The organism is Xenorhabdus sp. SGI246 (assembly GCF_040838225.1).
GTDB lineage: Bacteria > Pseudomonadota > Gammaproteobacteria > Enterobacterales > Enterobacteriaceae > Xenorhabdus > Xenorhabdus indica.
Window position 1 is genome coordinate 1 of the sequence record NZ_JBFPEZ010000063.1, and the last position, 47,224, is coordinate 47,224.

The window sequence follows — 47,224 nt, forward strand, 5'->3', positions numbered from 1 at the left end:
GGCACTGCCAGACATTTATTTGACAGAGAAGCCATCCTTTACCGGATGGCTTTTTTGCGTTTGATTTTTTTATTGCTTTTTCTTATTTCATAGAATGAAATAATTTCAATTTGCGTACAAGAACTCGACATTATCCCTACCTTTAGGTTAGATTTAGCTATCTAGAAGGCTAAATATATGTGGAATAATTGAGGTTCATACAATGCCAATTCGTGTACCAGATGAACTGCCAGCAGTTAATTTTCTTCGCAATGAAAATATCTTTGTCATGACATCAACAAGGGCGAATGTTCAGGATATTCGCCCCCTAAAGGTATTGTTGCTAAATCTTATGCCAAAAAAGATAGAAACGGAGAATCAGTTTATCAGGCTATTGTCCAATTCACCGTTACAGATTGATATTCAATTGCTGCGAATAAACAGTTACCGATGTAAAAATACGCCAGCAGAACATTTGGATAATTTTTATTGTGATTTTGAATCCATAAAAGACCAAAATTTTGATGGTTTGATTGTAACAGGTGCCCCTTTGGGGTTAGTAAAATTTGAAGATGTGACTTATTGGCAAGAAATTGAAAAAATTATCAATTGGGCTAAAAGTCATGTGACTTCAACACTTTTCGTTTGTTGGGCTGTTCAGGCTGCGTTAAATATCCTTTATAACCTCCCCAAATATACCCGAACAACTAAACTATCAGGTGTTTATTCTCATACAATTCTGGATCCTTTTGCGTTATTGACCAGAGGGTTTGATGAATCATTTTGGGCACCCCATTCACGTTTTGCTGATTTTCCAGAATCAGTTATTCGTGAACATACAGATTTAGATATTTTGGCTAACTCAGAGGAAGCTGGTGTTTATTTGTTTGCCAGTAAAGATAAAAGGTTAGTATTTGTAACAGGACATCCAGAATATGATGTTGGAACATTAGCCGCAGAATATCAACGTGATCAAATTGCTGGGTTAGCGCCTGCATTACCAGCCAATTATTTTCCGAATAATGATCCAAGAAATAAACCTGTTGCAACGTGGCGTAGTCACGGTCATTTATTATTTTCAAACTGGCTTAATTACTGTGTATATCAGATCACGCCGTATGATCTGTCTTATATGAATCCTTCCTTAGATTAAATTAGTTTAAAATGGTGAAAAATGAGAACTGACTGAAGCGAGTCATTTCTCATTTTTTTAATTTTCTGTTTTTTTGTCAGCCGCTCTCCATTTTTCCATTTCTTATATATAACAAAAGCTTAACAACATTGTATAAGCTATTTTGGAATGCAATTCCCTGTTTTTCTTTTGTTATTCCTTATGTAACTTTTTGATTTTAATATGGTTAAATTATTTATTTTAAATAATGGAAATGGTTTTTGATTTATTTTTTATATTGATTACTCTTATCTGAGTGAGTATTTTAAAGTGAGGAATCGGGAATGGCACAGCAAGTGTTAGAAACTGAATTAACTTTTATAAAATCTTTCTCTGAAGCTGAAAAACAGGTATTAACAACTGAATCTGTTCAATTTTTGGAGGGTTTGGTTGTCAGATTTTCTGACAGACGTAGAAGATTATTAGAAGATCGTGTGAATTGGCAGAAGAAAATAGATGATGGTGCGCTTCCGGATTTCATTTCGGAAACCATTTCCATTAGAAATGGCGACTGGAAGATTCAGAGTATTCCCGATGATCTTAAAGATCGTCGAGTGGAGATCACAGGTCCTGTAGAACGAAAAATGGTCATCAATGCTTTGAATGCCAATGTTAAGGTGTTTATGGCAGATTTTGAAGATTCTCTGGCACCAACATGGGATAAGATTATTGATGGGCAAATTAACTTGCGGGATGCGGTTAATAGGACAATTTCATATACCAATGAACAGGGAAAACGTTATCAATTGAAATCTGATCCCGCTGTTTTGATTGCTCGTGTCCGGGGATTACATCTGTCAGAAAAACACGTCATTTATAAGAATGAACCAATCTCTGGCGGATTATTTGATTTCGCACTTTATTTTTACTTGAATCATAAACAGTTGCTGGCAAAAGGGAGCGGTCCTTATTTCTATTTGCCTAAAATTCAGAGCTACCATGAAGCTCAGTGGTGGAGTGATGTTTTCAGTTTTACGGAAGAGTATTTCAATCTGCCAAAAGGGACGATAAAAGCTACAGTCTTAATTGAGACACTGCCAGCCGTTTTCCAAATGGATGAAATTCTCTATCACTTACGTCACCATATTGTTGGCCTGAATTGTGGGCGTTGGGATTATATTTTCAGTTATATCAAAACATTAAAGAATCATGCCGATCGCGTTTTACCTGATCGCCAGTCTGTCACTATGACACAGCCTTTCCTGAATGCTTATTCCCGTTTATTAATTAAAACTTGTCATAAGCGCGGTGCATTCGCTATGGGGGGAATGTCGGCATTTATACCGAGTAAAGATCCTGAACAGAATCAGAAAGTATTAGATAAAGTCAGGGTTGATAAAGAACTGGAAGCTAATAATGGTCATGATGGTACATGGATCGCACATCCTGGCCTCGCTGATATTGCTATGGATGTATTCAATTCAAAGCTAGGTGATCGACCAAATCAACTGATGGTTTCCCGTGAAGAAGATGAAACAATCACTGCCGAACAACTGCTTGCACCGAGCTTAGGAGAGAGAACAGAAGAAGGGATGCGGGCGAATATTCGGGTTGCCGTTCAGTATATAGAGGCATGGGTTTCAGGCAATGGTTGTGTACCGATATATGGTTTGATGGAAGATGCAGCTACTGCGGAAATTTCTCGTACCTCTATTTGGCAATGGATACACCATGAAAAGTCACTTGCTAACGGTAAAAAGGTAACAAAAGAATTGTTCAGCCAGATGCTGAAAGAAGAACTGATAGTCATTAAACAAGAAGTGGGGGAGGAGCGTTTTAACCAAGGGAGATTTATGGAGGCTTCAGACCTGATGGAACAGATCACCACACAAGATGATTTAGTCGATTTTCTGACCCTGCCAGGCTATCAACTACTCGATTAATGTAAAAACAATATCCGATTAATAAATTAATATCTAATTAATTAAGAATAGGAAGTAAAACATCATGACCGTTTCTCGAGCACAACAAGTCACTCAATTAGAACAAGAATGGAAAAAAACACGCTGGAAAGGGATTAACCGTCCATATAAAGCTGAAGATGTTATTAAATTACGCGGTTCAGTCAATCCTGAACATACTTTGGCGCAAATGGGAGCGGACAAGTTATGGGAGCTGCTGCATGGAAAATCCAAAAAAGGTTATGTAAACGCACTTGGAGCACTGACAGGTGGTCAGGCGCTTCAACAGGCTAAAGCTGGCATTGAAGCGGTTTATCTTTCTGGCTGGCAGGTTGCTGCTGATGCCAATACAGCCGCCAGTATGTATCCTGATCAATCACTCTATCCAGTTGATTCTGTTCCGAATGTTATTAAGCGTATCAATAACAGCTTTCGTCGTGCCGATCAGATCCAATGGGCTAATGAAATTGGCCCTGAGAGTATGGAATACATTGATTATTTTCTGCCGATTGTGGCGGATGCAGAAGCTGGATTTGGTGGTGTACTGAATGCATTTGAATTAATGAAATCAATGATTGAAGCTGGTGCTGCCGCAGTTCATTTCGAAGATCAGTTGGCTGCAGTGAAGAAATGTGGACATATGGGCGGCAAGGTATTGGTGCCGACTCAAGAAGCCATTCAGAAATTAGTAGCCGCTCGTTTAGCGGCAGATGTATTAGGCGTTCCAACTCTTCTTATTGCCCGTACTGATGCCGATGCTGCTGACTTACTGACATCTGACTGTGATCCTTATGACAGTGAATTCATCACTGGCGAACGGACTTGCGAAGGCTTCTTCTGCACTCGTGCCGGTATTGATCAGGCTATCAGTCGTGGATTGGCCTATGCACCGTACGCAGATGTTGTTTGGTGTGAAACTTCTACCCCGGATATTGAGGCTGCCCGTCGTTTTGCAGAAGCGATTCATGCAGAATATCCAGAAAAATTACTGGCATATAACTGCTCTCCATCTTTTAACTGGAAAAAGAACTTGGACGATAAAACTATTGCCAGCTTCCAGGAACAACTTTCTGAGATGGGATATAAATTTCAGTTTATCACTTTGGCTGGTATTCATAGCATGTGGTTCAACATGTTTGATTTGGCATATGACTATGCTCGCGGCGAAGGAATGAAACATTATGTTGAGAAAGTTCAAGAGCGGGAATTTGCAGCACTTGATCGAGGTTATACTTTCTCTTCACATCAACAGGAAGTGGGGACAGGGTATTTTGATAAAGTCACTACGATTATTCAGGGAGGATCATCTTCTGTTACTGCCCTGACTGGATCAACAGAAGAACAGCAGTTCTAAGTTTATATATCTATTGATATCACTTTTGGGGGATTCCGTAAGGAATTCCCCTTTACGTGTCGGATTAAGGTGGTAAATATGGAAACAGATTTCGCACACTTAGTTGCACAAACTATTTTGCAGGGATTTGATGCGCAATATGGCCGATTTCTGGAAGTCACTTCTGGCGCACAACAGCGTTTTGAACAGGCAGATTGGCATGCAGTACAGCAGGCGATGAAGAAGCGTATCAACCTGTATGACCACCATGTTGGTTTAGTGGTTGAACAATTGAAATGTATCAGTGGTTCATTGCAATTGCAGTATGACGAAGAGTATATTGCTAAGGTCAAAGCTGTTTATACCTGTTTACTGCCGGATTATCCTCGTTTTGAGATTGCAGAAAGTTTTTTTAACTCAGTTTATTGCCGCTTGTTTCAACACCGCAATTTGAAGCAAGAAAATTTATTTATCTTCTCTTCTCAACCACTGTGTCGCTTTCGTCATATTTCGCGGCCATTGTCACGGGATTTTTTTCCTGATGGCAATTTAGAATCCATGTTGCAAGCAATCTTAAATGACTTACCGTTGCGCTTGAAATGGGAAAATTTAGAGCGGGATATTGGTTACATCACGCAGTACTTACTGAATACATTTTCCCGACATGACTTATTGCAGGCAACATTTCAGATTGCTAACGAACTATTTTATCGTAATAAAGCTGCCTGGTTAGTAGGAAAAATAAAAATGGGTACAACGACTTATCCATTTTTATTGCCTATTCACCATGATGAATCAGGTAGAATTTTTATTGATACTTGTTTGACTCATCACGATGATGCCAGCATTGTTTTTGGTTTTGCCCGCTCTTATTTTATGGTTTATGCCCCTTTGCCAGCAGCAATGGTGGAGTGGTTGCGTGAAATCTTACCAACCAAATCAACGGCTGAACTCTATATGGCTATTGGTTGCCAAAAACACGGTAAAACAGAATATTACCGTGAATATCTGACGTTTATTAACTCATCTCAAGAGCAATTTACCATTGCTCCGGGGGTGAAAGGTATGGTGATGTTGGTCTTCACTTCTCCTTCCTTTGACCGTGTATTTAAGGTTATAAAGGACAAATTTGCGCCACAGAAAGAGGTATCTCAGGAGCGGGTTCAGGAGTGTTACCGGCTGGTAAAAGAGCATGATCGCGTCGGAAGAATGGCTGATACACAGGAGTTTGAGAATTTTGTCATTGATAAACGCCATGTCAGCCTGGAATTAATGGAGGAACTACAAAAAGAGATCCCCACGAAATTCGAAGATCTGGGTGACAAGATCTTGATAAAACATCTTTATATGGAACGGAAAATGATCCCATTGAACATATACATGGAACAAGTGGATGAAACTCATATGAAAGATGTCGTAGAGGAATATGGGAATGCGATTAAGCAGTTGGCCGCAGCGAATATTTTTCCGGGTGATATGTTATTTAAGAACTTTGGTGTTACCCGTCATGGACGGGTAATTTTCTACGATTATGACGAAATCTGCTATATGACCGAAGTGAATTTTCGGGATATACCTCCGTCACGTTATCCTGAAGATGAACTTGCCAGCGAACCGTGGTACAGCGTTGCTCCCAACGATGTTTTTCCTGAGGAGTTCCGACACTTTTTATGTAGTGATAAGCGTATTCGCAAGTATTTTGAAGAAAGCCACAGCGACTTATTTAAAGCGGACTACTGGCGGGCATTGCAGGAACGTATTAAAAATGGATATATAGAAGATGTTTTTGCTTATCGCTATAGACAGAGATTCAGTCAGCGCACTGAAATAAACTAAATAAGAAATATAATCAGTGGTATTACAATTTCTACAGATAAAGATAATGTATCGTTGTATGATAAAAAATAGCGATTACATAATACTATTTTAAAATGATTAGCTATATTTTTACCAATTTTAAATGGTATGATTCTATTTAAGAAGATTAAGTTTGTTTGTATGAGTATATAATTTAATCATTATAATCTTCACCATTAATAGCATCATACCATTTATTTATAAAAATATTTAGGGAGGAAATAATGGCTCAAGTCATTTTATATGGTGATATTTTACATATTAAGAATAATTATGCTGATGGAAGTTATCTTGATGTTAATGGACACTCGACTTCAGTAGGGGAAAAATATAATGTTGTCACTTCTGTTTCATCAAATCGTGTTAGTGGTTCAGGCTCATGGCAGATTTTATCAGCAGAAGGTAAAAGTTTAGGCACGGAAGTTTACAGTTGTGATACGGTATTTTTATTGAATTTTTATAGAAATAATGGAGGATATCTGAGAGTTAGTGGGAATGCACCATCACCAGAACTCTATAATGTTTATACTGCGGATAAACCTGTACATGCCCTTGATACTGCAATATGGCATATTTTTTCAGAATCAACTGATAAACATGATGGTAAAGTCCGTGAAGGTAATATTATTCGTCTGCTGAATGATTTTAACCATACGCATGGCGGTTTTCTCGATGTCTGTTGGCGGGCAGATCAACCTGGTGCTGTATATAAAGTTTATACTTCTTTGTTATCAAATAGAGGTAATGGTACGGGGACATGGACATTATCTAAAGCTATTTGTTAAATTGTGAAATTGAATCTTTTTATTAAATGAGTTGTGATTTTATTTTAAATTATCTGAGTAATCTTATAATAAAATTAATTAACTCAAGGGAATATTAGATAAACAATGATATATTTTCTCAATGCGGAAATTTTTTAATCTTAAATTTCCGCATTAAGTTTTAGATAAAAAGATTATGCTTTTGTGCCTGCAATAGCAGTACGTGCTAGTTCTGTAATCTGGGCATAATCCTCTTTTTCTAATACATCACCTGGAACCAACCACGAGCCACCAATGCATAGAACACTACCTAATGCCAGATAATCACGATAATTTTCAGGGGAAATACCGCCAGTTGGACAAAAACGTACCTGTGGGAATGGGCCAGCGATAGCTTTCAGGGCTTTTACACCGCCATTCGCTTCTGCCGGAAAGAATTTGAAGCAGTTTAAACCATAGCTCATACCTAGCATTAATTCAGAGACTGTAGCTATTCCCGGAATAAGAGGAATTGAACCAGTCGACGCTGTTTTTAGCAACTCATCAGTCAATCCCGGACTAATGGCAAACTGAGCACCAGCTTCAGTGACGGTTACCAATTGTTTTGGATTAATGACTGTTCCAGCACCGATAATCGCTTCAGGAACTTCTTTGGCGATAAGGCGAATAGCTGCCAGTGCGCATTCAGTTCTTAGGGTAACTTCCAACACGTGTATTCCACCGGCAACCAGCGCTTTTGCTAATGGTACAGCATGTTCAATTTCATTGATTACAATGACAGGGACGACAGGGCCATCGGTCAGGATGCTTTCTGCAGATGTTTTCCAGTTATTCATTGGCAGTTTCTCTCGTCAAATCAGACATGAGGGATTTAAACCTAATTATAAAAATGTCACTGAACCATGGCTCTTGCTTCAAGGCATCACGTGATGACATATCAGGATGGAAAAAGAACCTGGTGAATACAACCTCATGATTTCAATGACCATCTCATCTGGTTGGTATTAGCTGTGTCGTAACAAAGTGAAATTAACCGAAATTTCACTTAATTCCTCCATACTCCCGGCTAACCTCTTTTGCCGCTCGCATAACAAGAGCACCAAGTTCAGTGACTCGATCATCAGAGATGCGCGATATTGGGCCGGAGATAGAAATAGCAGCAAAAGCCTCGTGATGCTCATCATAAATGCAGGCAGCAATACAGCGTAACCCAAGGGCGTGTTCTTCATCATCAAATGAAAAACCCTGCTTACGGATTTGTTCAAGATTTTCTTTCAACGCGGCTGCTGTGATATGAGTATGTTGTGTATAGGCGTGTAATCCTTTTTTATGCAGCAATTGTAGGCACTTTTGTTCGGACAGTGTGGAAAGGAGCGCTTTACCTGCCCCGGAAGCGTGCATCGGCAATTGGCCGCCAATTGGGGCAGACATCCGCATTAGTGCATTACACTGCACTTGATCAACAATCACTGCTTCATACTCATCAATATTGAAAATAGCAAGATTGACGGTTTCACCAGAATCTTCCATTAGTTGGCGTAGAATCGGATGAACTAATACCATCAGATTGCGGCTTTGCAGAAAGCTGCTGCCAACAACAAAAGCATGTGATGCAATTACCCACAATCCCAGATCGCCAATCTGACGAACAAAACCATGCTGCTGTAATGTGGTTAAAAGACGGTGAGTGGTGGAATTGGGAAGGCCAGCCTGAATAGCAAGGTCAGTTAATGCGACTCCACTTTGTGAATCAGAAATATATTCCAAAAGGGACAGGCCTCGGCTTAAGGATTGAACCTGACCGCTTACAGCGGTACTACCGGTTGTCATTTTAGTTTTCTTGGTACGTTTGCTGGCGATGGCGGAGCTCATAAGATTCCCTCTAAATTATCCTCTACTTACAGCATGACTGTGGTAGAAAAAATGGAATTTGTTTTCGTTTTCTTATTATGGATGATAAAGAGGAAAAAAACACATCCGATGAGTGGAGGTGAAAATTACTTTTAGAGAGAGGAAGTATGAGCGTTGAAGGTATTATCTCATCCCATTACGGGATGAGATTGTATTACATCATATAGTTAATATGTTGATCATGGCTAATATGTTGATCAGTCTTTGAACTTCAATCTTCAAACAGATTACGATGAAGTGTCTGAATTATCTGTTCTGCATCTTTGCCGGGCACGAGCAGACAAACATTGTGGCTACTTGCTCCATAGCTGATCATACGAATATTAAAGGATTCCAGGGGGCCAAAAATCTCTTTTCCTAATCCTTTGGCCTGTGAAAGTTTATTGCCGATAATTGCTACCAGTGCCAAATCTTCTTCAACTTCCACACGACATAATGTTGAAAGCTCAGTCAGTAAGGCATTGGTCAGCAAACTGCCATTCGTGCTGGTGGAACCTGTCGTATCCAGTGTCAAAGCAACACTTACTTCTGAAGTGGTAATCAAATCCACCGAAATATTATGACGTGAGAGCAGGGTAAAAACTTCTGCCAGAAAGCCTCTTGCATGTAACATCTTCAGGCTATGCAGGGTTAATAAAGTTTGTTTACGCCGCAATGCCAATGCCCGAAAGCGAGGTGGATTTTTCGTTTTGTCGCAAACCAGTGTACCGCCAGCCTGCGGTTTTTTACTCGAACCAACGAAAACAGGAATACCACTGCGGATGGCTGGCAATAGGGTAGCTGGATGGAGAATTTTGGCACCGAATGTCGCCATCTCGGCCGCTTCATCAAAAGCAATTTTATCAATACGTTTGGCTGTTAGGGCAACTCTGGGATCGGTTGTGTAGATCCCTGGGACATCCGTCCAGATATCGACACGCCGCAAGTCCAGTGCTTCGCCAAGCAGGGCAGCGGTATAATCACTACCCCCACGTCCTAAAGTTGTTGTGCGGCCTTTTTCCTCTCTGCCGATAAAACCTTGTGTAATGACGATTGTGTTATTCAGGCGAGGTTGAAGGTGTTCTGCCGCTAATATATTGAGTTGGTTTGTGTCAGGCTCTGCTTGCCCAAATTGATCATTGGTACGCATTATCCGGCGGATATCAAACCATTCGACATCCGTGTTGCGCTGACGTAATAATTCGGTAAACAGCAGTGTAGACATGACTTCCCCATGACTGACTAACTCGTCAGTCAACGCCTTAGATGTTGCCAGTGAGGCAGTTTCTGACAACGTTGTGATATTATCCAGTAAATGCTCAATCTCTTCTTTAAGCACAGCCGTTTCATTTAACCGCGTGATAATCGCATATTGAATATCACGGATCTGCTTCAGGCACTCCTCCCGTTTATCGTTATCGCAACCAGATGCTAATGTGACCAATAAATTAGTTACACCAGCGGAAGCTGATAAAACGACTACGCGAACATCTCTGTTTGCCAAAATAATATCAGCACAGTTATTCATGGCATCAAAATCTGCCACACTGGTACCACCGAATTTTGCAACAACATACTGCGAGTAGGGAGAAGATACTGCACTCATGGATGATAGCCTTCTGTTTTAGGAATAGAGAGTTAGTTTAGAAATAGAGGGTTAGAAATATCGGGTTAGCTTTGTTGAGTCAATGCTTGAGAATTAAGCATCAATATCTTTCATGATCAGAATGAAATTATCGTTTTTGCCTATATGTCCAATGGATGTCGAATTTGAAGGATATAAGCAATTAGAACTGGAAATAATGACTTATTTTGACCAATATCAGTCAGTAAAAGGAAAAAGAGATCCATCACAGCATTAACTTGTTACAATTCTATGCATTCCTATTGTTTATCTACAGTTGATAGAGAGCATCATTCATGAAAAACATCAACCCTAGCCAGACCGAAGCTTGGAAAGTATTACAACAGCATTTTGAACAGATGAAGAATGTTCACTTACGGGATCTGTTTGAACAGGATAAGGCGCGTTTTGCGACATTCTCTGCAACGTTTAACGATCAGATTCTGGTGGATTACTCCAAAAACCGTATTACTACGGAAACATTGGAAAAATTACAGGCATTGGCGAAAGAAACGGATCTATCCGGTGCTATCCATAGTATGTTTTCTGGTGAAAAGATTAACCGTACTGAAGATCGTGCTGTGCTGCACATTGCTCTGCGTAACCGCAGTAATTCTCCAATTCACGTAGATGGGGAAGATGTTATGCCGCAAGTGAATGCGGTGCTGGAAAAAATGAAATCGTTCAGTGATCGTATCATTGGTGGAGAATGGAAAGGCTATACCGGTAAAGCGATTACTGATGTAGTAAACATTGGTATTGGTGGTTCCGATCTCGGCCCATATATGGTGACTGAGGCGCTGAAAGCCTATAAAAACCACCTCAATATGCACTTTGTTTCCAATGTGGATGGAACCCATATTGCGGAGACATTGAAATCTTTGGCTCCAGAAACCACGCTATTCCTGATTGCCTCCAAGACCTTTACCACACAGGAAACGATGACTAATGCTCATTCTGCCCGTCACTGGTTCCTGCAAAGTGCAGGTGATGAAGCATATGTGGCTAAACATTTTGCCGCGCTTTCAACTAATGAGAAGGAAGTCAGCAAATTCGGCATTGATACACAAAACATGTTTGAATTCTGGGATTGGGTTGGTGGCCGTTATTCCCTCTGGTCTGCAATAGGCTTATCCATTGCACTTTCCATTGGTTATGACAACTTCGAGCAGTTGCTGAGTGGTGCTCATGCTATGGATAAACACTTTGAGCAGACCGCACCTGAACAAAACATTCCTGTTCTGTTAGCGCTGATTGGCATCTGGTATAACAATTTTTTTGGCGCAGAAACTGAAGCGATTCTGCCTTATGATCAATATATGCACCGTTTCGCTGCATACTTCCAGCAGGGAAATATGGAATCAAACGGTAAATATATTGACCGCAATGGTAATCCGGTAAATTATCAGACCGGGCCGATTATCTGGGGAGAGCCGGGTACAAATGGTCAGCATGCCTTCTACCAGCTTATCCATCAGGGTACGAAACTTATTCCCTGTGATTTTATAGCACCTGCAATGAGTCATAATCCGGTTACTGATCATCACAGCAAGCTGCTATCTAACTTTTTCGCACAAACTGAAGCGCTGGCTTTTGGTAAAACTCAGGCGCAGGTGGAAGCTGAATTTGCTGCCGTTGGGAAGAGTGCACAGGATGTGGCAAATATTGTGCCGTTTAAAGTGTTTGAAGGTAACCGCCCAACTAACTCAATTCTATTGCGTGAAATTACACCATTCAGTCTGGGCGCATTAATTGCTATGTATGAACATAAGATCTTTGTTCAGGGAGCAATTCTGAATATATTCTCATTCGATCAATGGGGAGTAGAACTGGGTAAACAATTGGCGAACCGCATTCTGCCTGAATTGCAAGGGGAAGAAGTTGTGAATAGCCATGACAGTTCTACAAATGGTCTCATTAATCGCTTTAAAAAGTGGCGTTAATCTGATTTTCTATTTTATTTAATCTTATACCCCCCAATAACACCCTATATCGGGGGGATATTTTTTAATTTCCGTAAATTGTTATCAACTTTTTATTTTATTGGCCTGCAACATGCTATCCTCACATTCCATTCGTTGTGCTGTCGGAGAAATTGATGTCTCCGCAATTGGAAAATGACATGGCAGATGACACAATATTAACTTCTACACCTATTCACTGGTTTTCGGCTGGTGAAGTCAATACTCCGAAAAATATTTTAGACTGGCTGATGGAAGTCGGTTCAATGACACATCGTTTTGAACAATATTGCCATCATGTAACAGTTGCACCATTTCGGGAATGTTTCATTACAACAGCAGATATTGGTGATGAAAGTGAGCATTTACCTGTAAGTGAAAAGTATTGGTTACGTGAAATTGTCTTATACGGGGATAATATTCCGTGGTTATTGGGGCGTACAGTAATCCCTGAGGAAACATTAACAGGGCCAGACAAAAAGCTGGTGGATGTTGGAACCGTTCCACTTGGGCGCTATCTGTTTAGTGGCAATAATCTGACACGGGATTATATTCAAATAGGTCAACAAGGACAGCGTTGGGCACGGCGCTCTTTGCTGCGTTTATCAAAGAAGCCTCTACTGCTTACAGAAGTTTTTTTACCGGAATCACCTGTATATAAAATAAATAATATGAAAAGGGAGAAATAGATTGGAGGTTAGTATGACGCGAAATAAATGGCGCGCCTATTGCCGTTTAATGCGTATCGATAAACCCATTGGCGTATTATTGTTATTATGGCCAACCTATTGGGCATTATGGATAGCAGCAAAAGGTATGCCGAATTTACATATCTTGCTGGTTTTCACTCTGGGTATCTTTTTCATGCGGGCGGCAGGATGTTGTATCAATGATTTCGCTGATAGGAAATTTGACGGGCATGTTGAACGGACAAAATTTCGTCCGCTGCCCAGTGGCGATATTAGCGAAAAAGAATGCAAAATTTTGTTTGTCACACTTGTGTTGATCTCTTTTGCGCTTGTATTGACACTGAATAAAATGACGATTGTTTTATCTTTTGTCGCGTTGGGATTGGCATGGATCTATCCTTTCGTTAAACGGGTCAGCAACTTGCCACAAGTTGTATTAGGTGCAGCTTATGGCTGGTCAATTCCTATGGCTTTCGCGGCAGTAAGTGAGTCCTTACCATTACAGTGTTGGTTATTATTTCTGGCGAACGTAATCTGGTCTGTAATTTATGATACTCAGTATGCAATGGTGGATCGTGATGATGACCTGAAAATCGGTGTGAAATCAACAGCAGTACTGTTTGGGCGCTTTGATAAGTTAATCATTGGGACTTTGCAATTCGTTATGCTGATCATTCTCGTATCGGTTGGTTGCCTAGTGAATTTAGGGGGAATGTATTACTGGACAGTATTATTGGCAGGAGCGCTCTTCATTTATCAACAAAAACTGATTTCTGACCGTCAGCGGGAGTCTTGTTTTCAGGCATTCATGAACAATAATTACGTTGGTTTTATTTTGTTCCTCGGTATTCTTTTCAGTTATGTTTTTTAAGAGAACGGGCGCTAGCACCGCCCGTTAATCTTCTCTTTTTCAGGATGATCACTTAAGGACAATTCTATTCAGAATGTCAAAGCGTTATTCCTGATTTTCATCTGCTGGTTTTTGGTCATTGTATTCAGGAGGCATGCTGACACTCTCAATGGTCAGACGGATCTCTGGAGACATTAACTCACTCAATACCTGATAAAGAGCATGGGCACTTAGGGTAACCATATTACCGCTATTGTGGATATAACCTTCTTCACGCAGCGTATTCACTGAGCAAGCGAAAACTGCTTTATCAAAGAATTCCGGCGCATTGATTCCATGTAGTACTGATAAACGTTGCGCCAGCATCCGGCTCTCTTTCTCCAATGTACCTCGACTGATATCGGGAGTTGCATTCAATAGAGAAAGCGTGATGGCATAGCGTTGTAATGTTTCCCGGATACCTGCTGCCAGTAATTGTAATGGACGGATACGCGCAGGATTGAGTACCAGTATCTCCTGCTCTTTATTACAAATCAGACATTGACGCGCCAGTTCATCAATCAATGTATTAACCACATCAGGCAACTCTTTCTTGCTATAGCGCATGAAAAGTTCTTGCTTAAGCAGAGGATAAATCAGTTGTACCTGCCTAAGCAACTCACTGCGGCTGAGACGGCGGTGATGCATCACAATGCTGGAAATCAAAGATGGCAGGATCAACAGGTGTTGGATATTGTTGCGATAATAGGTCATCAATACCGCATTTTCGCGAGGCAGAATAATAATATCCCCAAGACTGTCTTTTTCGACCTCAAATTTATTCATCCGTAAAGCATGATCCAACAGTTCTTCCGCTGTTTTGTTCGGTACTGTGACATCATTTGCGTAAGAAGCATTGCGCAATAATTGCATGTAGCAGTCTAATTGTTCAATCAACTGTTCACGCGTCAGTGCTCGCTGACGTGATGACAATAAGGCCGTGCTACATAAATTAATTGCATTTGCGGCTGCGGCGTTATTGATGTTAACCATGATATTGCCAGCCAGCTTACTAACAGTTGGTGTTAACCATGCCGGGCGCTGCGCTTCTATTGGATCGATAGAATCACGCCATTCCGGAACATGCTGATTCAGATATTGTATTAATGGGATTGGTTCGCCAAAGTTCACATACCCTTGCCCCAGATTACGTAGTTTACGTAACCCACGAACCATCTGGAAAAATCCTTCTTTTTCTTTAGTTGCGCCCCGTAACTCTTTGGCATAAGTCGCGACCTCCATCACATGTTCATAACCGATATAGATTGGCACAACGGTGATAGGGCGTGATTCTCCGCGCAGCATTGCCTGTAATGTCATCGAAAGTGTACCGGTTTTCGGATCGAGCAGGCGGCCTGTCCGGGAACGTCCTCCTTCGACAAAATATTCAATAGAATAACCACGAGAAAACAGTTCTCCCAGATATTCGCGGAAAATTGTCGAATAGAGTTTGTTGCCTTTAAAAGTGCGGCGGATAAAGAACGCACCAAGGCGGCGGAATATTGGCCCTGCTGGCCAGAAATTCAGGTTAATACCGGCTGCAATATGTGGTGGAACCAGCCCCTGATGATAAAGCACGTAAGAAAGTAGCAGATAATCCATATGGCTGCGATGACATGGAACATAGACCAGCTCATGACCATCTTGGGCCAATTGGCGGGTCCGTTCGGCATTATGAACATTGATACCCTGATAGAGACGATTCCACGTCCAGCTCAAAACACGGTCTGTTATGCGTACCGTTTCATAGGAGAAATCCGCTGCAATCTCTTCCAGCATATTGATAGCGTTCTGTTTTGCTTTCTCTGGCGAGATTTTCTTGCTACGGGCTTCATCGGTAATGGCTTTTTCAATGGCTTTGGATGCCAGTAACTTTCTGAACAAATCCTGTCGGGCAGGTAAACGTGGCCCGACTGCTGCCAGACGTTGACGGGAATAGTGGATCCGTGCAACACGGGCAAGTTTATTGGCAATAATTGTATCCGTACCATGATCATCGGCTATACTGCGCAATGAAACAGGCGTGGAAAAACGTACAAAACTATCCCGACCGAGCCACAGGATTGCAAAAAACTTCTGGATCCCATTGAGAAGGCGCAACTGTGGTGCTGTATTTGTTTCTTGCCCTTCACGTCCGGGGGAACGTCCAAACATCACGGAAACGGGCACCATCTGAATATCCAGATTAGGGTTGTTGCGATGTAAGTCCAGATAAGAATGAAAAATTCTTACAGACTCATGCTTCGGCGCATAACAGCGGAACACTCGTGGGCCGTCATCAATAAAAACACAACTTGGGAGCTGTGCATCATCGATATCCAAAGGGGTTAAAGGATCTGGTAGATCTTGAGCCAGACATTGTTGACGCAAGGTCAATAAATCGGCTTTTGAATGATACGGGAGCACATACAAAATAGGCCGGGTCGTATCAAGACTCAACTCTTGAATGGGAGCCGTTGGAATAAGTTTACTTTTTACTAAAATTTTTATCGGAAAATTCAATAACTTATAATATATTTTACGCCAAGCTGACATAACTGCTTTAAGCCTCTTATTAGCAATGCGTCGCAAGCATACCAGAAACAGATTTTGAGATCTGTGGAAATAAGATAATAATAAAAACTAAAAGTTATATTATCTTAGAACTATTATGTTTATTGAAGAAAATTTTTATGGCGAATCAATCAACAGGCTTGAGTCGTATTATTAAAGCGGTGGGGTATTCAGCAAAAGGTATTAAAGCTGCGTGGCAGAATGAGGCTGCATTTCGACAAGAGGTCATTTTAGCTGTCTTAGCGATTATTGTGGTATTTTCCTTTGATTTTGACATGCTTGAGAGACTTTTTCTTATTAGCTCTGTCATATTGGTGGTTATTGTTGAAGTACTAAACAGTGCAATTGAGGCCGTGGTTGATCGAATCGGCAGTGAATATCACGAATTGTCAGGGCGAGCAAAAGATATGGGCTCTGCTGCAGTATTTTTAGCTGTTATTTTGGCACTATCCATCTGGGTAATAATCATTGGGTCGCATTTTATACGCTAAAGTGATTTATTTTTCGTCAAAATTCGTTATTTAGCGGCTTTTACATTCTGACAGGTTCCCAATTCAATTTTAGCTGTATATACTCACAGTCAGACTGTATAAACAAACAGGGGGCGAAATGAAAGCATTAACTGCCAGGCAACAACAGGTTTATGACTTGGTGCGTGACCATATTTCGCAAACGGGTATGCCACCGACACGTGCTGAGATTGCAGCACGCCTTGGTTTTCGTTCACCTAACGCAGCAGAAGAGCATTTAAAGGCACTGGCGCGTAAAGGGGTGATAGAAATTGTCGCTGGGGCTTCCAGAGGTATCCGTTTGCTGCTTGAAGAGGAAGATGAAGGTACGGGATTACCACTAATCGGTCGTGTTGCTGCTGGTGAACCACTATTGGCTCAGGAACACATTGAAAGCCATTACAAAGTGGATCCGGAATTATTTAAACCCAATGCTGATTTTCTATTGCGTGTTCGCGGTATGTCAATGAAAGATATCGGTATTATGGATGGTGATTTGCTTGCTGTGCATAAAACGCAGGATGTTCATAACGGGCAGGTTATTGTGGCTCGGATTGAAGATGAAGTCACAGTAAAACGTTTCAAACAAACAGGAAACAAAATTGAACTGATTGCTGAGAATCCTGAATTTGAGCCTATCGTTGTGGATTTACGCGAACAGAATTTTACCATTGAAGGATTGGCAGTTGGCGTTATTCGTAACGGGGATTGGTTCTGATTGTAAAAGCGGATAATTACTCTTTGCTATTTTGGGCGGTCATTTTTCATTATCCCAGCGAATTAAACTCTTATCTGGGAACTTGGAAATTAATAAACTTATCAGTGATGACCGCCTAATAAAACGGATTTTAAAGCCTATTCCGTACAGGAATTCATTTCATGGCAGGAAGAGCACAAGCCGTGAACTTCTATTACGCTATGCCGCAGATGAAATCCTGCATCTTGTGCTAAATTTTGTATAGTTGATTCAATATCTTTAGCATCTCGTTCGGTAACAGAACCGCAGTTATCGCAAAGAAACATAGCTGATGTATGGCAAGGTTCTTCAAAGTGATGACAAATCACATAGCTATTCGTAGATTCTATTTTGTGGACAAAGCCCTGTTCCAGTAAAAACTCCAACCCACGATAGACCGTTGGTGGTTTTGCCTGTGGTTCAGCTTCACGGAGCAGATCCAGCAAATCATAGGCACTTATTGCCCCCGGTTGTGCTGAAATTAAACGCAGAATTTCAAGGCGTTGAGGTGTCAAACGAACCCCTCGTGACAGGCAGATTGCTTCAGCCCGTGTCAGTAACTTTTTTTGGTTGATAGTTTTCATTACATCCTTCACACTCAGCATATGCCAATGGTTGTAATGTTATCATGTTTTTCAATTCATAGCTGAAATCTACTTAATGGCCATAGCCCTATCATTCTTTTTGATTATCAATTAATAAATTGGTTTTCTTGGCTTTTGGGGTAGAGGCTATGATTGTTTAATTGGGTTATTTACCAAATAGCTAAGCCTGCAATAACAACACCAATTTTCTGTAGAGCTATTGAAATAGACTTTAATTATGATTTTTTAGGTATGATAAATAAAAATATTTCAGAATCGTATTCTGATAAAAAATAAGTACTATTTGTTATTGTTTTAATTAACCTCAGCTCTTCTTAAGTGCCATCTGCGTGAGGATGCTTTTCTATGGTATAGTAGGCCATCTTTAAGACTCTCCTGTTCAGGTCCCCAAATTAATGGGGTGCTGATAATTCAAAAATAGCCTAAAATGCACGAAAACATACAGACACAAAAATGTAGTGAATTCACTGTAATATCAACGGATACAAGGAAATTCAAACCTTCCCGCTTCTCCGTTGCACCCATGTTGGACTGGACTGACCGCCATTGCCGTTATTTCCATCGTCTGCTAAGTAAAGAAGCGTTGCTTTACACAGAAATGGTCACCACAGGCGCAATTATCCATGGCAAAGGGGACTATCTGGCTTATAACGAGCAAGAGCATCCATTGGCATTACAATTGGGGGGCAGCGAACCCCAGGCATTGGCGCACAGTGCTAAGCTCGCGCAAGAGCGTGGCTACGATGAAATTAATTTGAATGTCGGTTGTCCGTCTGATCGTGTACAGAATGGCCGTTTTGGTGCCTGCCTGATGGGAGAGGCTACGTTGGTAGCCGATTGTGTCAAGGCGATGCAGGATGTGGTAGATATTCCTGTCACAGTTAAAACCCGTATCGGTATTGATGAGCAGGATAGCTACGAGTTTTTGTGTGGTTTCATTGATACTGTCGTGAAAAACAGTGAGTGCGCTCATTTTGTGATCCATGCTCGCAAAGCGTGGTTGTCTGGTTTGAGTCCAAAAGAAAACCGCGAAATTCCGCCTTTGGATTATCCACGGGTCTATCAATTGAAAAAAGATTTTTCACAACTAACAATTTCCATTAATGGTGGAATTAAGTCATTGGAAGAAGCGAAGCAGCATTTACGGTATGTTGATGGTGTGATGATTGGACGGGAAGCTTACCAAAATCCATCTATTTTGGCGAAGGTCGATCGTGAATTATTTGACCAAACCGTTCCCGTGACAGATACCGTTGAGGTGGTTAAGGCGCTTTATCCTTATATCGAACAAGAATTGTCAAAAGGCACTTATTTAGGGCATATTACCCGCCATATTTTGGGTATTTTTCAGGGGATTCCCGGTGCACGTCAATGGCGTCGTCATTTGAGTGAGAATGCACATAAACCCGGTGCTGACATTATGGTGGTTGAAAAAGCATTGGAAATGGTAACAGAGCGGATGTGATCCGCTCAGGCGCTTTGTTCAAAATGGGAATCATGGTATCAACAAACTGGAACCGTGGGTTGCACGGCTTTCCAGTGTCCGGTGTGCTCTTATCGCTTCGCTTAGTGGAAACTTCTGATTTTCTCGAACATCTACATTGATTTTACCGCTGGCAATAAAATCAAACAGGATTTTGCTGGCTTCAGCCAATTCTTTATGTGTAGTGATATAACCATTAAGAGAAGGCCGGGTAAGAAATAGTGAACCTTTCTGATTGAGAAGTCCGACATTTACTCCTGTTACTGGTCCTGAGGCATTACCGAAACTGACCATCAATCCTCTGGGGGCTAAGGAATCAAGTGAATCTAGCCACGTAGCCTGACCAACGGAGTCATAAACCACATCAACTTTTTTCCCGTCAGTAAGTTCCAAAACACGTTCTGCAATATTTTCACGGTTATAATTGATGGTCTGCCATGCCCCCGCAGCTTTGGCAAGGTTGGCTTTTTCGTCTGAACCGACTGTTCCAATCAATTTCGCACCTAATGCTTTTGCCCACTGGCAGGCAATCAAACCGACACCACCGGCTGCGGCATGGAATAGGAAAGTTTCACCTGCTTGAACCTTGTGTGTCTTATAGAACAGATAATAAACTGTTAGTCCTTTTAAAAGAGAAGCAGCCGCCTGTTCAAATGAAATTTCATCTGGCAGGATAGCTAATTTGCTGGCGGGAACATTATGTACATCACTGTATGCGCCCAAACCGGATTGAGCATATGCCACGCGATCTCCAACTTTGATGTATGACACATTTGAGCCAACTTTTGTGACAACTCCCGCAGCTTCCGTCCCTAATCCACTGGGAAGACCTGCTGGTGGGTAGAGGCCACTACGTACATAGGTATCAATATAATTAATTCCGATAGCTTTATTTTCAATCTGTATTTCATCAGGTGCAGGATCAGTAGGCGTAAATTCACAATATCGGAGCACTTCTGGGCCGCCAGTGGCGGAAAATTCGATGTGTTTTGCCATAGTAACTCTCTCATTCTTTAAGAAATATTGGGAACAACCTCGCACGTTTGTAATGGAATTGCTGTAAACGGCGATAATATCCCCGAAATCATTGCAGACTATATATAATTACTCAAGGTTGTTTTCATGGCGTATACTGGTGCGCTATTTCGTTCTTGTTTAGTGGATTGATGTGGTACATGGCTGGAAGAAAACCAACTAACAACAGTATGGCTGAACCAAAAGATCGCCAAGTGGAAGGGCTGAAACTTCCACCACACTCTTTGGAGGCAGAGCAATCCGTGTTGGGCGGTTTGATGCTGGATAATGAACGTTGGGATAACGTATCCGAACGTGTCACCAGTAATGATTTTTTCAGTCGCCCACATCGGCGTATTTTTGCTGAAATGCAGCGTTTGCTTGAAACGGGCAAACCTATCGACCTGATTACATTATCAGAATCCTTGGAGCAAAATGGGGAGCTGGATAATGTCGGTGGTTTTGCTTATCTGGCAGAATTGTCAAAAAATACCCCAAGTGCAGCGAACATTAACGCTTATGCGGATATTGTCCGTGAACGTGCAGTTGTTCGCGATATGATCGCCGTTGCTAATGAAATTGCAGATGCGGGGTATGATCCACAAGGGCGTACCAGTGAAGAATTATTAGATCTGGCGGAATCAAAGGTATTCCAGATCGCAGAAAATAGGGCGAATAAAGACGAAGGCCCGAAAGGAATTGAGCAGATCCTGGAAGAAACGGTTGAACGAATTGAACAATTGTATCAACGTCCGCATGACGGTGTGACAGGAGTTTCTACTGGTTATCAAGATTTGGATAAGAAAACTGCTGGCTTGCAAAAATCTGACTTAATCATTGTCGCTGCACGTCCTTCAATGGGTAAAACCACTTTTGCGATGAACTTATGTGAAAACGCGGCGATGATGCAGGATAAACCTGTTTTGATTTTTAGTCTGGAGATGCCCGGCAATCAGATCATGATGCGTATGTTGGCGTCTCTTTCCCGTGTAGATCAAACACGTATTCGTACTGGTCAGCTTGATGACGAGGACTGGGCGCGTATTTCCAGCACTATGGGGATTTTGCTGGAAAAACGCAATATGTATATTGATGATTCATCTGGTTTGACTCCTACTGAAGTGCGCTCACGGGCAAGGCGTGTTTTCCGTGAAAATGGTGGGCTTAGCCTGATTATGATCGACTATCTGCAATTAATGCGGGTGCCTTCCCTATCTGACAATCGTACCTTGGAAATTGCTGAAATATCCCGATCACTCAAAGCATTGGCAAAAGAACTCCAAGTACCTGTTGTTGCATTATCTCAGCTTAACCGTAGTCTGGAGCAGCGGGCTGATAAAAAGCCCGTTAACTCAGATCTGCGTGAATCAGGCTCTATTGAACAGGATGCTGACTTAATCATGTTTATTTATCGTGATGAGGTATATCACGATAATAGTGAAATGAAAGGTGTGGCAGAAATTATCATTGGTAAACAGCGTAATGGTCCTATCGGTACAGTGAGGCTAACGTTTAATGGTCAATGGTCACGGTTTGATAATTATGCGGGGCCAAGCTACAGCGATGAATAAGTAGTAATGAATAATATATTATTGAAAACCTACTGACCGGAAAAGAATAAAAAGGGGACAAAATGAAAGCGGCAACTGCTGTTATCGACCGCCGCGCTCTGCGACATAACCTGCAACAGGTCAGGGCGAAAGCCCCGAACAGTAAATTGATTGCAGTTGTGAAAGCAAACGCCTATGGACATGGTTTATTGGAAACTGCGTATACAATGGAAGACGCTGATTGTTTTGGCGTTGCACGAATAGGGGAAGCATTGGCTCTGCGTAGTAATGGGGTTATCAAACCCATCCTGCTTCTGGAGGGTTTTTTAGGGGCGTCAGACCTCCCCATTTTAGTTGTCAATCATATTGAAACCGTGGTGCACAACATCGAGCAACTTGAAGCTCTGGAACAGGCTGATTTATCTCATCCAATTAAGGTGTGGATGAAGTTGGATACAGGGATGCATCGTCTTGGTGTTCGTTTGGATGAAGCAGAATATTTTTATCAACGCTTGAGTCGCTGCCATAACGTCGAACAGCCCGTTAACATGATCACCCACTTTAGTCGTGCCGATGAACCACTAGTGGATACAACTCCCCTGCAAATTGAACATTTTATGTCATTTATTGCGGGCAAAGCTGGTGAAAAATCGATTTCAGCATCTGGGGGAATTTTATTGTGGCCACAGGCACATCTGGATTGGGTTCGCCCTGGTATCATAATGTATGGTGTATCGCCGATGGCAGATAAAACTGCGGCTGATTTCAACTTAATGCCAGCGATGACATTGAAATCTAGCTTAATTGCTGTACGCAAACACAATTCGGGTGAAGCGGTAGGTTACGGCGGTACTTGGGTTAGTGAACGCGATACATATTTAGGTGTTGTCGCAATCGGATATGGTGATGGCTATCCCCGCAGTGCCCCATCAGGCACACCTATCTTTATTAATGGACGTGAAGTTCCTCTTGTTGGTCGGGTTTCCATGGATATGATTACGGTGGATTTGGGGCCTGATTGTCAGGACAAAGTGGGTGATGAAGTTATCCTCTGGGGTACAGTCCTGCCTGCTGAAAGAATTGCAGAATATACAGGGAGTAGTGCTTATGAACTGATCACGAAACTAACCTCACGTGTTGCAATGGAATATCTGGACGAATAATCAGGTTAAGTTATATTGCCTGTTATATGTGTTTTTATGCTAACTAAGTAGCAGGGGGAGTATAACATCGTGTTCCAGAATGTTGATGCTTACGCAGGTGATCCTATACTTTCGTTGTTGGAAATATTTAAAAAAGACACCCGCGTAGAAAAAATTAATCTGAGCGTTGGGTTGTATTACGACGAACAGGGTATAACACCTCAATTGCAGGCTGTTGCAACCGCAGAAGAACAAATGAAAGCTCTGCCACAGTCTGCGTCTCTTTATCTCCCCATGGAAGGTTTACTTGGTTACCGACTGGCAATTCAAGAATTACTGTTCGGTAAAGATCATCCGTTGTTGCAGCAAAATCGTATTGCAACGATTCAAGCCGTTGGAGGCTCAGGCGCACTAAAAGTTGGTGCTGACTTTTTGCATCGTTATTTCCCTGATTCTGAAGTGTGGTGTAGTGATCCGACATGGGAAAACCACGTTTCAATTTTCTCTGGAGCAGGGCTCAAAGTAAATTATTACCCTTACTTTGATGATAAAACCAAAGGAGTAAGATTTGATGAAATGCTGGCAACTTTCCGGCAATTGCCAGCAAAAAGCATTATTCTGATGCACCCTTGTTGTCATAATCCAACCGGCTCTGATCTTACTAGTGAGCAATGGGATCAGGTAGTTCAGGTCGCCAAAGAGCAGGCGTTGATCCCATTCCTTGATATCGCTTATCAGGGACTTGCTGATGGAATGGAAGAAGATGCTTACGCGATTCGGGCAATGGCAAATGCAGAATTACCTTGTTTGATCAGCAATTCGTTTTCAAAAATTTTCTCCCTGTATGGTGAGCGTGTTGGTGGATTGTCCGTTATTTGCGATGGTGCCAAAACAAGTGAATGTGTTCTGGGGCAATTGAAAGCCAGTGTACGTCGGATTTATTCCAGCCCACCGAATTTTGGTGCTCAGGTTGTAACAAGAGTCTTAGCTGAGCCGTTACTAAAAGCGCAATGGTTGAAAGAAGTTGAGCAAATGCGATTACGCATTCTGGAAATGCGTACGGTATTGGTTAGCGCATTGAAAAATGTGTTGCCAGAGAAAAACTTTGATCACTTGCTGAAACAACGCGGTATGTTTAGCTATACTGGCTTTAACCCTGAACAGGTTAATCGCTTGCGTAGAGAATTTGGAGTCTATTTGATTGGTTCTGGCCGTGTTTGTATGGCCGGAGTGAACCATCATAACGTACAGCGTATTGCAGAAGCATTTGCGGCAGTGAGTCAGTGATTTTTATTCCCTGAATATTTGGGGAATGGATGAAGATAATCACTACAGCCCTTTGTTCTGGTATTAGGCAAAGGGTTTATTTTATCCCAAAAATCGCGAATATGTTGTACCGGATAAAGTGATGGAGCGAATGCTATCTAAGCTAGAAGTTCCGACGCCTGAAGAAGCACATGAAGTATATTATTTTATAAATAATTCAATGAATTATGAATATTAAATTTCCTTCCGAATAATCTTGTTGGGGAAAGAGAAGGCTGTAGAGTGTATCAGCCTTCTTTCTTCTACCAAGATAACTAAATGTTATTACTGCAATAGCTGATAAAACGTTGGGTTATCGTCACACTGTCCACTGCCACATTCCAGCACGGTAGAGACCAGATTAGCGGTGATCAAGATCGCGAACAATCCCATGACAAGTTTGCCGAGTATGTGTGGTGAATATTTTGCCGGATCATGATTACCTGCTTTTAGGGGCATGATGGCAGCAATAGCAATAATGGTAAGAATAGATAAGATTGCAGCCCACGTATAGAAGTGCAAGCCGAAGAAAGTGGAACCATATCCTGCATCTCCCGGCAGGATATGTAAAGAAACCTGACGCATAGCAACAAAGCCAGTGACGATACAGCCCAGTAAGGAAAAGCTGTAATGAACATTTTTAACACCAAAATAGATATTAAACAGAAAACCAAAGCCGATCATAATGATGCCTGCACGTTGCAACAGACATAGCGGGCAGGGAAGTTCAAAACGTGCCAGTTGATAATAAAATGCCACGATTAGAATGACACAAATGCCAAATAAACCGAGTATATTCAATGTAATGGCAGGATTAAGGTTACGAGATGCTGACATAGTATTATTCATTACGGCCTCCGGTTAGAAAGAAAGATTCAGTGCATCAGTGGCATGATATTTAAACCAAAATACCGTGATGATTAATAAGATAAACCAAAGAGTATAGGTCAGCTTTTTCTTGCCAGTAATAACAGTGGCAACCATAACTAACGCAATTAAAAATGGTAAAAACATATACATATTTGATCTCCATTATAAATTAACAAAATATATAATATCATTATGAAATTAACTTGCCTATAATATGAACACAGCATCTTTAAAGGCTCAGCAATAATATTAGAACAACAATATCAGACCGATCTAAATAGGATTATTTCGTTGATTATTACAGCCGGAAAGGTGTTTGTTGCATTAAAAAATATTAGAATAATTTAATAAATAAACAAAGCCTCTCTAATAAGAGAGGCTTTTGCTGATTATAATAGATGAAATAGCATTAATTTTTATTGAGTATCTGCTTAAGGAAACGTGCCGTATGGGATTTTTCACATTTCGCTACATCTTCTGGCGTTCCTGCCACTAATATCTCTCCGCCACCACTACCACCTTCTGGGCCAAGATCAACAATCCAGTCCGCAGTTTTGATAACATCCAGATTGTGTTCAATCACTACAATGGTATTTCCCTGATCCCGCAATTGATGTAGAACTGACAACAGTTGTTGGATATCAGCAAAATGTAATCCAGTTGTTGGTTCATCAAGAATATAAAGTGTTTGACCTGTACCACGTTTCGATAACTCGCGTGCCAGTTTAACCCGTTGTGCTTCTCCACCGGAGAGTGTAGTAGCAGACTGCCCAAGACGAATGTAAGAAAGGCCAACATCCATTAACGTTTGCAATTTACGGGCAAGGGCAGGTACTGCGTCAAAAAAGCTACGGGCTTCTTCAATGGTCATATTCAGCACCTCATTGATATTCTTGCCTTTATATTTGATCTCCAACGTTTCGCGGTTATAGCGCTTTCCTTTACACTGATCACAGGGAACATAAATATCAGGCAGGAAGTGCATTTCCACCTTAATTACCCCGTCCCCCTGACAGGCTTCACAGCGTCCGCCCTTAACATTGAAACTAAAACGACCCGGTGTATAACCACGCGTACGGGATTCAGGTACGCCAGCAAACAGTTCTCTTACTGGTGTAAAGACGCCGGTATAAGTGGCGGGATTCGAGCGAGGAGTTCTGCCGATCGGGCTTTGGTCAATATCAATGACCTTATCAAAATGTTCCAGACCTTGAATATCTACATAAGAGGCAGGATTAATATTGGTTGCGCCATTTAACTGGCGTTGTGCGATTGGGAATAACGTATCGTTGATTAATGTCGATTTACCGGAGCCTGAAACCCCCGTGATACATGTGAACAAGCCGACAGGTAGTTTTAATGTCACTTTTTTCAGGTTATTGCCCTTCGCACCAATTAACTTCAACATTTTGCTAGGATCAACAGCGATTCGTTGTTCCGGGATAGCGATCTCACGTTCACCACTTAGAAACTTCCCTGTGAGAGATGTTTGGCTTGCCATGATGTCATTAATAGTTCCTTCGGCAACAACTTTACCGCCATGAACACCCGCTCCGGGCCCAATATCAATAATATGATCAGCGGCACGAATAGCATCTTCATCATGTTCAACAACAATAACGGTATTACCTAAGTTACGCAGATGCAGTAAGGTTTCCAGCAAACGCTCATTATCACGCTGATGGAGGCCAATGGAAGGCTCATCCAGAACATACATCACGCCAACTAAACCTGCACCAATTTGGCTTGCTAACCGGATACGTTGGGCTTCACCACCGGAAAGGGTTTCTGCTGAACGGGAAAGTGTCAGGTAATTTAAACCAACATTGACCAGAAAATTCAGACGATCACGGATCTCTTTCAGAACTTTTTCAGCAATTTTAGCTCTTTGCCCGCTCAATTTGATGTTTTGGAAAAATTCCATCGCATGACCGATGCTGAAATCAGAAATCTGTGGCAATGTGGTATTTTCGATAAAAACAAAACGCGCTTCTTTGCGCAGGCGGGTTCCTTCACACGAAATACAGGAACGATTACTAATATATTTGGCTAATTCTTCCCGTACAGCGGAAGATTCTGTCTCTTTATAGCGGCGTTCCATATTATGCAGAACACCTTCGAATGGGTGTTTACGGACAGTTGTATCCCCACGATCATTGGTATATTTGAATTCGATAGATTCCTTACCTGAGCCATACAAAATTACTTTTTTAATGGCAGGACTTAATTCATCAAATGGGGTTTCTATATCGAACTTATAATGGTCTGCCAGAGATTTTAGCATCTGGAAGTAATAGAAATTACGGCGATCCCATCCACGAATAGCGCCACCTGCGAGTGAAATATTGCTATTTTGCACTACCCGATCAGGATCGAAAAACTGCTGGACACCCAAACCATCACAAGTAGAACAGGCACCTGCCGGGTTGTTGAAGGAAAATAAGCGTGGTTCCAACTCGCTCATACTGTAACCACACATTGGGCAGGCGAAATTGGCCGAGAAAATCAACTCTTCAGCCTGATCATCATCCATATTGGCAATGACAGCCGTACCACCTGAAAGCTCTAAAGCGGTTTCGAAAGATTCGGCCAGACGCTGAGCCAGATCTGGGCGTACTTTGAAACGGTCAATGACAACTTCAATCGTATGTTTTTTCTGCAATTCTAAATTAGGTGGATCGGAGAGGTCACACACTTCACCGTCAATACGGGCGCGGATATAACCTTGTGTCGCCAGATTCTCCAACAGTTTGGAATGCTCTCCTTTACGCTCTTTGACTACCGGGGCCAATAACATCAGACGTTGTCCTTCCGGTAACGTAAGAACATTATCTACCATCTGACTAATGGTTTGTGCAGCCAGTGGAATATTATGTTCGGGACAGAGAGGCTCGCCGACACGGGCAAACAGCAGACGGAGATAATCGTGAATTTCTGTGATTGTTCCGACGGTTGAACGCGGGTTATGAGAAGTTGATTTCTGTTCAATGGAAATGGCGGGAGACAGGCCTTCAATGTGGTCGACATCCGGTTTTTCCATCAGTGATAAAAACTGGCGGGCATATGCAGAGAGTGATTCTACATAGCGACGCTGGCCTTCTGCATACAGTGTATCGAAAGCCAGAGAAGACTTACCGGAGCCAGACAAGCCCGTAATGACTATCAGTTTGTCACGGGGAATTATCAGGTTGATATTTTTAAGATTATGGGTGCGGGCGCCCCGAACTTCGATGTTATCCATTTACCATTACCCAGATTATTTATCGTGTTCAACTAAAAAGCGCATTATTATTGCACAAATTTTGCTGAATGAATATACAGTATTAACAGAGATTCATGCTGTAATAATTACTGTGTATATCAAGCGCTTTCAGTTGTTGTACAGCCTGTTAAGGGTAGCTAAAGAGTACAACATGAAAGATACAAGGATATAAAGTACGATGCGCTTCGCAAAGTATAATATGACGGCTTTTAGTTTAAACTTAGTCCTCGCATGGTAAACTACTTTGCTTATAATTATAGAAGTTCGTTTTTAGCAAAAATCATTTCATCAGGAGTATTCCAATGGCCAGCAGAGGCGTAAACAAAGTTATTTTAGTGGGTAATTTGGGGCAGGATCCGGAAATTCGCTATATGCCGAATGGCGGTGCAGTTGCCAATATTACTCTGGCAACGTCCGATAGCTGGCGTGATAAGCAAACCGGTGAGATGAGAGAGAAAACTGAGTGGCACCGTGTGGTGATTTTCGGCAAATTGGCAGAAGTCGCAGGTGAATATCTGCGTAAAGGCTCTCAAGTTTATCTCGAAGGCGCTTTGCAGACCCGCAAATGGCAAGATCAGAGTGGGCAAGATCGTTACACCACTGAAGTTGTAGTCAATCCTATCGGTGGAGTAATGCAGATGTTGGGCAGCCGTGGTGCAGCACAGGATGCACCAGCACAAGGCGGCTGGGGACAACCACAACAGCCACAAGCTTCCCAGCAATTTAGTGGTGGCGGTATGCCATCATCTCGTCCGGTACAATCTCCTGCTCAGCAGAACAATGAGCCACCAGTGGATTTTGATGATGATATTCCGTTCTGATTTTGAACGGAAATATATTTAAGAAACAATACCAAGGCCCCGTTCGTGCGGGGTTTTTTTATCCCCGTTTTTTGAGACATCAAGAACGAAAACATCGATTGAACCTTTCAGCTCTAATAGCATTGAGGTCTCAATATTCTCTTTAAGTTCTTGTGCATTTTTTATGGCCGACAAGAATTATGACCTTAGCGTTCTTCCAAAATAATCTTTTGTACAAATAATGACCATTGCTTGTCGGATAATGATATAGCTTCTTTTGATTATTATTAGCTATTCTCCTTTATGGCAGTATGCGACTTCAGAATAGCCAATACTTTTAAGAAAAGAAAAAAACTAAAGAAAATATTTTATAAATATGTCTGGATATGTAACCAGCAACTGACTCAATCCGTATTGAGAGTAAAGCTCTTTTTCCGATGATAAAAAAGAGCCAGAAGCTAAATACAGAGTATTTGGTGGATTTGCTTCAGCGGCAGCCATTTATTTAGACAGTTTCATACTTTTACTCGGTGGACATTTTTTAATTGGTATCGCTATGATCGGTATTAATTTTCTACGATATGCTGCTGCTGAGAGTGTCCCAAAGCAGCGGGCAGCAACAGCAAGTTCTTTATTGCTGGCTTCTGGAATTGGAGTCATTATTGGCAGCGAGCTATATGGAAAAGGAGATAGCCTGGGGTTCGATCTTCCATTTATCGGAGTATACACGTTAGTGTCCGTTATTGGAGGATGTGCTGTGCTTGCTTTTGTCCCACTGAATCGTGAAATGGGATATTCGGTTAATCAAGCAAAGGCTGATGTTGGTAAGGCAACTGGATTCTCATCTATTGTCACAAGCCACTATTTGTTTTTTGGAATTGTATCAATGGTGTTAGGCCATGCAATTATGATGATAGTTATGTCAGCCGCCTCAATTGCTTCTGTTGGTTATGGTTTGGGGGATTCAGAAACGGGCATATTAATTGGCGCTCATCTTGTAGCCATGTTCGCTCCCGGTATTATCACGGGTATGCTGATATCAAGAATGGGGGCAAATCGTATTATTCTGTTGGGCGCTCTCTTTAACCTTATCGGTTTTCTGATAGGGCTTATTAATGAAACAGAAATTGTTATTCTTGGAGTCCCATTGATTTTTGCCGGATTAGGATGGAACCTGATGTTCTTAGGGGGAACACATATTATCAATAGTATGTCTGATGGTATCAGTAAAGTCCGTGTTCAGGGTGTGAGTGAAACTCTTCTGGCTACTGTGTCAACAATATTCGCACTTGCATCTGGGGGAATTTACGAGGTACTGGGTTGGAAAGGGTTGATTTGGATTGTAACAATAATGACGTTACTAACTATAACGTTATTTTTTATTCGTGCGCTTTTGATATCGAATGATTTTGATAAATCAGAATGAATTTCCGGCGAAAAATAGATGAGAACCAGAACGCATTTTTTAAATAATTTATCTGATTTATTTGCTTTTCCTGGCAGACTTTTTATATTCTTAGCCTACCGAATAACCAGAAAGTACCGTTACTTTCCCAGATAAAAAAAGGAGGACCTCTATGTCTATGCAGCGTTTATACGCTCGCTTCTTTGGTATTAGAAGCTCGCTCAAGGGTTTGTGGCATACGCTGCAATAATTTTAGCTTGAGCGAAAAAATATTTAGTTGCTAACATAAAATAGTAACTTTACAAATCAGAGTTCTCTTCACTCAAGCTCGAAGAATTATTGTCAGCATCTGACAACGGTGTTTTGCACCCAAAATTCTTGAGTTATCTATGAGCACTTATTTATCTGCACAATCACTTTCTATTGCTTTCTCTTCGGCTCCTTTGTTTGAGGATATAACGTTTACTCTAAACAAAGGCGACAAAATTGGGCTTATCGGTCATAACGGCTGTGGTAAAAGCACTCTGATGAAATTACTGAGCGGTAATTTGGAAGATTACAGCGGGAAGATCACAATTGCGAATCAGTGTGTTTTGGCGTATGTCGAACAGCATTTACCTTTATCTCTGCATGATGCCACGTTAAGAAAGGCTATTAGTGAGAAAGTTAAAGTTGACGAAATTTGGCGAGCCGAGCTTCTGTTGTCTGAATTGGGATTTCCCGAAAAGGATTGGCAAACGCCTGTCGGAAATCTTAGTGGTGGGCAACATATGCGCCTGTTACTTGGTCGTGCAGTGATCCAGCAACCTGATTTACTGTTATTGGATGAACCGAGTAACCATCTGGATCTGACTTCTCTGCTATGGCTGGAATCTTTTTTGTTTCAGTGGAAAGGATCGTTTGTATTGGTATCGCATGATCAGACTTTACTAGATAGAGTGACTAATACTACCTGGATTATGCGGGACAAAACCTTATATCACTTCAGTATGGCTTGTTCTCAGGCAAGGGAAGCTTTGCTCGAACGTGATCAGACGGATATGCAACGTCATGCTAGTGAGCAAAAAGAGATAGACAGGCTAGAGCAGAGTGCTGAACGGTTAGCCACATGGGGTAAGGTTTATGACAATCCCGATCTTTCTCGTAAAGCGAAGACGATGCTGGCACGTAAACAGCGCCTGGCTGAGCAGCAAACTAAACTCACTCAAGGCACTCCATGGAAGCTGACTCTTCAGGGGGATGCATTACCCGCTAACCGATTGCTGGACATTGAACATATGACTGTTATGCCTTTGGGGAGTAATGTGGTTCTGTTCAATGTCCTGTCGAAGCAGATCAAGAGTGGCGATAGAATCGCTATTCTGGGTAACAACGGTTGCGGTAAGTCTACTTTGTTGAAAGTGTTGTATAAAGAATATCTGGAGAAGACATTACAGAATGTGGATTATCATCCTCAATGTCAGCTCGGTTACTACGATCAATCTCTGGAGCAAATTCAGGATGACGAATCACTGAGTGATGCATTAATTCGTTTTGCACCAACCAGTGATGATCAGCGTAAACGGGCGCTTATCAGCGCAGGTTTTGAATATCAAAGGCATCAGCAGAAAGTAGCGTCATTGAGTGGCGGTGAGCGGGCGCGTTTATTGTTCATAGGGCTAACATTAGCGCGTTACCATTTGCTGTTTCTTGATGAACCCACTAACCACCTTGATTTGGAGGGGAAAGAAGAGCTCTTTGATACCCTGAAGGAATATAAAGGTGGAGCCTTGATTGTCAGCCACGATCGAAGTCTTATTGAACAAAGTTGTAACCGCTTTTGGCTGATCAACAAAGGTAAGCTAACTGAATATCATAATGTTGAAGAAATCTATTCTTTGCTCGAACAGGGTGATAATTTAGAAAAACCAAATTGGCAACATTCTACTGATTGCAATAAACAAGAATCGGCAATGGTGTGGGATGAAGAGGTTTTACTACAACGTCTGGTAGAGTTGGAGAAACTGTTGCAGGAAGATTTGCGCAGAAGACCAAAACATCAAAAGCCCGCCTTGCAGGAGAAATGGCGACAGGAGATTGAAACGATAAGCAGACAGCTTTAGTGCGTAATCTGTAAATCGTGTTAATTGTATCTGACCGTCATTAGTTTTTTAATGACGGTCAGATTATCCCAAATAATTTTCGGATTATCGGGAAGTTATTATATTGTAAATTCACAGAAATTCGCTGAATTCATCTGCATTCGGCAGTTTTATAGTATGTTTGAATCCCGCTAATTTCACTTCCTGACGTGAAAGTTCGATATCCGAAGGTTGTATCACAGAGCTTCCGAAATCATAAATAATAGATTCCTCGCCACGGCAAATGGCTTGATCTTGCTCTTCACTTTTTTCTTTAACTATCTGATTACATTTATGATAGTTGTTGATGGTGGTGTTACCATATTTTTTTGTCAGCATTCGCATTGTTTGCTGTGGAGATAAAATAACAGCGCTCGCATTATTGCCACCAAATCCTTTTGAATTGATGATTGTGGCATGCATATCTTTACCTTGTTCACCAGCAAACTTATCCTGCATTAAGATGTTCAGGTTGGAAGAATGTACATCTTCAGCAATGTGATCAATTGTCTTAATGCCAGGTATCCATCCATATTGCCAAACGCCTAGCGTGTTGGCCAATTGATCACCGGCAGAGGTAGAAAAAGAGTGCCCGACATATGCCTTAATGGCGGTAACATCCCAGTGGCTGAGGCCAAAGACTTTTGCGGTTTCATTAATAATGTGGCTTTCTGTAACCCTATTTTGAGGTGTCCCTGTACCGTGTGCCTGAACGTAAGAATGCTGTAATTTCCCATCCAGAAGGTTGTATGTAAGGGAAGCGGCTTTCATCATCGTGATATAGTTACCGATTCCGGGAGAAGAGATGGATTTTTTGTTCGCATCGGCATTCACGAAAACATCAGGCACCGATCCAAGAATATTAGCACCACATTGCAGTGCGAGATCGTCACTCATAAGCAACACAAACTGTGATGATTCGGAAAGAGTGAGCCCGACATTAGTTGAAAATGGACGGCAGGCACGGCGATGGTCGACAGTGTTAGTTCCGTCCAATTTACATAATAGATGGTCTTCTGCAAGAGCCCCCATAGCACGGAATCCTTCGATGATTTCAGGAGTAATAGGTGCTTCGGCACAGCCGACTAAACAGACTTTTGCCTTACCTTGCCTTATGTCATTAACACCTTGTTTAAGATTGTACAGAAAGCTGGCACAGGCACCGATATTGGCAGATGTGCTTCCTATGTTATTAATAATATAACTATTAATAAAATCTGCGGGCATATCTGGTAAGGAGAGTGGCAACATTTTGGAGCTAATGCGTAAGCCATTCAGTGGATTACCGATCAATCCTGATAGTGAAAACTGATCTATCTGGCCTAATGCACTGCTGGCATAAACAGCAATTTGATCAGGCTCTACTAATGCAGATATATCTGACCATGAAATTCCGATTGAGTTGAGTAAATCTGAGGCACCATATACGGTGAGACGTAAACCGCGAGGATGGTGATGGGCATTATATAAATTGCCTATTTCAAACCCTTCCGGTAATTGTCCTGCGCTGGACATAGAAAGTGGAATATAAGTCGGTTGTAATAGTTGAACTGTGTCTTTATTAGAATTAGTTATTATTTTATTAACTGGCACTTGCTGTGTATCGAAAAGAGTTATTTTTCTAATCAGTGTACCATTTTTTGCTTGTTCAATTTGGGTATCAGTGACAGATTCTATTCCATTAATAATACCCATTCGATGACATAAATCGCTCCATGTATCTTTCATTATTTTGCCATTAAGACTATTTGATACGATGCGTTTATATCCGTGGGATCCAGAACTTCTTCCTGCCGTATTGATACCACCTAAACCAACAATTACGGGTAATTTACTCATTATGAACTCCAAAAAGGCTTTTTCTAAAGTTTAGCAATTGGCGTAAATTAATACTCTGATATATTGGTCATTAAAACTGAGAATATTGTCATCTGATCTATTTTTATTGAAACTGAAATATCAAATGTTATATACCCGTTATTTTTCAGGTTACAGCTTTGTTGGCGATATCCTGAAATTCCATAGAATATAGGCATGAAGCGTATACATGATGTTTGGAGACTGAGTATGAATATAGCGTTTGTCTTATATGACAAAGCGTTACAAAGTGGGATTACGTTAGCATCGGATATGTTAAACAGCGCCAGCAGTTTAAGAAGCCACATAGAGCAGAGAAAACAGCCGCTTGTCATGTCTGTTGTAGGAGATAGGAAGAAAAACCACCAACAGATACCGCAAATTAGGTTGCATACTCACCATACATTTTCAGAGTTTGTCGATTTTGATTTAGTATTTTTGCCCCCGATGTGGGGAAATCCATATCCTGCGATGGTTGGCAGGAAAGAACTTCTTTCATGGCTGCGCAGACAAAAAGAAAACAATGCTGTCATTGTTGCGACCGGAACAGGGGTATTCTGGTTAGCGCAAGCGGGCTTACTTGATAAAAATACAGTAACAACCCATTGGGCTTTTTATGACAAATTTGCACGTCAATTTCCAACCGTGAATGTAAACCGTAAGGCAAGTATTACCTATAATGACAATATTTACTGTGTAAGAAGTATTAATTCCCAAATGGAGCTATTGGTTTACCTTATCTCTCAGTTTTTTGGGCCATCTATCGCTAAAGTTATTGAGAAACATTTTATGCATGAAGTGTCTGATTTCCAATCAGAGCCATTTTTTCAAGTGGGAGGTAGCACACAATTTGATGAAATGGTATCAATAGCCCAAAGTTATATTAAGCAGAATATAACATTGCATATTACTATTAAAGACATTGCCAGTTATGTTGGGGTATCGGAAAGTACTTTAGCCCGTAATTTCAGAGCACAAGTCGGAGTGTCTCCCCATAAATATATGCTTAATTACCGTTTATTAACAGCAAAGCAGTTATTGAAAGATAATAACCTAAATTTATTGCATGTTGCACAGTTAGTAGGATTCAGGGATCCCCACTATTTCAGTAAGTTGTTTGAACAACATTTTGAGCTGACTCCGATAGCCTACCGTAATCTGGTAAAAGCAAAAGCGTTCCATGCCTGATAATTCCATGTTTGATAATTTAAATCTATGTCTCAATATTCCGATTTCCTAACCCAAGTCCCCGTAAGCCAATTGCATTTAACTCAGCGATGGTGAAACGGTTTTTCCAATTCTTTTCATAATGTTCTGGGGCAAAGTCTGGTGGAGAAGTGCCATGTTCAAGGGCTTCAGTCACTTGACGGGCATAGGCCAGGTTTCTGTTACACAATGGTGCAGCGGGAATATACATTACATTTCCCCAACCTTGTTGATTTTCTACAGAAGCAACAGAGTGGATAAGATCACAATGCCACCAGACAGAATCGCCAGCCTGTAATGCCGGGATACTGCATAATCCACGAACAAGGTGAGGATGCCATTGCTCTGATATAGGAAGTGCTTTACCGGGAGCCACACCACATAGTTCATCTTCAGGAACATCATTCAGTAGTGGGCGTAACAGAATATAGGCTATTGCTTCAGGAACGGGCACAACATGCAGAAGCCCCTGACCAATCAACATATCAGACAGCGCAGTCCAGCCCTGAAATGTTCTAAAAACAGAACATCTCGTTGTGCTATCGAATTCATGTACATTAGGACGATAGGCAGCATCCCAGGGATCATATTCTGTAAACTGGTGAGTAAAGATTTTTCTGAACACGTTTTGATAATCTGGTTGTAACCAACGTTCCAAAGCCCCTGAATCTGTGTGCGCACCCAGACCTTTGGATGTCGTACCTGGTGGTCTGCGGCGAATACGATCGGGATAAATCATGCTGACGTCAGGATCAAACCATTTCACTCCATCCGATTCAAATTTCCATAAGTGATTCAGAAAAGATTGTACCAGCGCAATTTCTTCGCTTTGTCTGGCTTGCATCTGTGCATGAGACCAGTAAATAGGATAAATTTCCGGCCGGGATGCTTTAAGACTGCCAAAATAATTATCCTTTGGTCCCTGATAGATGCGTTCAAATTTATTGATATTGAGGTAATCAAGCATGGACTGATCCCATGCGATTGCCTGATTCTGTGGGAAATTTTGCCTGACGACCAAACAGCCACGGCGCTTAATCTTTTGTATGATTTCCTCTGTTATTCTGCCTTCTGCCATATCACGCCAATGTATTTCAGGCCAGGCGCTACCCACGTTTTTTTCATCTTCTTTGGCTGCGGTTAATTCTTTTTCTATTTTGTCACATACTTGGGAGAAGAGAGTTTCAACATCTCCGATTTGCTCACGCAGAATTTGTTTCATCTGGCGAATTCTTTTGCGGTAATCATCAGGAAAGCTGGTGGAGGTAAAAGAAGTATCCATAGTAATCTCTGCTTATGAATGGGTTTTATATTTGGACAGAAATTAATCTACCTCCGATTCATAATATATCAATAAGGTTTTAGTCAATTTGTGGAAAAATACTTCTAAATTACAAACAAAAATTATTTTTAATTGATATTATTGGAGTAATGTTTTGATTTTAAATATAAAAACCAGAAGAGAATGCTTGCTCTGTCAATATATAGGGCAAGCATTTAGCCTAACTTACAGACCATTAACCGACAGGATTATAGTAAATTGGTGAACCGGGGCCGACAGGTAAACCAAAAACAAAGACCCAAACATAGAAGAACAGTGACCAACCTGCCATAAATACCAGGGAGTAAGGCAACATCATAGAAATCATAGTACCGATACCGGCATCCTTTTTATATTTCACCGTTATTGCCAGAATCAGCCCGAAGTAGGTCATCATCGGAGTGATGATATTGGTTACAGAATCACCGATACGATAAGCTGCCTGAATAGTCTCCGGGGCATAACCCGCCAGCATCAGCATGGGGACAAATATTGGTGCAGTAACCGCCCATTGTGCAGACGCTGATCCAATCATCAAATTGATAAAAGCACAAATCAGGATAAACCCGATAAATAACAGACCGCCGTGCAGATTAATTTCATTCAGGAAACTCGCCCCTTTTACGGCAATAATTTGACCGATATTAGTCCAGCCAAAGAAAGCGACAAATTGAGAGGCAAAAAAAATAATAACCAGATATAAACCCAGATTGCTCATGGACTGTGCCATAGCATCGACTACATCGTTATTGGATTTCATTGACTTGGTGACATAACCATAGACAATACCCGGTATAGAAAAAAAGAGGAAAATAAAAACTACGATAGATTTCAGGAATGGAGAATTGCTGACTAAGCCGGTTTCCTGATTACGTAAAATACTGTTTTCTGGTACAACGCTTAGTGCCAAAATCGCACCGAGTACAGCAAACGTTATTGAGGCTGCTATAAGAGCTTTTTTTTCCAGAGCGGTTAATGCTGCGGAGTTTATTAGCGTATTTTCATCTTCATCCAGTGCACTATTTGTATATGGACCTAATTGTGGCTCAACAATTTTTTCAGTCACATAGTAACCAAGAATGGAAATCAGGAAAGTACTGGCAAACATGAAATACCAGTTAGCTTCAGCACCAACAACATAGGATGGATCAATAATTTGTGCTGCTTGTTGAGTGATCCCGGAAAGCAGAGGATCGATAGTACCCAATAATAAATTGGCTGAATAACCACCAGATACTCCGGCAAATGCTGCCGCCAGCCCTGCAAGTGGATGACGACCGAGAGAATGGAAGATTATGGCAGACAATGGAATAAGTACTACATAGCCTAATTCTGCGGCAGTATTTGACATAATACCGGCGAATACAATTGCCAATGTCGTTAATTTTCTGGGAGCCTTCATGACGACCAGACGCATTAACGCAGACAGTAACCCTGAACGCTCTGCAATGCCGACGCCAAGCAGAGCAACCAGAACTGTTCCTAATGGTGCAAAACCGGTAAAGTTTGTCACTAAGTTAGAGAGGATTTTACGAATTCCATCTGCATTAAGCAGGCTGACGATATGGATCACTCCATCTTCAGCCCGACCTTTTGCTCCTTCTGGGCGGGGGTCAATAGTTGTAATGTCAAAATATTGTCCGATTGCTGAAGAGACCAATAAAACAGCGATCAGGATCATAAAAAGAATAACAGGATGAGGTAAAGCATTTCCCAACCATTCAATTGTTCGCAGAAAGCGACTTCCGTTTTGTTTTCTAGTTAACATAGTTTCTCCTTCTGATACAGAGCAACGGAAGTTACATAATATTTTGAGTTTTTACCATATCGTAAATAATGAGATAATAGCTGGATTATGAGGCAGTTTTTTATTCTGTTTTTTATGTTTTTCTTTTTTTATCAAAAAATTGATGTTATTTATTTTAATTTTTCTATGGGAAAATCATTAAAAGTAAGAGTAATAATATATTTTAAAAATTCGTGCTATGTGGCATTTTTATGTGAATGCAAGAATCATAATTTATTATGCTGCTATTATTTTTTTACATATTATCTGTCTTATTTATTATCTGGATATTCGTGACAATATAATCACTGCCTCTGGTTATAGTCTGTATCTTCACCTGTTATTTTCTGGACTAAGTGATACCGATAACCGTTACCTTAAGTACAATCAATTGATGATCAAATCTACGATACAACTATAATGCGTGAATACGTGTTCTTTCCATGTTCGCCATATGCCGGACAATTCACATTCACTTTTTATGTCAAAAAAGAGGAATTCTATGAAATCGCGTGCTGCTGTTGCTTTTGGCCCAAACAGACCTCTCGAACTTGTTGAAATTGACGTAGCACCACCGAAAGTCGGTGAAGTAATGATAAAAATCAGTCACACAGGTGTCTGCCATACTGATGCTTTCACTCTTTCAGGAGATGACCCTGAAGGGAGATTTCCTGTTGTTCTCGGGCATGAAGGAGCTGGTGTAGTGATTGAGGTCGGTGAAGGTGTAACCAGCGTAAAGCCCGGTGATCATGTCATACCCTTATATACGGCTGAATGTGGCAAATGTGAATTTTGTCAATCCGGTAAAACTAACCTGTGTATTGCCGTTCGCGATACACAGGGAAAAGGCTTGATGCCCGACGGTACAACTCGTTTTTCTTACAATGGACAACCTGTTTATCACTACATGGGATGTTCTACATTCAGTGAATACACAGTAGTTGCTGAAGTTTCTCTGGCAAAAATCAATTCGGAAGCCAATCATGAACATGTTTGCCTGTTAGGCTGTGGCGTCACGACTGGTATCGGAGCTGTACATAATACTGCCAAAGTTCAACCGGGAGACTCTGTAGCAGTTTTCGGTCTGGGTGGAATTGGGCTTGCCGTGATCCAGGGAGCTCGTCAGGCTAAGGCCGGACGTATTATTGCTATTGATACCAATCCAGATAAGTTTGAGCTGGCCAAACAATTCGGTGCCACTGACTGCATTAACCCCAATGATCACGACAAACCGATTCAACAGGTTATTCTGGATATGACAAAATGGGGAGTTGACCACTCTTTCGAATGTATTGGTAACGTCAATGTGATGCGTGCAGCTCTCGAAAGTGCACATCGTGGTTGGGGACAATCAGTCATCATCGGTGTTGCTGGTGCCGGACAGGAAATTTCTACTCGTCCATTCCAGCTTGTTACCGGGCGGACATGGAAAGGAACGGCTTTCGGCGGAGTTAAAGGGCGTAGTCAGTTACCGGGAATGGTGGAAGATGCGATAAAAGGAAAAATTGAACTTGAACCTTTCGTAACCCATAAAATGCCATTAGAAAACATTAATGAGGCCTTCGATCTGATGCACGAAGGCAAATCTATTCGGACAGTAATTCATTATTAATTGAACAACTATTATAAAAACAGCCAGATATAAACCATATAAGATATAAACCATATAGTTGAAGAACCTGAACCTACAATTTTAGAGAGAAAAGCCATGGAAAGAATTGAACATCGTGCCTGTTTTGGCGGATGGCAGGAGGTCTATCAACATGGATCTAATTCCCTGAACTGTCAGATGAAATTTTCAATTTTTCTGCCACCTCAGATTAAAGAAAAGAAATTACCTGTATTGTACTGGCTCTCTGGCTTAACCTGTACTGAGCAGAATTTCATTACAAAAGCCGGAGTCCAACGCTACGCAACTGAACATGGTGTTGTTATTGTCGCTCCGGATACCAGCCCTCGGGGGAATAATATCGCTGATGCCCCTTCTTATGATCTCGGAAAAGGGGCAGGGTTTTATCTCAATGCGTTACAACAACCCTGGAAACCACATTACCGCATGTACGATTATGTGGTTTCAGAGTTGCCTGAATTGGTTGAAACATACTTTGCTGTCACTGGTGTGCGGGCAATCAGTGGGCACTCTATGGGTGGACATGGTGCGATGGTCATTGCGCTGAGGAATCCGCAACGTTATTGCAGTGTATCAGCGTTTTCTCCTATTGTGGCACCAAGCCAGGTTCCTTGGGGGGAAAAGGCTTTTTCCAACTATCTTGGAGAAGACAGGTCGTTCTGGAAACAGTATGACACAGTAGAATTGATCAAAAATGCAAAAGCAACAGAACAACTTTCAATTTTGATTGATCAAGGGACTGATGATGAGTTTCTGGATAACCAATTATGTACCCATTTATTGCAGGATATTTGTGATGAAACAAATTACCCTGTGACAATAAATTTTCGTCCTAATTATGACCATAGCTACTATTTTATTGCTAGTTTTATTGGCGAACATATCGCTTATCATGCAAAAGCAATGCAAGAATATGCTAAAAAGCAGTAATTTTCAAAATAAGATCCTATATCACAATCACTTTTTTACTAATTATGTGTATTAGCTCAAACTTGAGCTGCCCCCTTTCCTCTTCAATCAAGGCATGACTATGCTGTCAATCCGTTGGCAGCATATAAGTATTTTCGTGCTTAACAATGTCAATAAAAGAATGGCATGAACTTCATTGACTGTTTTTCATCTATTTTTATAGCCCTAACTCACTGAGCCCAGGATGGTTATCTGGTCGGCGTCCTAAAGGCCAATGGAACTTACGTTCACACTCATTAATAGGGATATCATTAATGCTTGCAAAACGGTTAATCATCATACCGTTTTCATCAAATTCCCAATTCTCGTTACCATATGAACGAAACCAATTTCCAGAATCATCATGCCATTCATAGGCATATCTTACAGCAATTCTGTTTCCCTCCACTGCCCATAACTCTTTAATCAAACGATAATCCTGCTCTTTTCTCCATTTTTGGATGAGTAATTCTTCTGCTTCATTCCGTCCATTCACGAACTCTGTCCTATTTCGCCATTTAGTGTCTTTGCTATATGCCAGAACAACTTTAGCTGCATCACGTGTATTCCAACTATCTTCAGCAATACGGACTTTCTGCATTGCAGTTTCATAAGTAAATGGCGGGATGGGGATTCTTTTTTCAAAGGATTCAGGCATATTTTCTCCAAAATATTTAACATCTTATGGAAAGAAATTGATAACTTTATCACTCTCTTTTACGTCATCCGCAGTAAATGGATTATTCCACTTTCAGATTGACAACCTGCAATAAAGCTCAATAGGTATGATATCATGTGTACAACCTTGTACACCCCAATAAATGTACAGATCTGTACACACAAAAACAACCTTAGATTTATCCTAAAAACTAACTTTTATAGAACTATATTGAATAACTAATAAGAAAATATTATGAGTAAAAAAGAACACATCCTGGATATTGCCGAATCACTATTTAATAAATTTGGTTACAACGCTGTTGGTGTTGATTTGATAAGAGATCAGGCGAATGTATCAAAAACCTCTATGTACCGTTATTTTGGTTCGAAAAATAAGCTGATCGAAGAAGTGCTAGTCAGGCGCCATCAGAGGTTTGAAAAAGAACTCAGTATTGTTGTGTCTTCAACTGAAGGAACTGAAAACAAGCTCAATGCCATCCTGAATTGGCATTTTTCATGGTTTGCTACAGAAGATTTTCAAGGGTGCCTGTTTATGCATGCTTTAGCTGAATTCAAAGGCCATGATGCAGCTATCGTTAAACAAGCACAACAGCACAAAACATGGTTAAAGTCACTGCTATTATCAGTTTTCTTAACAGTCTCGAAAGATACGGAATCCAAAGCAGAAGCGTTGATAACATTTATTGAGGGAATGATAGTTAGAGCTGAATTCGGTGAGGTTGCCGACCATGAAGAGTGCTATCGCACGATGGCTTACCGCTTGATTTAAGATGTGAAACTTATTCCTAAAATTGAGGTTACTCAGTCTCTTAACCAACATAGCTGGCTAAGAGACTGATTACCATATTAGAACAAAAAACGTTCTAAGATTACCCTGGTGTTGGGCGAGTCGAAACTAACTATTCAAAATAATGAAAATATTTGTCTACATAAAAGGCAGTGATGATGCACTACCCGATACTCAGACAAAATCTTAATTATAACTTATATTTTTACAGACAAATTAATACACCAGACGAACAGTAAAATCAACAAATAAAAGCTGAAATGTTGATTTTTCTACTCAATCTCGACGTCATTATGTGAGATATAAAAAATAAAACATAGTAAAAAATCTCATATCAAATTGATTTTAATAAATAAATTCAAAACCTGTTACATTGCCCCGTAAATATAAAAAAACAAACGCATCTGATAAAATTTCTTACATAAATGAGATGAATATGAAAAGAGCTATTGTATAACTGTACGGAAATTGCAGCAGCTTTCTAGTCATGATCTGGCTCCAAGCATGTACCAGCCAGCACCTATCTTCATTCACATCACAAGATGTTATACAACATAAGATAGGATTTAATCGGGGAAATAGCATGGAGAAAAACTCTCCATGCTGCTCATTAATGTACGGCTTTAACAACCCAATGATTGAATAAGTAACGCGAACCATAAGCAGGGAAAACATTAAATAGTGCAAAGAAAATTTTAATTAATATCTGAATAATCATCATTCCAATAATTTGGTTTACTGGAAGTTTTCCGTAGAACGCAACAAAACAGAAAACAAAACTATCAAGAATTGACGCGATAAAAGTACTGAAAAATACCCTTAGTGCTAAGAACCGGGAGTTTGTCATGTCTTTTAACTTACACAAGATATATGAGTTGACCAGTTCAGACACCAAGAATGACAATGAGGAAGCAAAAATCGCTGATAAGATATGATTCATCAGAGCATTGTACTGATCATTCAAACCCCAATTTGGAATAGCTGGTAAACTCGTCGATATACTCAATAATGAGACGATGATCAGGTTAGAAGCTAGCGACATATATATTGCTTTTCTTGCTAATCTGAATCCATAAAATTCACTGAGTAAGTCAATAACTAAAAAAGAGAAAGGGTAAATGAAAGTACCCGGAGTAACAATGATATTAAAATATTCGATATAAACAGGCTTGGCTGCTGCTATGTTGCTGAAAGTATAGAAAATTGTCAGCAATAAGGCGAGAAGTGAATAAACAACCCAAGACTTTTCATTTCGTTCTTCAATTTCATAAATTGAGGGGGAATCTGGAAAGCTGGAGTATATCTTTCTGTAGAGTGATTTTGTTTCGTGACTATCAAAATCATCCGCTACTTCACTCTTTTCTAGCTCCTTTACATTAATCCTTAAAACTTTTCCTGTTGATGAAATTAATACATTTGCTGTATTATCCTGACTATTAAATCCCAGTAATTTATATTTTTTTCCCATACCCAAACCGTTCTTCCATTATATCCCCAATCACTACCAAATCTTCTGAAATTTCAATATGAAACTCATTGATATGAAACTTTTTCCGTTTTTGATCGAAACATAACTTAGGATTATCGCTCTGATAATTGCCTCTTCTAACTATTAATAAATCACCAGCATTATATTTACCTGAAAAATCATTCTCAAGTAAAATGGCGACGATATTAGGGCCAAAACCAAAATAATAAGTTAGCTCTCTTCCAACAATCAGGGAACCAATTTTACTTTCAAAGAATTCAGCAGTAACACATTCAGACTGCCTAAATAATGGCACAGCGCTGGGATTCATATTACCTTCATAAGAAACAATCGCATCAATACGTTCTTTTTCTGCGATATCAATTGCCTCTATTTCACTATACGAAACACCAAAAAAGTTGGATACTTTCTGGATAGTTGAAGAATGAACACTTTGTACTCGGCCATCTAAGATATTGTAGATAGTTGTACGATTAAGCCCGGTCCGATCACAAAGTGATACTCTGCTTTCCCCTCTGGAATCAAGTAAATATTGTAGATTTTTTCTCAGGTATTCCATTTTTTGTTTTTTATACATAGCAATGCCTAGAAAGTATTTAATCGGTTCACATAATATTACATACAAAAAATATTTCTCTTTGAAGCATTACAAAAACTACCTTCATAAAAAAACATTTATTAATTCAAAAGTAAAAATCCACCTTCATAGAAAGTGGCTTTGATTTCGCCCCAGAGGGGAGTACTAAAACCCCTAAAAACAAGACCTTGCCACTTCCATTACTTTAAAATCTAAAAACCAATAAGGAAGAGCCAAAACCTGTTGTTGACCACCTCCTCAGGAGGTGGTTTTCAGTTATGAATAAAAATATACCAAAAATAATAATTTGCATTTGTTTAAAATAATAAACAATTACATAAATAAAATAAATTACAACAATATCTTATATTTTTTCATAAGAAATAATATTGCCTTTAAGAAAATAACCCTTTTGATATTTTATTTATTTTCTTATCAATCCTAGTAAATTAGCACAAATACAGCACTTAACCATAACTTATTAATATAGTTAAGTCAATTGAAAAATTAATTATACTTTTCTTCAACAACCTTAAAAAAACAACACCAGTCACTTTAACATTATTTTCATTAAAAATTAATATGTAATTCTATATTTTTAGATGTAAATTTTCTAGGATTACCTAAAAAACTCATAAAAAAAGATTTTATTCTCATATAGTACTTCATAAGAAAGATTATATACCTAACTCTTACATTTCAAAAAGATCATCAATCAATGTATCATCTTTTTTGATTGTAGCTTTGTTAGAAGTTCTTCCATAAGTTGTATTACCACTCATGCTCTAGAAAATTCACTCCCTTACTACCGCATTACATCTTGAAATCTACAGTATATATAAATAATTAGAAATTTAATTTCATAGAGTTGATGAAATTAAAAAATAACCATTATGTATTATTGGTCTAAATTTAACTATATTTTCAATATCCTATCAAATTCAAAAATTTCAAAATTTCAAATAAAAGATATTTGGTTGAGCATTTAACAAAATCCACAGCAGTAAATTATAAAAACAATAACTTCTACTCTATATTTAATAATGCCATATATAAATAATATTTTTTATTATTATACCATATTTTTTATTATATATATCAATTTTAATTTCCACCCGAAAAAGCTAAAAAAATCACATAAATTAAAATAACCTATGCGATTAATTAAAATAAATTAATACCAAATTGATATTAATAATGAATAATTACGATAAAGGATAATAAAAGAACAAATAATTATTAGTTAGTAATTAATTCAAAATAAAACACAATATTTTCTTATCATTTAGGCGACTACCTATTTAGGTCATGTATTGAATGGTTAGTTGTTGTGATATACTCCTGCCTTTTTATGGTGAAACATGGCTAAAGTTAACGTTCATTGTCGTTATTGTCACAAATCAGAAGACGTAAAAGGACATGGAAAAGGAAATGGAGGGCATTCGCGTTATCGCTGCTATGCCTGTCGTAAGGTCTTTCAGTTGGAATACACCTACCAAGCCTGTAAACCGGGCGTTAAAGAACAGATTG

38 protein-coding genes and 1 pseudogene are annotated in these 47,224 nt (G+C 40.4%); 23 read left to right on the plus strand and 16 right to left on the minus strand.

All coding sequences use genetic code 11. The features are described 5' to 3' along the window. Positions 1–202 precede the first annotated feature (202 nt). From metA to ABLA85_RS14560, 5 genes are all read left to right on the plus strand, one after another. Positions 203–1,132: a homoserine O-succinyltransferase gene (metA, locus tag ABLA85_RS14540; protein ID WP_367965120.1), complete on the plus strand. Its 930-nt coding sequence runs from the start codon at positions 203–205 to the stop codon at positions 1,130–1,132. A gap of 302 nt (positions 1,133–1,434) precedes the next feature. Then, a complete protein-coding gene (gene aceB, locus ABLA85_RS14545) occupies positions 1,435–3,033 on the plus strand; it encodes a malate synthase A (protein ID WP_367965121.1) in 1,599 nt (532 codons plus the stop codon). Between the two features lie 64 nt (positions 3,034–3,097). Further along, complete coding sequence (gene aceA / locus ABLA85_RS14550; protein ID WP_367965122.1) at positions 3,098–4,405, plus strand: isocitrate lyase; 1,308 nt, start codon at positions 3,098–3,100, stop codon at positions 4,403–4,405. A 78-nt stretch (positions 4,406–4,483) separates the two neighbouring features. After that, entirely contained in the window at positions 4,484–6,220 is a 1,737-nt protein-coding gene (gene aceK / locus ABLA85_RS14555; RefSeq protein WP_367965123.1) for a bifunctional isocitrate dehydrogenase kinase/phosphatase, read from the plus strand. Between the two features lie 245 nt (positions 6,221–6,465). Next, the gene (locus ABLA85_RS14560; RefSeq protein ID WP_367965124.1) at positions 6,466–7,026 is read left to right on the plus strand and encodes a hypothetical protein; all 561 of its coding nucleotides are present in this window, start codon (positions 6,466–6,468) and stop codon (positions 7,024–7,026) included. Positions 7,027–7,199: 173 nt separating this feature from the next. On the opposite strand, the gene ABLA85_RS14565 is transcribed toward ABLA85_RS14560, so the two are convergent. The 3 genes from ABLA85_RS14565 to lysC form a co-directional block, all read right to left on the minus strand. Beyond that, positions 7,200–7,841: a bifunctional 4-hydroxy-2-oxoglutarate aldolase/2-dehydro-3-deoxy-phosphogluconate aldolase gene (locus ABLA85_RS14565; RefSeq protein ID WP_367965125.1), complete on the minus strand. Its 642-nt coding sequence runs from the start codon at positions 7,839–7,841 to the stop codon at positions 7,200–7,202. A gap of 205 nt (positions 7,842–8,046) precedes the next feature. Continuing rightward, positions 8,047–8,877 (minus strand): glyoxylate bypass operon transcriptional repressor IclR, encoded by an 831-nt coding sequence (gene iclR / locus ABLA85_RS14570; protein ID WP_367965126.1) that lies wholly within the window; start codon positions 8,875–8,877, stop codon positions 8,047–8,049. 250 nt (positions 8,878–9,127) lie between these two features. Continuing rightward, on the minus strand, positions 9,128–10,501 hold the full coding sequence (gene lysC / locus ABLA85_RS14575; RefSeq protein WP_367965127.1) for a lysine-sensitive aspartokinase 3: 1,374 nt from the start codon (positions 10,499–10,501) through the stop codon (positions 9,128–9,130). A 314-nt stretch (positions 10,502–10,815) separates the two neighbouring features. Here lysC and pgi point away from each other — a divergent pair, with 314 nt between their 5' ends. From pgi to ubiA, 3 genes are all read left to right on the plus strand, one after another. Next, positions 10,816–12,462 (plus strand): glucose-6-phosphate isomerase, encoded by a 1,647-nt coding sequence (gene pgi, locus ABLA85_RS14580; protein WP_367965128.1) that lies wholly within the window; start codon positions 10,816–10,818, stop codon positions 12,460–12,462. Between the two features lie 179 nt (positions 12,463–12,641). Then, the gene (gene ubiC / locus ABLA85_RS14585) at positions 12,642–13,169 is read left to right on the plus strand and encodes a chorismate lyase (protein ID WP_367965155.1); all 528 of its coding nucleotides are present in this window, start codon (positions 12,642–12,644) and stop codon (positions 13,167–13,169) included. A gap of 13 nt (positions 13,170–13,182) precedes the next feature. Further along, positions 13,183–14,040 (plus strand): 4-hydroxybenzoate octaprenyltransferase, encoded by an 858-nt coding sequence (gene ubiA / locus ABLA85_RS14590; RefSeq protein WP_367965129.1) that lies wholly within the window; start codon positions 13,183–13,185, stop codon positions 14,038–14,040. A gap of 84 nt (positions 14,041–14,124) precedes the next feature. Here the strand turns inward: ubiA and plsB are convergent, their stop codons facing one another. Next, the gene (plsB, locus tag ABLA85_RS14595; protein WP_367965130.1) at positions 14,125–16,593 is read right to left on the minus strand and encodes a glycerol-3-phosphate 1-O-acyltransferase PlsB; all 2,469 of its coding nucleotides are present in this window, start codon (positions 16,591–16,593) and stop codon (positions 14,125–14,127) included. Positions 16,594–16,730: 137 nt separating this feature from the next. Between plsB and ABLA85_RS14600 the strand changes: the two genes are divergently transcribed. Continuing rightward, the gene (locus ABLA85_RS14600; protein WP_367965131.1) at positions 16,731–17,102 is read left to right on the plus strand and encodes a diacylglycerol kinase; all 372 of its coding nucleotides are present in this window, start codon (positions 16,731–16,733) and stop codon (positions 17,100–17,102) included. 118 nt (positions 17,103–17,220) lie between these two features. Beyond that, entirely contained in the window at positions 17,221–17,838 is a 618-nt protein-coding gene (gene lexA / locus ABLA85_RS14605; protein WP_367965132.1) for a transcriptional repressor LexA, read from the plus strand. 137 nt (positions 17,839–17,975) lie between these two features. Here lexA and zur read toward each other — a convergent pair whose 3' ends face one another. Further along, positions 17,976–18,440 (minus strand): zinc uptake transcriptional repressor Zur, encoded by a 465-nt coding sequence (gene zur, locus ABLA85_RS14610; protein WP_367965133.1) that lies wholly within the window; start codon positions 18,438–18,440, stop codon positions 17,976–17,978. 448 nt (positions 18,441–18,888) lie between these two features. On the opposite strand from zur, the gene dusA reads away from it, so the two are divergent. Beyond that, positions 18,889–19,926: a tRNA dihydrouridine(20/20a) synthase DusA gene (dusA, locus tag ABLA85_RS14615; protein WP_367965134.1), complete on the plus strand. Its 1,038-nt coding sequence runs from the start codon at positions 18,889–18,891 to the stop codon at positions 19,924–19,926. 30 nt (positions 19,927–19,956) lie between these two features. On the opposite strand, the gene ABLA85_RS14620 is transcribed toward dusA, so the two are convergent. After that, positions 19,957–20,940: a quinone oxidoreductase gene (locus tag ABLA85_RS14620; protein WP_367965135.1), complete on the minus strand. Its 984-nt coding sequence runs from the start codon at positions 20,938–20,940 to the stop codon at positions 19,957–19,959. Between the two features lie 179 nt (positions 20,941–21,119). Here ABLA85_RS14620 and dnaB point away from each other — a divergent pair, with 179 nt between their 5' ends. From dnaB to ABLA85_RS14640, 4 genes and pseudogenes are all read left to right on the plus strand, one after another. Next, on the plus strand, positions 21,120–22,529 hold the full coding sequence (gene dnaB / locus ABLA85_RS14625; protein WP_367965136.1) for a replicative DNA helicase: 1,410 nt from the start codon (positions 21,120–21,122) through the stop codon (positions 22,527–22,529). A gap of 62 nt (positions 22,530–22,591) precedes the next feature. Further along, entirely contained in the window at positions 22,592–23,671 is a 1,080-nt protein-coding gene (gene alr / locus ABLA85_RS14630; protein WP_367965137.1) for an alanine racemase, read from the plus strand. Between the two features lie 69 nt (positions 23,672–23,740). Next, positions 23,741–24,937: an amino acid aminotransferase gene (locus ABLA85_RS14635; protein WP_367965138.1), complete on the plus strand. Its 1,197-nt coding sequence runs from the start codon at positions 23,741–23,743 to the stop codon at positions 24,935–24,937. A gap of 94 nt (positions 24,938–25,031) precedes the next feature. Next, positions 25,032–25,154: pseudogene (locus ABLA85_RS14640) on the plus strand (poly(A) polymerase); the annotation flags it as partial. Positions 25,155–25,240: 86 nt separating this feature from the next. Here ABLA85_RS14640 and ABLA85_RS14645 read toward each other — a convergent pair. The 3 genes from ABLA85_RS14645 to uvrA form a co-directional block, all read right to left on the minus strand. Continuing rightward, entirely contained in the window at positions 25,241–25,804 is a 564-nt protein-coding gene (locus ABLA85_RS14645) for a disulfide bond formation protein B (RefSeq protein ID WP_367965139.1), read from the minus strand. A gap of 12 nt (positions 25,805–25,816) precedes the next feature. Beyond that, on the minus strand, positions 25,817–25,975 hold the full coding sequence (locus tag ABLA85_RS14650; RefSeq protein WP_367965140.1) for a DUF5993 family protein: 159 nt from the start codon (positions 25,973–25,975) through the stop codon (positions 25,817–25,819). A gap of 259 nt (positions 25,976–26,234) precedes the next feature. Then, positions 26,235–29,066, minus strand: coding sequence for an excinuclease ABC subunit UvrA (uvrA, locus tag ABLA85_RS14655; protein WP_367965141.1), 2,832 nt, complete (start codon positions 29,064–29,066; stop codon positions 26,235–26,237). Positions 29,067–29,389: 323 nt separating this feature from the next. Here uvrA and ABLA85_RS14660 point away from each other — a divergent pair, with 323 nt between their 5' ends. Further along, positions 29,390–29,908 carry a single-stranded DNA-binding protein gene (locus ABLA85_RS14660; protein WP_367965142.1) on the plus strand — a complete coding sequence of 173 codons (519 nt, stop codon included), beginning with the start codon at positions 29,390–29,392 and terminating at the stop codon, positions 29,906–29,908. An 18-nt stretch (positions 29,909–29,926) separates the two neighbouring features. Here ABLA85_RS14660 and ABLA85_RS14665 read toward each other — a convergent pair whose 3' ends face one another. After that, positions 29,927–30,082, minus strand: a complete 156-nt coding sequence (locus ABLA85_RS14665) for a hypothetical protein (RefSeq protein ID WP_367965143.1) — start codon at positions 30,080–30,082, stop codon at positions 29,927–29,929. 361 nt (positions 30,083–30,443) lie between these two features. Between ABLA85_RS14665 and ABLA85_RS14670 the strand changes: the two genes are divergently transcribed. Further along, positions 30,444–31,313, plus strand: a complete 870-nt coding sequence (locus tag ABLA85_RS14670) for a hypothetical protein (protein ID WP_367965144.1) — start codon at positions 30,444–30,446, stop codon at positions 31,311–31,313. A gap of 368 nt (positions 31,314–31,681) precedes the next feature. Then, positions 31,682–33,394 (plus strand): ABC-F family ATP-binding cassette domain-containing protein, encoded by a 1,713-nt coding sequence (locus ABLA85_RS14675; protein ID WP_367965145.1) that lies wholly within the window; start codon positions 31,682–31,684, stop codon positions 33,392–33,394. Between the two features lie 111 nt (positions 33,395–33,505). On the opposite strand, the gene ABLA85_RS14680 is transcribed toward ABLA85_RS14675, so the two are convergent. Continuing rightward, positions 33,506–35,251 (minus strand): beta-ketoacyl synthase, encoded by a 1,746-nt coding sequence (locus tag ABLA85_RS14680; RefSeq protein WP_367965146.1) that lies wholly within the window; start codon positions 35,249–35,251, stop codon positions 33,506–33,508. 228 nt (positions 35,252–35,479) lie between these two features. Here ABLA85_RS14680 and ABLA85_RS14685 point away from each other — a divergent pair, with 228 nt between their 5' ends. Then, positions 35,480–36,457, plus strand: a complete 978-nt coding sequence (locus tag ABLA85_RS14685; protein ID WP_367965147.1) for a GlxA family transcriptional regulator — start codon at positions 35,480–35,482, stop codon at positions 36,455–36,457. Positions 36,458–36,482: 25 nt separating this feature from the next. On the opposite strand, the gene ABLA85_RS14690 is transcribed toward ABLA85_RS14685, so the two are convergent. Together ABLA85_RS14690 and ABLA85_RS14695 are read right to left on the minus strand one after the other, a co-directional pair. Continuing rightward, entirely contained in the window at positions 36,483–37,757 is a 1,275-nt protein-coding gene (locus ABLA85_RS14690; protein WP_367965148.1) for a DUF1479 domain-containing protein, read from the minus strand. Between the two features lie 235 nt (positions 37,758–37,992). After that, positions 37,993–39,564 carry an AbgT family transporter gene (locus ABLA85_RS14695; protein ID WP_367965149.1) on the minus strand — a complete coding sequence of 524 codons (1,572 nt, stop codon included), beginning with the start codon at positions 39,562–39,564 and terminating at the stop codon, positions 37,993–37,995. A 520-nt stretch (positions 39,565–40,084) separates the two neighbouring features. On the opposite strand from ABLA85_RS14695, the gene ABLA85_RS14700 reads away from it, so the two are divergent. Further along, on the plus strand, positions 40,085–41,194 hold the full coding sequence (locus tag ABLA85_RS14700; protein ID WP_367965150.1) for an S-(hydroxymethyl)glutathione dehydrogenase/class III alcohol dehydrogenase: 1,110 nt from the start codon (positions 40,085–40,087) through the stop codon (positions 41,192–41,194). A 96-nt stretch (positions 41,195–41,290) separates the two neighbouring features. Then, a complete protein-coding gene (gene fghA, locus ABLA85_RS14705; RefSeq protein WP_367965151.1) occupies positions 41,291–42,142 on the plus strand; it encodes an S-formylglutathione hydrolase in 852 nt (283 codons plus the stop codon). A 196-nt stretch (positions 42,143–42,338) separates the two neighbouring features. Here the strand turns inward: fghA and ABLA85_RS14710 are convergent, their stop codons facing one another. After that, positions 42,339–42,818: a DUF1348 family protein gene (locus tag ABLA85_RS14710; RefSeq protein WP_367965152.1), complete on the minus strand. Its 480-nt coding sequence runs from the start codon at positions 42,816–42,818 to the stop codon at positions 42,339–42,341. Between the two features lie 255 nt (positions 42,819–43,073). On the opposite strand from ABLA85_RS14710, the gene ABLA85_RS14715 reads away from it, so the two are divergent. Further along, positions 43,074–43,610 carry a TetR/AcrR family transcriptional regulator gene (locus tag ABLA85_RS14715; RefSeq protein WP_367965153.1) on the plus strand — a complete coding sequence of 179 codons (537 nt, stop codon included), beginning with the start codon at positions 43,074–43,076 and terminating at the stop codon, positions 43,608–43,610. A 628-nt stretch (positions 43,611–44,238) separates the two neighbouring features. Here ABLA85_RS14715 and ABLA85_RS14720 read toward each other — a convergent pair. Continuing rightward, complete coding sequence (locus ABLA85_RS14720) at positions 44,239–45,096, minus strand: queuosine precursor transporter (protein WP_367965156.1); 858 nt, start codon at positions 45,094–45,096, stop codon at positions 44,239–44,241. Continuing rightward, the gene (locus ABLA85_RS14725; protein ID WP_367965154.1) at positions 45,080–45,694 is read right to left on the minus strand and encodes a helix-turn-helix domain-containing protein; all 615 of its coding nucleotides are present in this window, start codon (positions 45,692–45,694) and stop codon (positions 45,080–45,082) included. The genes ABLA85_RS14720 and ABLA85_RS14725 overlap by 17 nt, the downstream gene beginning before the upstream one ends. A 1,361-nt stretch (positions 45,695–47,055) precedes the next feature. Between ABLA85_RS14725 and ABLA85_RS14730 the strand changes: the two genes are divergently transcribed. Further along, positions 47,056–47,224, plus strand: a 169-nt coding sequence (locus ABLA85_RS14730) for an IS1 family transposase (protein WP_367965157.1), incomplete at its 3' end; no start/stop codon positions are given.

Excerpts from the sequence above, each read along its gene's own strand:
- metA (WP_367965120.1), top strand. The coding sequence starts at position 203 with ATGCCAATTCGTGTACCAGATGAACTGCCAGCAGTTAATTTTCTTCGC.
- aceB (WP_367965121.1), top strand. The coding sequence starts at position 1,435 with ATGGCACAGCAAGTGTTAGAAACTGAATTAACTTTTATAAAATCTTTC.
- aceA (WP_367965122.1), top strand. The coding sequence starts at position 3,098 with ATGACCGTTTCTCGAGCACAACAAGTCACTCAATTAGAACAAGAATGG.
- aceK (WP_367965123.1), top strand. The coding sequence starts at position 4,484 with ATGGAAACAGATTTCGCACACTTAGTTGCACAAACTATTTTGCAGGGA.
- ABLA85_RS14560 (WP_367965124.1), top strand. The coding sequence starts at position 6,466 with ATGGCTCAAGTCATTTTATATGGTGATATTTTACATATTAAGAATAAT.
- ABLA85_RS14565 (WP_367965125.1), bottom strand. The coding sequence starts at position 7,841 with ATGAATAACTGGAAAACATCTGCAGAAAGCATCCTGACCGATGGCCCT.
- iclR (WP_367965126.1), bottom strand. The coding sequence starts at position 8,877 with ATGAGCTCCGCCATCGCCAGCAAACGTACCAAGAAAACTAAAATGACA.
- lysC (WP_367965127.1), bottom strand. The coding sequence starts at position 10,501 with ATGAGTGCAGTATCTTCTCCCTACTCGCAGTATGTTGTTGCAAAATTC.
- pgi (WP_367965128.1), top strand. The coding sequence starts at position 10,816 with ATGAAAAACATCAACCCTAGCCAGACCGAAGCTTGGAAAGTATTACAA.
- ubiC (WP_367965155.1), top strand. The coding sequence starts at position 12,642 with ATGGCAGATGACACAATATTAACTTCTACACCTATTCACTGGTTTTCG.
- ubiA (WP_367965129.1), top strand. The coding sequence starts at position 13,183 with ATGACGCGAAATAAATGGCGCGCCTATTGCCGTTTAATGCGTATCGAT.
- plsB (WP_367965130.1), bottom strand. The coding sequence starts at position 16,593 with ATGTCAGCTTGGCGTAAAATATATTATAAGTTATTGAATTTTCCGATA.
- ABLA85_RS14600 (WP_367965131.1), top strand. The coding sequence starts at position 16,731 with ATGGCGAATCAATCAACAGGCTTGAGTCGTATTATTAAAGCGGTGGGG.
- lexA (WP_367965132.1), top strand. The coding sequence starts at position 17,221 with ATGAAAGCATTAACTGCCAGGCAACAACAGGTTTATGACTTGGTGCGT.
- zur (WP_367965133.1), bottom strand. The coding sequence starts at position 18,440 with ATGAAAACTATCAACCAAAAAAAGTTACTGACACGGGCTGAAGCAATC.
- dusA (WP_367965134.1), top strand. The coding sequence starts at position 18,889 with ATGCACGAAAACATACAGACACAAAAATGTAGTGAATTCACTGTAATA.
- ABLA85_RS14620 (WP_367965135.1), bottom strand. The coding sequence starts at position 20,940 with ATGGCAAAACACATCGAATTTTCCGCCACTGGCGGCCCAGAAGTGCTC.
- dnaB (WP_367965136.1), top strand. The coding sequence starts at position 21,120 with ATGGCTGGAAGAAAACCAACTAACAACAGTATGGCTGAACCAAAAGAT.
- alr (WP_367965137.1), top strand. The coding sequence starts at position 22,592 with ATGAAAGCGGCAACTGCTGTTATCGACCGCCGCGCTCTGCGACATAAC.
- ABLA85_RS14645 (WP_367965139.1), bottom strand. The coding sequence starts at position 25,804 with ATGAATAATACTATGTCAGCATCTCGTAACCTTAATCCTGCCATTACA.
- ABLA85_RS14650 (WP_367965140.1), bottom strand. The coding sequence starts at position 25,975 with ATGTATATGTTTTTACCATTTTTAATTGCGTTAGTTATGGTTGCCACT.
- uvrA (WP_367965141.1), bottom strand. The coding sequence starts at position 29,066 with ATGGATAACATCGAAGTTCGGGGCGCCCGCACCCATAATCTTAAAAAT.
- ABLA85_RS14660 (WP_367965142.1), top strand. The coding sequence starts at position 29,390 with ATGGCCAGCAGAGGCGTAAACAAAGTTATTTTAGTGGGTAATTTGGGG.
- ABLA85_RS14670 (WP_367965144.1), top strand. The coding sequence starts at position 30,444 with ATGATCGGTATTAATTTTCTACGATATGCTGCTGCTGAGAGTGTCCCA.
- ABLA85_RS14675 (WP_367965145.1), top strand. The coding sequence starts at position 31,682 with ATGAGCACTTATTTATCTGCACAATCACTTTCTATTGCTTTCTCTTCG.
- ABLA85_RS14680 (WP_367965146.1), bottom strand. The coding sequence starts at position 35,251 with ATGAGTAAATTACCCGTAATTGTTGGTTTAGGTGGTATCAATACGGCA.
- ABLA85_RS14685 (WP_367965147.1), top strand. The coding sequence starts at position 35,480 with ATGAATATAGCGTTTGTCTTATATGACAAAGCGTTACAAAGTGGGATT.
- ABLA85_RS14690 (WP_367965148.1), bottom strand. The coding sequence starts at position 37,757 with ATGGATACTTCTTTTACCTCCACCAGCTTTCCTGATGATTACCGCAAA.
- ABLA85_RS14695 (WP_367965149.1), bottom strand. The coding sequence starts at position 39,564 with ATGTTAACTAGAAAACAAAACGGAAGTCGCTTTCTGCGAACAATTGAA.
- ABLA85_RS14700 (WP_367965150.1), top strand. The coding sequence starts at position 40,085 with ATGAAATCGCGTGCTGCTGTTGCTTTTGGCCCAAACAGACCTCTCGAA.
- fghA (WP_367965151.1), top strand. The coding sequence starts at position 41,291 with ATGGAAAGAATTGAACATCGTGCCTGTTTTGGCGGATGGCAGGAGGTC.
- ABLA85_RS14710 (WP_367965152.1), bottom strand. The coding sequence starts at position 42,818 with ATGCCTGAATCCTTTGAAAAAAGAATCCCCATCCCGCCATTTACTTAT.
- ABLA85_RS14715 (WP_367965153.1), top strand. The coding sequence starts at position 43,074 with ATGAGTAAAAAAGAACACATCCTGGATATTGCCGAATCACTATTTAAT.
- ABLA85_RS14720 (WP_367965156.1), bottom strand. The coding sequence starts at position 45,096 with ATGGGAAAAAAATATAAATTACTGGGATTTAATAGTCAGGATAATACA.
- ABLA85_RS14725 (WP_367965154.1), bottom strand. The coding sequence starts at position 45,694 with ATGTATAAAAAACAAAAAATGGAATACCTGAGAAAAAATCTACAATAT.